This window comes from Paenibacillus sp. OK060 (assembly GCF_900101205.1).
Taxonomy (GTDB): domain Bacteria; phylum Bacillota; class Bacilli; order Paenibacillales; family Paenibacillaceae; genus Paenibacillus; species Paenibacillus marchantiae.
Map to the genome: position 1 here is coordinate 172,798 of NZ_FNFR01000001.1, position 57,671 is coordinate 230,468.

A 57,671-nucleotide genomic window follows, 5' to 3' on the forward strand; every position below is an offset into this window, starting at 1 on the left:
AAGATATACGTTATTATAAACAAATTCAATCCAATAATGCAATAGAATCATTCTATTTCTCTACAGGAAGGAGGATTCAAGCCTGCGGTACTGCTTTTCAGCTTATGAGCGCAGGCTTGATAAGAACAGCAAATTCTTTTAAGGGAAATACTCTGATATCTATGTGATCAGTCGGTTGGTTATGCGAGCCACGCGTTCTCCCAGAGCTTTACCCAGTGCTATGCCCTGTTCGTTGAGCAGATCATCACTGTCCACCGGACAAGTCACCCCAACACCATAATAGGAGCCATATAATGCATTATCTGCAAAGTTTCCAGGTAGTCCGGTAATGATCATGCCCTGATGGAGCATGGGTGTCAGCAGATGAATCAACGTTGACTCCAGTCCACCATGCTCGGTTGCGATGGTACAGAACACCGCACCTACTTTGTCTACAAGCTTGCCCTCTGCCCAGAGGTAGCCCAGCTTGTCGATCCAATTTTTCAACCCGGAGCTGATGGAGCCAAAATGTCCGGGGCAGCCCCAGATAATGGCGTCCATTTCCACCAGCTTGTAAATGTCGGCTTCTTCTGTGGAATGCAAATGAACGGTTGCACCATGCACGCTGGCTGCGCCAGTAGCAATCGACTCGGCAAGCGCTCGTGTATGCCCGCCTTCACTATCGAAAACAATATAAATGTTCATTGCTTGATTCCTCCTTGTGTGGTTATCTGTTCATGCTATAAGGTAGCTTGTCACATGAAACGGCAAAATAAGCATGAACTTTACAGAAAAGTAAAGGGTTTTGGGAAACAAGCGCATTTTTCACAAACAAAATAGTACAAATATGTTACAATATAAGGTAGGTTATGATCAAAGGTAGGAGGAACGTTTATGAGCCCGGATACGGAGCGAAACTCTCAATTGGCAAATGTCGATCAATTGTTGGAGGCCTTCTTCAGATATAAAAATAAAGTATTGGATCAGCAGCAAAGAAATGAAACAAACTGCAAATTGAATCCGACGAAAAGTCATATATTGGGCATGATTTTGCGTGAAGAACGCTGTATGGCTGTGGATGTGGCCAGACAACTTAGTCTATCTTCTGGAGCAACCACAATTGTGCTGAATCAACTGGAGAGCGAAGGTCTGATCCAGCGGGTGCGCAGTGAAGAGGACCGAAGAATTGTATGGTTGTCTTTAACTGAAGATGGGAAGCAGCTTGCAAGAACGTTGATTAATAATCGCGGTCGGATGACGTGGGAACTTTTGCAGGCGCTTACGGAAGAGGAACAACTGCAGATGTTTGGCATGCTGAAGAAGATTGAGCTGAAACTGCTGGAAAAAATGAAAACGTTGGAACAAACGCATCGCTAAATATATGGTGTGTAACACGCCAGCCTTCAAGAATTTGAGCCCGCTTTGGGACTTGAATCTTGAAGGCTGGCGTTTTAATTTTTCAATTAAAGATGGAAACGTTGAATGTGATCGGTCAGACCTTCCTGGATCAGAATTTCCTTCTGTTTTTTACCGAGCAGGTCAAAATGGGGGAAAGGCTGACGCCGATGGATGTAACGTGGGTCGAGTCCATGCTCTCTACACCAGTCCTCAAGCCGTTTCAGATCCGAACAGCCCACTTTGGTCACACTGGTAATGCCCGGAAAACGGTTGTCGATCCAGAAATGAGTGAGATAGGCAAGGTCGCCACGAGATACACGTTCTTTCCACTCGGCCAGCTCCTGTCGTTTAATTCCAAATGCCATAGACACCAAGTTCCTTTCCAAACGGGTATTGTCCTGAGCATATTGTAACATCTTATAAACAGAACCAATCAGAAATCTGCAATCGGACTGTTGTCCATTCGCTTTGGACGGGTATTAATATGACAACATTTTTATAATAAACTTTGGTTTATGTTAAAATAAGGTACACAAAATGGTTTTCACCACTTCATTATTCGGAAAGGGATTGTCATCATGGAACTATTTATCGCCGTGCTTGTTTTGCTGGTACTGATCGGTTTATCGAATATTTTGAACCGATTTGTACCCTTTATCCCCATTCCGTTGATTCAGATTGTTCTCGGTGTAGCCATTGCACTATTACCTGCGGGTGTGCATCTGCCACTGAATCCGGAATTGTTTTTCGTACTCTTTATCGCTCCGTTGCTGTACAACGACGGGAAGCGAACACCGAGGCACGAGCTGTGGAATCTAAGAGCGCCCATCCTTTTGCTGGCCCTGGGCCTTGTATTTGTAACGGTTGTCGTGGCAGGATATGCCATTCACTGGCTCATTCCAACCATTCCGCTTCCTGCGGCTTTTGCACTTGCGGCAATTCTGTCCCCGACAGACGCTGTGGCTGTAGGCGCTATGGCAGGTCGTGTGCATTTACCCAAGAGCATACATAGGCTCCTTGAGGGAGAAGCATTAATGAATGATGCATCCGGTCTGGTTGCATTCAAATTTGCGATTGCCGCCACGGTTACAGGGGTATTTTCCCTGGCTCAGGCGTCATTTAGTTTTATACTTATCGCGATTGGCGGGTTGCTGATTGGTGCCTTATTATCCTTCCTATTGATCCGATTGGGTGTCTGGATTCGGCGTCTGGGGATGGAAGATGTAACGATTCATATGTTATTGCAAATTCTAACGCCCTTCGTCATTTATCTGGTCAGTGAAGAGGTCGGTGTTTCAGGCATTCTTGCGGTCGTCGCTGGCGGGATCATTCATGCTATTGAGCGTGATCGGACCGAGTCTGTACAACTGAAGATGCAGGTGGTATCTGCCAGTACCTGGTCTGTCATTTTATTTATTTTGAACGGATTGGTCTTTGTCATTCTGGGGGTACAGATCCCGGATGTGCTGAGTACCATCTTCGAGAATGTCTCGTTTGATAACCTTCAAGTACTCGGATATGTGGGCCTCATTTCAGTGCTATTGTTGGTACTTCGTTTTGTCTGGATCTATCTGTTCTGGAAAGGAAATGAAAATTCCGGTGAGGCGTTGTCGAGCGGGAAGCCTCGGCTGAAAGAAGTTACGATCATTACTCTTTCGGGTGTGAGAGGGGCTGTAACGCTGGCGGGGGCATTCTCCATTCCTTATGTTCTCCAAGACGGGTCTCCTTTTCCTGAAAGGGATCTGATCATTTTCCTGGCCGCAGGTGTGATACTGTTCACTCTGATTGCTGCAAGTGTGTTCCTTCCTATTCTTGCGAAGAACGAAGATAAAGCGGAAGAAGGTACACCGCAAACGACGGAACGAAAAGCACAGGATATTATGCTTAATGCTGCCATTCGTGCAGTGAAGTCGGAAATGAACGACCAGAATAAAGCTGCTGCGCTTGCGGTTGTTTCCGATCTGTCGAAGTATATCAGGCAGGCGGCTGGCGAGCTTACTGCCGGTAAGCGCAAGGACATTTTAAAACAGGAAACAGCCATTAATCTCATCGGTACACGGGCTGAACGCAAAGAAATTGAGAATATGATGGATGAAAATGTAATTGCTTCGGAAGCCGCCTTTAGATGTAACAGTTGGTTGGATCGAAAGGAAATGATGCTTGCAAACCGCACGAATACACAGATGATGTTCTCACTCAGTGAAATTGGACGATTGTTTGGACATGTGTTTACGAATCGTTCACGGAAGCCGGATCAGCCATTTATGATTGAAAATGCAGATCTGTTCCGTCAAGTGAAGATGCGTACCTCTGAAGCAGCGATCAAGGCGATTCGTGCTCATATGAACGATAGTAACCGGATTGTGGCTCTGTCGGTCATCTCTAGATATGAGCGGGTAATTGCCAAATTACGCACCTGGAATCAGGGCAAAACGGAAGATCCATTTGATCAGGAAAAGCTGGAATTGCAAATGGTGGCGATGCAGGAGCAGCGCAATACCATACAGCAGCTATACGAAAATGGCGAAATTAACCGCGATGTGGCTGCAAAACTCCGCCGTTTCATCAATGATGTGGAAGCTACAGCGCTGAAAAACACCTAATCCGATAAACCCGATATTTTAAATATGCTTAAGCCTCTGATATAATATATGTGAGTTACCAACGCTCAGAAAAGGAGATGGATGAGACATGGCAGAACAACGTACTCGCTTGGGCAAAACCGAACTGATTGTTAACCCGATTGGATTGGGGGCTAATGCAGTAGGAGGACATAACATCTATCCGAATATGCTGAATGATGAGACAGGTAAGGATGTCGTTCGTACAGCTTTGAAACAGGGCATTAACTTTTTGGATACTGCTTTCATCTATGGACCTGAGCATTCAGAACGCTTAATTGGTGAAGTGCTGAAAGAAACGGGTCAGCGTCAAGATACTATCATAGCAACGAAAGCTGCACATAAATTCGTGGATGGTAACGTAGTCTTTGATAACTCGCCTGCTTTCCTCAAAACCTCTGTAGATGAGGCATTGAAACGCTTGCAGACAGATTATATTGACTTGTTCTATATTCATTTCCCGGATGAACTTACACCGAAGGATGAGGCTGTAGGTGCGCTGAAACGTTTGAAGGACGAAGGTAAAATCCGTGCCATCGGAGTTTCCAATTTCTCCATTGATCAGCTGCGTGAGGCAAATCGGAATGGAGATGTGGATGTGCTGCAGTCTGAATATAATTTGTTCAAAAGAGAAGCGGAGAAGGAATTGCTGCCTTATACGGCAGAGCATGATATTTCTTTTGTACCATACTTCCCTCTGGCAGCAGGTCTGCTGGGTGGCAAATATAATCGTGATACAACCTTCCAGGATGGACGGGCGAAGAACCCGTTATTCACTGGAGAAGCCTTTATTCAGAATCTGGATAAGGTGGAACAACTACGAAGCATTGCACAGTCCAAGGACGCTGAAGTCGCCCATCTCGTTCTGGCCTGGTACCTGACTCAGCCGTCCATTGATGCGCTCATTCCTGGTGCCAAGAAACCAGAGCAGGTCATCAACAATCTGAAAACACTGGATGTTGAGCTCACAGCTGAGGAAATTGCAGTCATTGATCAAATATTTCGTTAAATAGTTCTGGTGAATCGGGAAATGCTAACAGGGAGTTTACGTTTGAAGATAAAGAGAGGACATAAACATGAACCTGAAGGCAGCCCGATGCATCGGATTGTGTACGCTGGTTTTTTTGCTTGGCAGCAGTTCTGCCTACGCCAAACCTGTGCAGAAGAACCGACAGTATTATGAGGAACGGGGAGAGATTGTGTGGGAGGTTCCCACACATGACAAACTCATCGCACTGACCTTTGATGATGGGCCAGATCCGGTCCAGACCCCGCAAATTCTGGCTTTACTCGAGCAGTATCAGGCCAAAGGCACTTTTTTTGTGCTTGGCAAATGGGCGGAAAAGTTTCCTGACCTGATCAAACAGGAGCAGCGGGAAGGACATGAAATCGCCAATCATACGTATGCACATACGTACGCGGTCAGGTCAACAAGGGCGGATAAGTACAGCCATGAAATGAACATAGCGGAGAAATCCATTGTTGGAGCAGGGGCGCAGCGTCCGACGTTGTTTAGACCCCCGGGAGGCTATTACAATGACATGGTCATTCAGGTCGCCAAGCAGCAAGGCTATACGATTGTGCTATGGTCCTGGCATCAGGACACACGTGATTGGGCTTCACCAGGCGTATCAGCCATTGTGAACAAAGTGCTGAAGAACGCACGTAACGGGGACATTGTTCTGTTTCATGACAAGGTGGAGGGCAAGTCCCAGACGGTTGCTGCGCTAAAAACGATTCTGCCTAAGCTGCAGGAGCAAGGTTATCGTTTTGTAACCGTATCGGAACTGCTTGCTGTTAAGGCGAGAGAGGCTGCCAAGGATGACAATTCATCCTTACCCCAGCATCCATAGCGAAAGCCAAAAACCGCAGGTCTCTGGATTAAAGAGACTTGCGGTTTTTTATTGTTTCAATTGATCTAAGTGAAGCTTGCGGATCTGATCTGTGATACAGGGTTGTATAGGGGATATAGGGTGGTCCAACGCCATTTTAGCGTTCAGTTTTGACTTTACGAGGACGGGAGCGAGCCCGCCGCAGGAATAACGACAGAAACAGACCAATGATCGAAATCCAGGTCGCTACAATGAAAGCATCATTAATGCCTTCGATCGTTGACGTCTGAACAGCGATACCATAGAGCTGCTGTAATGCTAGACTGGTGCCTTGTTCAGGCGGCATTCCCGCCGCAGTAGCCATTTGCGTGCCAAGCATACCGACTTGTTCTGTCAGTGCTACATTGGTTGTAGTCACGGTGTTGCTGTAATCAGCCAAATGAATGCCTGCACGTGTCGCCATTACGGTGATGAGCAGGGCGGTCCCGATTGAACCTGCGACCTGTCTGACCGTATTGGACATGGCCGTACCATGACTGGTGAGATGAGGCGGTAATTGGTTTAACCCCTCTGTCTGTACAGACATCATCAGCATGGACATGCCGAAGCTACGAAACGTGTATAGCATCATGATGTGACCATAAGGCGTCTCCCCCGTCAACTTACTAAACTCAAAGGTGGTGATGGCGGTAATGATCAAACCGACAATGGCTAGGGGGCGAGAGCCAATCCGGTCAAACAGCGCTCCTGAGATGGGAGACATGACGCCCATTAGCAATGCACCAGGCAGCAGCAACAACCCGGATTGCAGGGGAGAGAATCCCCTTATATTTTGCAGATAGATCGGTAACAGCAGCATCCCGCCAAAGAGTGCCATATTAATCGTTGCACTGACTAGCGTCGAGATGGTGAAGATGTCGTATTTGAATACACGAAATTCCAGCAGGGGGTTCTTCATAGCCGTTTCTCGGAGAACAAAGAAGACGATGAAGAGCACTCCGATAATGAGTGTCAACAGCACTGTCGCGCTGGTCCAGCCTTTATCTCCGGCAGAGCTGAATCCATATAACAGAAAGCCGAAACCGATGGTGGAGAATAATGCGCCAAAACCATCAAATTTCGGCGAAGTAAGCTTGGACACATTTCTCAGCCAAATGAAGGCAAACAAAATATCAAGCAAGGCAAGCGGAATGACCATATAGAACAGAATGCGCCATGTATAATGTTCCACGATCCATCCAGATAATGTCGGGCCAATGGCCGGAGCAAACATCATGGCAATACCCATCGTACCCATGGCGGTTCCCCGTTTCTCTGGAGGAAACACAGTCAGAAATACGTTCATAACCAAAGGCATAATAATACCGGCCCCACTGGCTTGTACGATACGACCGATGAGCATGACCGTAAATCCAGGACTGATGGCACAGATCAATGAACCTAACGTAAACAACAGCATCGCAGTCACGAACAATTTGCGGGTTCCGAACGACTCGATCAAGTAGGCGGTAATCGGAATGAGTACCCCGTTCACCAGCAAATAAGCTGTGGACAGCCACTGCACGGTCGTTGCTGAGACGTTAAAGTCATTCATCAGATGGGGGATGGCTACATTGAGCAAAGTTTGGTTCAGAATAGCGATAAATGCGCCAAGTAGCAAGACAGCGATGGTTTTTCCAAGTGGCAGTTGGTTTTTTTGATTATCCATCAGCAGCCTTAGATATGAACGCGCACGGTAGCGCTCATGCCGGGAACCACACCCAGTCCTTTATATCCTTCGATTGTAATGATGATCGGGATGACTTGTGTTACTTTGGTGTAATTCGCATTGGTATTGGACGACGGCAGTAGTGAAAAGGAGGACGCAGTGGCAAGTCCGATCTGGTCTACTTTGCCAGTCAATGTGGTGTCTGGAAATGCATCGACATATACATCGACGATCTGACCTGCTTTAATTTTATCAATCGCGGTCTCGTCTACATTGGCCGTCACGTACAGGTTATTGAAATCATAGGCCCGTGCGAGGGGCGTACCTGCAGATACTAGTGAATTTTCGACGGCGGTCTGTTGTACAATGGTCCCATCAACAGGCATCGTCACGGATGTTGATTTTCCCGCAGCGGTGACGGTGGCAACAGTATCGCCTGCATTAAATGTTGTACCTACCTTGCCTTTCCAGGATCGAAGTTCACCGCCTACTGCGGAAGCCACGGAGATAGGCTGCCCGGTAACAAGCGCATTATCGGTTTTAACGTAGCTGGTGGATTGGTTGTAATAGTAGATCCCGGCAGCCCCGGCCCCCAAAATCACCAGTATAACAATGATATTGATCAAAATGGCACGTGAATTCATGCTGATCATTCCTCCTCGATTCGGTTTTCTGTAAACCTTCTCTTTGATTGGTGCTGAAAGTCTTCTGCTGACAATCCTGTTTGGAGCATTCCCGCTACTTTGTCGCTCTATACGAAACAAGGTGAAATATTATTCGCAGAATAGGGCACCAATATATTGATTAAGGCTGCCTACAGGCGGATGATAAGGAGGATGCTCATATGTTGATCATTTTGGTGGTAATTGTTGTTATTGGGGTTGTGTTTCTGATGATTTATAACTCCAGATCGTCTCGCAAGGCTGCAGAAGCACGAGCTTCCAAAATAACAGAGATGGATGAAGGGCCTGTCCTGCCGCATGAAGAAGATCGAGCCCGGAAGGAAGACAGAATTTACGAACAGGCAGAGCATAAAGAAGTTTTGGAACATGAGGATCGTAGGCAAACAGAAATTCATCAGATGGATTCTACATCGGAAGTGACCCCTTCACCTCAGAAAAGAGAGACGCAGACTACAGATGGTGATCAAGCTTATCGCCAAGCATTGCTTCATTTCCGTAAACCTGCCGAAGTGGAAGACGAAACGGTGCTGACGGAGACAAAAGAACCTGAAAAGAGTGCAGATGAAGTCTATCGATCGGCTCTGAAAGTGATGAAAAGCAAATCTTCTGATCCCTCTTCAAAGCGGAAATAACAGTTCAGTTATGTTTTTGAACATTGGTCATGGCTTTCGTTTTCAATCCAAAACGTCTACAATAGATGAAGCTTTGTAAATTATGGCTACATGACATGGAATACGTTGAAGAGGAGAGGGAAACCCATGAATGGACAACAACGAGTAAATATCAAACCGGGTCTTGAAGTGGATATCGTGCTCAAGCAAGATCAGCCGACAGGCAAACTGACACGCGGTATCGTGAAGGATTTGTTGACCAAATCGCCCACACACCCGCATGGGATCAAAGTACGTTTGACCAGTGGACAGGTGGGTCGAGTGAAACAAGTCGTTACAGGAGCGTCAGAATGAACCGCTACCCGAGGGTGTGACATGATTACAACTACGGATGTAATGGCACATTTGGCCTCGGGGAACGAGCGTCAGCAGGATGCATATAAGGTGTTGCAATCCAGTGGATTGTTAAGCATATTGGCAGCTTATCAGCCTTATCCGGCTGGAACAGTGCCGATTGATATTGATATTCCTGGAAGTGATCTTGATCTATTATGTGAGGCAGCGGATCTCGAGGCGTTCCAAACATTGGTGCACCAACAACTGGGCGGAATGCAGGGTTTTCGATGCGACAGGGGGGATGGCCGTGCTGGCCAGCGTCCTTATGTGACCTGTAGTGTGGAAATTGGAAACTGGCCTGTAGAGATTTTCGCTCAGTCCCTATCTGTACGCAGGCAGAATGCTTATATTCACATGCTGGTAGAGTGGGGATTGTTGCAACTCTGGGGTGCAGCAGGACATCGGGAAATTCGCAAACTGAAGCTGGAAGGCTTGAAGACGGAGCCTGCATTCACTACTGTATTAGGACTTCAGGGAGACCCGTATGAGGAAATGCTTCATCTGGCCGCAATGAGTAAGGATGAGCTTTGGCAATGGGCCCGCTTGCGCACGTCTTTTCAGTTCGAATAGCACGGTTAAGTAATCAGATTAGAAAGATAGCAACGATAGTAGTAACTGTTAATCCCAGCAGTACCGGTTTCAGATTGCGTCGTGCCAGTTCAAATGGACTGACTCCACAGATGGCAGCAGCTGGAATTAAGGCCCATGGAATTAAGGTCCCACCGCCTACCCATATGGCGGCGACCTGACCCAGTGCCGTCAATACAGGTGCGGAATCTGCCGAGCCTGCAAACATGGACGCAATGGAGCCGACCAGGGATATTCCAGAGAACCCCGAACCATCCATTCCCGTGACCGCTCCGGTCACAGTCATCGTTATAGCACCTACCGTATTATTCAATGGCACTAGCCCTGCAAGAGCAACCCCTAAATCATTCACAATCCCGTGTGATCCAGCAGGCAGCGGGTTGTTGAACAGTTCTGTGATCGCAGCATCCCCAAGATAAAAGAAAGCGGCAATCGGGATAACAGGACCAAACACCTTGAATCCGAACTGAAATCCTTCAATTAAATAGTTTGTTGTTTCTTCCGGACCTGTATGACGATGCGCGGCAAGTGATACGGCAATCAGAATGAGCACGGCCGTTCCACCAATTAGTGCTGTGGCATCACCGCCTTGTAATTTAAGTAAAAACATCAGAATGACATTGACTAAGAATAACAATGGGATGATCAGAGCGAATACCTTTTGCAAACGTGGGGGCATTGCTTGACGTTGAACGGCTGGCTCCTCGGAGATCGGCGCAGAGTCTGACGAAGGTGGATGAACGGTTACTGCTTCACCAGAGATCGGATCACTGAGTTTAACGGGGGAACCTGACTTCATCTCCTTGCGCAGCATCCAGAATGCCGTTACGGTAGACACCGTCCCCATCACTATGACAAGTGGGATACTTGCAGTCATAACAGCGGTAACGGGAAGGCCAGCTGCATCAGCTGTCAGTTTGGGTGCCCCTTGGATAATGTAATCCCCTGATAAGGCAATGCCGTGACCGAACAGATTCATGGCAATGGCAGCGCCGATGGGAGGAAGTCCGACTCGTACTGCTACCGGAAGAAGTACAGCTCCAACCAGGGCAACGGCAGGAGAGGGCCAGAAAAACAATGATACGATCATCATAATGAATCCAATTCCCCAATAGGCGACCTGTGGAGAACGGATGAACCGGGTGAGTGGTGTCACCATGACTTCATTGATCCCCGTCCGGATTAATACCCGGCTCATGGCGACAATGATCGAGATGATAAAAATGGTGCTGAGCAGCTCCTTGGCTGCGTAAATAAAACTGCTGAAGATTCCGGAAACCGATCCGCTTAATGTTTCAGTCGCCAGAAGTCCAATGGTCATGATACCTGCGACACAAATGATGGTTGTGTCTCTACGCCGAACCATGACGGCGATAATCAAGACGATAAAAGCCAGATATACATAATGCAATGGGACGAGTTGTATATTCATCGGACATGCCTCCTTACATCCTTGATGTCAATCCAAGGAGTGATATATCGTATGCATGTCATCACCGGGCGTTCGTGGAGTGTGGAGCAGGATTTTTTTTACAGATGGAGAACTAATTAGAGCATGGACCCTCGAACACGTACTGTAAGCCAAGAGCAAGTCACCAGAATTGACACTGACAGGTCACGGAACCACATAGACAGATGCAAGCAAGTATGACTACAATAAACATGCCATTATAAGGAAGAAGATGGAAGAAATACAGTGGTGGAGCATCAAAAAAACAGGAGAAATCGCTTGATCTTGACAGCGGTTACAACAATGTGCAAAAGAACTGAAATCTAGATTAGACAAAAGGGCGGGAATTCATGAACTTCATCCGTTCATTGCGCTTTAAGTTTATCGTGGGTCTGACATTGATCATGATGCCACTATTCATGCTGCTATATTACAACAACGTATATGCCATGAAAGTTGTACGTGATCAAGTGTCTCTCACCAATATGAATCATCTTGCGAAGAGTGTGGAGCAGAACGAGCGTGTGCTGCAGGAGACCAATCGGTATTTATACAGTCTGGGTGAGCGAGACCCGGACATTATCTCCCTGTTTTTTCTCAAATACGGCAGCGGCGATTATATTATTGCCAAACAGCGTATTATGAACAAATTCATGACCGATATCGGATTTTATAATCTGATCGATTCATTTTTTCTGTACGATGCCGTGAATGACGATCTGTTACTCGCTACCTCGGGCAATTATGATGTCAAAATGTCGATTGTGCAGGAGAGCATGCCGGTCCAGATGCAGCAGCTGGAGGGGGAAATCCAGAAGCCAGAGTGGAGCATCGTTCGGGGAGGCACATGGAATGCCTTGGTCAAAACGGTGCGGATCAACGCCCAGTTCTATGCGGGGGCGCTGGTGGACATGAATGCACTGAATCACCCCGAGCAATTCACGGAGTCCGGTGACCGGGGAGGTGCAGTCATCGTGGGAGCAGATGGCGGGGCGCTGTCCGATTCAGCCCTGAACTCGGCACAAATCAAACTGGCCGCAGCCCATATCACGGGATTGAATAATCCGTACCAGGTGATCTCTGAAGTGACGTCTATAGGCAGTGCACGTCAGTACCTGATGCTTGGCATTCCCTCAGCCATGTCTGAGATGAACTATGTTGTCCTGCTGCCAGAGGAGGATATGATGCGAAACCTGCCATTTTTTCAGCAGATCATTCGCCTGCTTCCGATTGGTGCAGCGGTCATTCTGATAACAGCTATGATTTTTCTCAGGCAGCTCCTGTTCCGTCCGATGAATGTGCTCATACGTGGGATGAGAAGGGTTAGCCGAGGAGAACTTGATGTGAGGCTTGAGACGCCGTCTTCATCTGAACTGGAGTTTGTCACACACAGCTTCAATCAGATGACAAGTGAGATCCAGCATCTGAAGATAGATGTGTATGAGGAACAATTGCGCACGAGGGAAGCAGAGTTTAAACAATTGCAGATGCAGATTAATCCTCACTTTTACCTGAATTCATTGAATATCATTCATAGCCTGGCTTCGTTGCAAAAGCATGAGCTGGTGCAGCAGATGGCGGGGCATCTGGCAGATTATTTCAGGTTCAGCCTGCGTGCAGGCAAACGTGTTATTCGATTGGATGAAGAATTGGAACATATCAGTCATTATTTGGAGATTCAGAAGCTGAGGTTTCCCAACAAGCTGGATTTCGTTCTTGATGTTGAACCGGATCTGGGGCATTATGTGCTGCCGCCCTTAACGATTCAACCTTTTGTGGAGAATGCCATTATTCATGGCTTTCAGCGTCGCACAGAACCTTTTGTTATTCGTATAACAGCACGGAAGTCGAAAACGTTATCTGATCCTGAACTGTTTTCGGTTCTTCAAATTTCTATTACAGATAACGGTGTTGGATTTGAGCAAGACATACTGGAGCGCCTGCAACAGGGGCAATACGCCGAAGATCCGGGTGGACAGCACATTGGCATCTGGAACGTTATTCATCGGCTGCTTGTAAAGTACGGCGAACATGCCGGATTGCAGTTCAGCAATCAGACTGAAGGAGGGGCAGCAGTCCATATTCATATGCCCGCTCAGACGGAAGAAGAAGAAGGGAGAGCCTATGCGGAACCTGTTGATCGTGGATGATGAAGTATACGCCTTGCAAGCGATGGTGGAAGGAGTGAACTGGAGCCTGGCCGGAATCGACCAGGTATTCAGTGCTGGTGATGCGGAAGAAGCGAGAATGCTGATGAAATCCCATCCCATTGATATTATGATCTGTGATATTGAGATGCCGGGTGAAACGGGACTGGATCTGCAAAGCTGGGTGTTAAAGCATGATCCCGGCATGCAGACGATTTTTCTTACAGGTCATGCCCTGTTCGATTATGCCCAGACGGCAATCAAGCTGAACAGCTTCGATTATGTGCTGAAGCCTGCTCCCGCAGACCAGCTGATCAAGGTTGTGAGCCAGGCAATGGACAAAATCAAGGATGACGAGCAGCGTTCCCGCACCAATGAAGTATATGAGACGGTGTACAAACGCTGGCAAACGCATAAACCACTGTTGACCGAGCGTTTCTGGAAAGACGCCATCTCACAGCGCGTAACCTTAACCCAGCAAAAGCTGCAGGAGCTGGCCGAGGTCTATGGAGCCGAGATTGATCCGCACGTGCGCGTGTTGCCGATTGTCATTTCCGTCGAAGAATGGGTGCGAGACTTCGATCTGCGTGACGAGGAGGTGCTGGAATATGCGCTCCGCAATGCTGCCAAGGAAATGCTGCTTGGTGACAAACCTGGGGAAGTGTTTCAGGATCACAGTGGGCTAAATATTGTGCTTGCATACGAACAGGACGGTATCATACCTACGGCGAGTGAAATGGCACAAGGATGTCAGAGCTATATTCAGGAGTGTGGTACCTATTTTTATTGTCGATTGTCCTGTTACGTCGGAGTCCCGGTTGCTGTTACAGATTTACAGGGGATGCTGAATGAGCTGATGGACATGGAGCGTCGCAATATCAACGAGCTTGAAGGGGTCTTCATCTATGACGAGGTAGGCCGAGATACGGAGGATCGTTTTCTGCCAATACCGTGGTTTTCCGAGCTGTCCATCCTGTTCGAAACGGGAAAGTTTGACGACCTGCGCGAGCGTGTGGACGAAATCTTTGAATTACTGGCTTCACAGGAGCGTTTGTCACCGGAAATTCTGCGCTTGTATTATCATGCGATGCTGCATGTAATCTACCCGTTGCTGCATCAGAAAAATGTATCTGTACGCAGCCTGTATCCCGGAGAACGGGAGCCGGAAGAAAACGTTGTGACACGTTCGCTGCCCCAACTGAAGCAGTGGACATCAGACCTGATCAGTCGTGCCATCCCGGTATTGTACCCGGACGATCACAGTCCAATGACGATTGTGGACCAGTTATGCATTTACATTGAAAATCATATTGGTGAAGAGCTGATGCGAGAAGAACTTGCATCCTTTGCCGGATTTAATCCGGCCTATCTATCCCGCCTGTTTCGTAAAGAAAAGGGCATGTCGCTTTCCGAATTCATTCTCCAGCGCAGAGTAGCCAAAGCGAAGACGTTATTGTCCCAGTCTACCGTGAAGGTGACGGATATCGCAGGCAAGGTCGGATATTACAATTACTCTCATTTTACGAAAATGTTCAAAAAGTGCACGGGCATTACCCCACAGGAGTTTCGCAAACAGTCCCGAACGGTACAGATTTGACGCAGCATGCTGCGTCTTTTGTTTTTTTGTGCCCTAAAGTCATAATTTGATCAGTGAACAGGTCACCACAGCAGATAGTGGACCTGAACGCCCCGCCGTATACTTGAACCACAGGAGACACAGCGGTGTTTCATCCTGAGGATGAAATTCAAGAGGAGTGAGGGAGAACAAGTTATGAAGACACAACCCCAGGCGGGTAAGGCAGCACGTCTATCGGATGGAAGGGACATACCGGTTCGAAAACGAAAGTCTGTCCTGTACAATCTAGGTAAATTCAAGGTTTTGTATCTCATGTTTGTGCCAGGCATTCTGTTTCTGCTGGTGAACAACTATATGCCGATGTTCGGCGTTCTGATCGCATTCAAAAATGTAAACTATGCCGACGGTATTTGGGGCAGCCCGTGGAGCGGCTGGGATAATTTCAAGTATTTGTTCTCCACCAGCGATGCTTGGGAGATCACACGTAATACGCTCGCCTATAACACGGTATTTATTGCGCTGAATTTATTTGTAGGTGTAGGGCTTGCGATTTTGTTGAATGAAGTGAAGAACAAGGCGATGTCCAAATTGTATCAGTCACTCATGCTGCTTCCGTATTTTCTGTCGATGATTGTAGTCAGCTATCTGGTGCTCGCGTTTCTCGGCAAGGATTCGGGCTTCATGAACTCAACGATTCTTCAGCTCTTTAGCGGACAACCAATTGACTGGTATTCGGAGCCCAAGTATTGGCCGTACATTTTGCCACTGGTGAACACATGGAAGAATATCGGTTATTATGCCGTCATTTATCTGGCAGCAGTGGTAGGCATCGATGAGGAATATTATGAAGCAGCCGTGCTGGATGGCGCAAGCAAGTGGCATCAGATTCGCTTCATTACCGTTCCGTTTCTCATACCGCTGATCGTGATTATGACATTGCTGCAGATCGGTCGTATTTTCTACGCGGATTTCAGTCTGTTCTACCAGGTTCCGCTGGAATCGGGCGCATTGTTCCCGGTTACGAACGTTCTGGATACTTATGTGTACCGAACCTTCCTTATTGGAGGCGATATCGGGATGTCCTCGGCAGCCGGGCTGTATCAGGCTGTTGTCGGATTTGTACTTGTTCTCGTATCCAATACCATCGTTAGGAGAATGGACAAAGATAATGCATTATTTTGAGAGGAGGCAAGCCAGCTGTGAAATCACGTGATCCATTAGCCGTGTCGCGGCGTTCCGCGTCTATCATACACGCTATGTTTATATTCTATGCCATTGCCTGCATCGTGCCGATCCTGCTTGTCTTCGCGATCTCATTCTCGGACGAGACGACGGTCATTGCGAACGGATATAAGCTGATTCCGGAGAAGTTTAGCCTGACTGCCTATGAGTTTCTGTTCAAGGACATGGATCAGATCATCCATTCCTATGGCATTTCAATTATCGTAACCGTGATAGGTACAATAACGAGTGTTGCACTGACTGCATTGTACGCATATCCGCTTTCCCGAAGAGATTTGCCGTATCGCGGGTGGTTCGCCTTTTTCATCTTTTTCACCATGCTGTTCAATGGCGGTCTGGTCCCATGGTATCTCGTCTATGTGAACGTACTGGATTTGAAAAACTCGATTCTGGCACTGATCATGCCGCTGCTGTTGTCACCGTTCTTCGTGCTGGTCATGCGTACGTTCTTCGCCAATTCCATTCCGGTATCGATTCTTGAATCGGCACGGATTGATGGAGCGGGTGAATTGAGAACGTTTACACGTATCGTGCTTCCGCTCTCCCTTCCGGTGATGGCGACTGTTGCACTGTTCAGCACATTGAATTACTGGAACGATTGGTATCTCAGCATGATTTTTATATCTGATAACCGGACGATCAGTCTTCAGTACCTTATGTACCGGACGCTGCTCGATATTCAATATTTAACATCCAATTCCAATGTCTCTTCACAGATTTCCTCACAGGGCGGGTTGCTGAATCTGCCGAATAAAACACTGCAGATGGCGATGGCTGTAGTCGGTATTGGTCCAATCGTACTGGCATATCCATTCTTCCAGCGGTATTTCATCAAAGGCCTGACCGTAGGCGCAGTGAAGGGGTAACTCCGGCCGGTTAGCGGAGAGGGCAACGGATAATTGAAGATGGACCTGAGAGGGCATATACAAAAAGCAGCGAGTACAGACACGCCGGAGGGCCGGTAAGCGAACGGACTTTTGCAGATTAGGGAACATTGCGAATTGGGGCAATCGGTTGCTGGGTCCAACATATGACGGGAGGGGTTCACTTGGTTAGAACGTTTAAGGTATGGCCGCGTTTCGCGGCAGCAGTTATGGCGCTGAGCCTGGTGCTGGCAGGTTGCTCATCAGACAAAGGCGGAACAACACCGGAAGCACAGGGTGGCGGTGGAGCGGAGACTGGGGGCAAGCCCTATGAAGTGACGTTGTATTATCCAGGGACACCACAGAAAGATGTAGCTCTGGTGGAAGCTGAGATCAACAAAAAGATGGAGCCAAAGATTGGGGCAACACTCAAGATTAATGCGATCGACTGGGGGCAGTGGGATAACAAGCTGAATCTTATGATCTCTTCCGGCGAAAAATCAGACATTATTTTCACAGCGGCTTGGCAAAATTATACGGTCAATGTGGCAAAAGGAGCTTTCTTGCCGCTCAATGATCTGCTTGACAAGTATGGGCAGGATATCAAGAAAAATCTCGATCCAGCCTTTCTGGAAGGTTCTCAGGTGGATGGCGTAAACTATGGCGTTCCTACCAACAAGGAGTTAGCTGCGACGCGTGGTGTACTCGTACGCAAAGATCTGGCTGACAAATACAAGCTCGATCTGACCGCAGTAAAAACATGGGCTGACCTGGAGCCGCTGCTCAAAACAATCAAGGAAAACGAACCAGGCATCACTCCATTCTATATGTCCAATACCAATGGTAACGGGCTGTTAGAAAATCTGGACTGGGATTATCTTGGTGATGCATCCGTTCCAGGCGTCATCTCCAAAACAGCGGGTACAACGACGGTACTGAATGAAGTGGAGACCCCTGAATTCAAGGAAGCGGCTGAGCTTGCACGCAAGTGGTATCAGTCTGGATACATTAACAGTGATGCAGCAACTTCCAATGTATTCCCGAAAGATCAGGCGAAGGCAGGCAAGGCCTTCCTGTGGACCGATGGCATGAAGCCGGGCAAGGATAAGGAAGAAGAAGGGTATGTCGGATATCCATTGACCCAGATCGAGATGACACAGCCTACGATTACAACCGGGGATGCTTCCGGTGCGATGCTGGCGATCTCCCGTTCCTCTGAGCAGCCGGAGAAGGCGATGCAAGTCATTAACCTGCTGCATTCCGACAAAGAAATCAACAACCTGCTCAACTTCGGAATTGAAGGCACACATTATGTGAAGAAAGACGGCCAGGACAACATTATTACCTTGCCGGAAGGTGTAGATGCGAACAGTCGCACATATAATCCTGGTGCACAATGGCAGCTAGGTAACCAGTTCCTGAACTACCTCTGGGATAATGAAGATCCGCAGAAATGGGAAAAGTTCAAGGAGTTTAATGCCAAAGGCGTTAAGTCACCTGCACTGGGCTTTACGTTCAATAGCCAATCCGTCAAAAACGAAATTGCTGCGGTCAACAACGTGAACAAACAGTTCAAACCGGGTATGACATCGGGTGCAGTAGATCCGAACGAGATGATCCCGAAATATCTGGAGAAGCTGAAAGCCGCAGGTATTGATAAAATCATTGCAGCTAAACAAGAACAGCTCGACGCATTCCTGTCGAAAAAGTAGAATTGAGTTGCAAAACCAAAGACGTTTTCGGTTAAAAACCGGAGCGTCTTTTTTTATTTGGATCGTAAACCATAATAAGGAAATATATGATATAATCAGGTGGTTGATTAGGGGGTGTTCGTGTGTCGAGAACCAGACTTGTGTTCTCTGCGATGTTATTGCTGTTTGGCATCATTTTTACGTTTAAGCATCACCTCGGTTTCTCTGTGGGGGACACGATGTTGTCTGCTATAGGCATGTCGCCTTATACCACATCCTATGTAAGTGGTGTGCATATCACGTTATTTTTTGGAATGGGTATATTAGCGTGCAGCTACTATCTTACACGCAAAGAAATCATGCCATTATATCCGGTTCTGGCCAAACGGCTCTGGCTGATCGTTCTCGCTATTGTTCTCAGTTATTCCTACATGACGGATAAATTGATGTATGTAGCCAAATGGGGGGCGTCCGGTATCAATGGTGTTTCCTATGTCCAAAACGATAGTTCCTGTACCTATGATGTACTGGAAAATGGCATTACACGAGTAAACTGTGACCTGACACTCAAAAATTACACCAGAGAGCCTGTAGCAGCTGTGCTTTTGCCTGACTTGGCCCGCAGTTACAAACACCAGGATGATCCGCTCTATGAATCCCTGCAATCTGTCCAGCTGAAGCCTGTGCATATAGAGATTGAGCCGCATGGAACATTTAAAGGTCAACTGGCGTTTTCCGGTTTGGCTGCCTCCCCGCTGCAAGTCAAAGGAAAGCTAACCGATATTGTAATGGATGTCGCCGTAGATGGAGAGAACACTGTGTTTGACTACGATATTCCATAATGATTTTGCGTTAACAAGATAGAATGAATACATAAGAAAAGCAGTGCGAATTAGAAGAAATTAATCAATATATAGTGTTTAGAAAGGAGCTGGCGGTTGCCAGCTCTTTTTGCGTGGAAGTTGCAATTAGTGCAGAAAAGTTGGTTTTGTCACCTTTATGTATGTATATGGTAACGCTTACGATATATATAGAGTCTCTTTAAAGAGATTAAGTCAGGAATAACAGATGAGCTGTGGAGCGGATTCGCCCAGAAAAAATAGTTTATGTTTAACGCTTTCATCGTTAAAATTAGATTCACTGACTAATGAAGGCAAGGTGAGGTAAGCAGATGTCATACCGGACGAATCTATTTTCCAAAATGGTCATTTTAATTCTAATTATGCTGGTTCCAGTCGTGCTGCTGTACTGGTATTCCAACCATAAAACGACAGCAGTTCTGCGGGATGAACTCAATCGCTCCAACAGTAACCAACTGGAATTTTTTCAGAATCAAGTGAACACACACATCGAGTTGTTATCCTCGTGGCCGAATCTGCTCATCCATGATCCTGATATTGCGAGCTTCCGGCGGATCTACGCCGACAGTAAATATTTCGATCTGGATACGATCAATTTGGTTAAACGTATTCAGAACAAGCTGAGCATCCAGGAGAGTTCATCCAACTGGACAACGAAACTGTACCTCTATTCGCCGACGCTGGGCAGAGTCATCTCTGAAAGAGATGCTGGCTATTATGATCAGCAGACGCTGAGAGGCAACATATCATCCGGATGGAATGTTCGAAAGACTCAGGAAGGGGAAGATGATAAATTCATCTTCAGCTGGATCACCGTATCTCCGTACGGCATTAGCGATCCCGCAGCCAATGCGCAAACCGTGATTAAGCTAGAATTCGACAGTGACAACATTCGAGATATGTTGGACAAATTCAAGGACGATGGTCGCCATGATCCATTTTATTACCGGGAAGAGACGGGGGTCATCTATAACCGCACCTCGGATCGTGCCCTGACAGGTCAGCTGATGGACAAGCTGGCCATTGATAAGCTTAAGGATGTGGATAACCGGACGGTAGTCATTAACGGCGAGCCTTATATGGTTAATACGGTAAAGTCCAGCACGACCGGCTGGTATCTGGTCGATTACATGCCACTATCGGCTATTCTGAAGCCGATTCATCAATCTAATATACTGTTCTACTCAGCGATGATCTGTCTGCTATTGATGAGCTTTGCCGTAGCCTATCTGTTATATGTACAGGTCCAAGTTCCTGTCAAACAGTTGATTCGTGGATTCCAACGATTGAAGCAGGAGGATTATTCAGTCCGAATTACACCCAAAGGACGCAATGAATTCAGCTTTTTGTCCGAACGATTCAACTCTATGGTGGCGCAGATTCAGCAGTTGTTTGAACACGTGTACCTGGAACAGATTCATGTGCGTGAAGCCCGTCTGAAACAGCTGCAATCGCAGATTAATCCACACTTTTTCTATAATTGTTTCTCATTCATTACGAGCATGGCCAAGCTGAAGCGTGTCGATGCCGTCGTTGCCATGTCGCATAATCTGTCCCGATACTATCGGTATACGACGAGGCAGGAGCGTGATGTGGTACCGCTCACAGAGGAAATTGAGTTCGTCACGTGTTATCTGGAGATTCAGCAGATGCGTATGGACCGAATACGTTTCAAAATTGACTTATCGGAAGACCTCTTAAGGCAAGAGGTGCCTCCTCTAATCGTACAGCCACTGGTGGAAAATGCGGTCATTCATGGAATTGAAGCCGATGCCGAAGCTGGGGAAATACGGGTGTCCGGAGAACAGAGAAATGGCATGATGATTCTTACCGTAGATGACGACGGGCAAGGTATGGATGACTTGGCCCGGCAGATGCTGCTCCACAAACTCACAGGCGGTATGGACCAAGAGATGGGATGTGGGTTGTGGAACGTTAACCAGCGTCTTCAGCTCAGGTATGGGGAGCAGGCGGGAATTAGCGTCACGGAATCACCGCTTGGTGGGCTGCGTGTTACCTTGTCCTGGCCTACTGACGAAAAACATCTTATTGAATAGAAGGATAGAAATAGAGACGCGATATGACCACAGAATTAGAACTATAGAAAGAATGCATTGCATAACGAAGCAGATAGGGAGTGACTGTCTTGATTGATATTTTACTGGTGGATGATGAAACGTATGTAACTGAAAGTCTAGAATTGACCATTCCTTGGGGCGAGCTCGGGGTTACGACGGTTTTGCGTGCAGCATCTGGCAAGGAGGCGCTACAGATCTTGGAAGAGAATGCAGTGGACCTTGTGGTGACCGATATTCGAATGCCGGGCATGTCCGGGCTGGAACTGGTGGAGGAGGTAAGCAGTCGATGGGCGCATATCCGCTGTATTCTGCTGACCGGGCATAGTGATTTTCAATATGCCAAAAAAGCAATTCAGCTGCAAGCTGCCGATTATATTCTCAAGCCAGTGAACGATGAGGAATTCATGGCTTCGGTCTCCGCTGCCATCACGTCCCTTCGGGATGATTGGGATGAATTTGATAAATACCATCGGTTGTTATATAGCCGGAAGTCAGATTATAAAATTTTGCGGGAGAATCTGATGCACGATTTGTTATTGGGCCGCGAGATTACAGCACGGGCACTGGGTGAACAGCTTGAGAAGTATGAGATTGTGCTTCAGCCGGATCAACCGGCAGTTATGATGCTAATTCGCCTTACAGGCAGGTTCTCGGCAATGGACCAGCAATCACTGGATTTGATGGAGTTTGCGGTTGGCAATATTGCCGAAGAGGTGTTTGGTCCCCAATTCAACGTATGGTTTGGACGAGGTCCTCATGAGAGTTTGGTCATGATGATACAGAGTCAGGACTGGACAGAGCCTGCTCAGACCAATGTGGAAGAACTGAAACAGCCAGTTGGAACTTTCCGCGAGCATGTCATTCGATATCTGCAAGGTGATCTATCCATGGTGGTTACTGCACCGTTTCAATTTGCCGATCTGACAACCGCTTATCGTAAAGGTTTGGGATCACTCGTACTATCGGGTCCAGAGGAAAATACAATCATTTACATGGATAAAGAGCTGTCCAAACGACCGGAGAACGATGCGGCTCAAGCGCTTGAAGAGCTCTATAAGCCACCCGTTCTGCCTCAATTGCTTGAAACCAAACAGTGGGAGGCTGCGGCACGTAAACTGAATGCTGTCTTTGATGCAGCGGACCGTGTATGTCTCTCCAGAGAGCATGTATATGAGATGTATTTGTCAGTAACGAATGCTTTTATGTACATTGCGCACAAGCAGGGGCATCTCGTACATGAGATTGATCATGCGGGATTTGATCTGCTATTGGCACATCAGTTGATTCAATCACCTGACAAGCTTCGCCGCTGGGCGACTGAGATGCTTGCCAAGTTGCAGGAGGAGCTGTCGGATCAGGAAGGCGTGCAGAGTCGCAGACACGTCATCAAGCAGGTTCAGGAGATGGTAACCAGAGACGCAGGACAGGATCTATCCGTGAAGATGATCGCAGACAAGGTGTATTTGCATCCCGTTTATTTGTCCAAGATCTACAAAGCCGAGACAGGTGAGGGGCTGGGCGATTATATGATTCGCATGCGGATGGAGCGTGCATTGTATTTGCTCAAAAACACCAACAAAAAGATATACGAGATTACCAGTGAACTTGGGTACCAAAATCCGCAATATTTCAGCAAAATGTTCAAAAAACATTACGGCATGACACCGAATGAATATCGGGATCAGGCATAATTTCAACATCATTCCAATATATAGGTTGCCAAAGGTGCAGAAATCTTGTTTTCGTGACATAGGCTGAAAGACCCGGCAGGCCTATAATGAAAGGGTAACCAAAATGATTGAAGGGGGAACAACATTGAGAGCGAAATCCACGAAAAAGAGATTACTGTCGCTTCTCGCAACGGCGGTGTGTCTGACCGGCGTCCTTGCAGGCTGTACAGGAGGAAATAGCGGAGGAGATAGCGAGGCATCAAGTACGCCAGCTATTGAAAACGAATACAAAGAAAAATATGATCCTGCAGTAACGATTACAACGGCATGGGGAATTGATCCTGAGCTAAAATTCAAAAATGGCGAATCGATGGAAAATAACGTAGCAACCAAGTGGGCCAAAGATCAATTTGGCATCGACATCAAATCCTTGTGGTCTGTAACGGATACGAACAACGCATTTGCGACAAAACTTCGTCTTGCTATGTCATCCGGTCAGGAGATGCCTGAAGTGGTAATGGTAGGGGACAACCTGCTTGCACAGGATCTGATTGATTCTGGCATGTACCAGGAAGCGGGTCCGCTGTTCGACAAATACGCTTCCGACACATGGAAAAAAGCGATGGAGCAGGATCCCAATGTATGGAACCAGTATAGCCGTGACGGCAAAAGAATGGGTATTCCCGTACTGGACTATGCGTACAACAATGATTACCTGCTGTGGATTCGCCAGGACTGGCTGGACAAGCTGAATCTGGAGGCGCCAAAAACAATCGATGAACTGGAAAAAGTCATGGATGCGTTCAAAAATCAAAATCCGGATGGCTTAGCTCCAGATAAGGTCATTCCGCTCAGCATTGGTTTCAAAACATCCATGAACACATGGATGGGAGATCCATCCTGGATCTTTGGTGCATACGGAACATTGCCGTTCCAATGGAATGTAGCTGAAGACGGCAAGCTGGAGTATGGTTCCATCAATCCTGGCATGAAGCAAGGTCTGACCAAATTGAGCGAATGGCTCAAAAAAGGTTACATCCCGCAGGAAGCAGCATTGTGGGATGAAAACAAAACAGCCGAGCCAGCAGTGGCAGGTACAGCCGGTATTATCCCAGGTCCATACTGGATGAGTGGATGGCCGCTTCTGGATACAGTGAAAAATGTGCCAAGTGCCGTTTGGAAACCGATTCAAATCCCGACCGGTCCAGAAGGCAAAGCTATGCGTCATGGTACACAGTTTGTTAACGGCGTCATTCTGATCAAGAAAGACATGGAGCACCCTGAAGCGTTCTTCACGTATGAGAACTACCTGTTCGACAATTATGCAGACCCGGCACCGGGTAGCCAGTATGATAACGGTCTATTTGCAAAGTATGACTATCAATTGGATGCCAATGGCAAACAATTGCCGATTGACCAAATTGAAGGCGGATATGTGAACGTTGTACGTTATTTGCTCGTTCGTGACGGCGCCCGTATTCCCGATGCTCAGATGAAAGCCCTGCTCAATCTGGCAGATGGCAAAGAGCCTGAGACGAAGCTTGAGAAGGATGTTGCTGTCAACTACGGTAAAGAGACCCCTGCCGCAGCGAAAGTGTTGCTCAGTCAGGAAGAAATCTCCTACAAAAACATGTTCACAGGTCCTACAACAGCGACAATGAAATCCAAGCTGGACTACCTGAACAAAATTGAGAATCAAGCATTCAACGAAATTATTTATGGCAAAAATCCGGTAGATGCGTTCGATACATTTGTACAAACGTGGAAATCGGGTGGCGGCGACCAAATCACACAAGAGGTCAACGAATGGTATGACAGTGTGAAAAAATAAGGATACAGCAGCGTGCAGACCAACCAGGTCTGTGCGCTTTTTTGTCGTTATGAGAGCCTGATTTGCTTCGGGGAGGTGCGGGTCAGCAGTGGATGAATGACTGGAATGACAGCGAGTCCAAACTGGTTGCTTTTGTGCCATTTATATTGCTTTTATGTGCTGTTTGACCTATGCAAACGGTTGATATAATCGCAGTATAAGCCGCTCAGGGAGCACTTGAGTAGGAAGAATTACAGGGGGGAGCAATCATGAGAACTTTAAAACGAACTTGGCCATTTCACGTAATGCTGCTGCCAGCCATCATCTTTTTGATCATATTCAGCTATGTGCCTATGGGCGGAATCGTTATGGCATTTCAGAACTACAAACCATGGCTCGGCATCAGTGGCTCGGAGTGGGTCGGGCTAGATAATTTTAGATATTTGTTTGAACGCGAAGACAGCCTGCAAGTCATATGGAATACTCTGATCATTGCTGTACTCAAACTCATTTTTAACTTGTTTGTCCCGTTTGTGTTCGCGATTTTGTTGAATGAAGTTCGCAAGATGGCGATCCAGCGAACGATCCAAACCTTGGTGTATCTGCCTCACTTCTTGTCTTGGGTTATCTTGGGCGGAATTCTGATTGATCTGTTATCCACCGGAGGACTGGTGAACCGGGTACTCGGAACATTCGGACTTGGGCCATATTTCTTCCTTGGAGATAACAGTTGGTTCCGACCGACGATCATTCTAACGGATGTGTGGAAAGAATTCGGCTATAACATGATTGTCTTCTTGGCTGCCCTTGCCGGCATTAACCCAGCGCTGTATGAAGCAGCAGAGATTGACGGAGCGGGTCGCTGGAAACAGACACTGCATATTACCATCCCGTCTCTTGTACCGATGCTGATGGTGGTTGGAACACTGGCACTGGGTAACGTGCTTAACGCTGGGTTCGATCAGATTTTCAATCTGTACAACCCGCTCGTATATCAAACGGGCGACATTATTGATACATTCGTTTATCGCTCGGCGCTGGAAAACGGAGAGATGGGCTTCGCGACCGCAATTGGATTATTTAAATCGGTCATCAGCATGGTCTTGATCCTTGTATCATACAGCTTAGCCAAAAAATACGCCGGATACCGCATATTCTAATCGAATGAACAGAGAAAGAAGGGACCACGATGTATCATAAATCAACGCCTTATCGCGTGTTCAATGTCATCAATATTTGTTTTCTCATTTTGGTTGCCATTATGTGTATTGTACCGATGATTCACGTTCTGGCTGTATCCTTCAGTAACAAGGCTGCCGCAGATGCCAATCTCGTTAACCTCTGGCCGGTAGGGTTCTCACTTGAAGCATACAAAAAAACGATGAATAACCCGATTTTCCTAAACTCTCTCTGGATTTCCTTGCTTCGGACAGTCATTGGTACGGGAATTACGTTGCTGATCACCTTTTTGGCAGCGTACCCGTTGTCGAAAGAAAATAATGAATTTAAAGGAAGAACCGTCTATTCATGGATTTTTGTTTTTAGTATGATCTTCAATGGGGGACTCGTTCCCTTCTATATGGTCATCCAGAAGATCGGCCTGATGGATTCCTTCTGGGTGCTGGTGCTTCCGGGAGCGGTTAACACCTTCCTCGTTATTCTGATGCTAAACTTCTTTCGGGGTATTCCGAAAGAGCTTGAGGAAGCGGCGCTGATGGATGGAGCCAATCACTTCAGAACGTTGTTCAGTATCTTCCTGCCGATTTCCATGCCATCTATCGCAACGATTGCATTGTTCAGCATGGTGTTTCACTGGAACTCATGGTTTGACGGATTGCTCTACATGAACAATGCCAAGGATTATCCGCTGGCCACTTTCATGCAGACCGTAATTATCAAACGTGATATGAGTACGATGGCCATGAACCCGAAAGAGATGGAAACCATTTCTCAAACCACAGTAAGAGCGGCACAAATTTTTATTGGAAGTGCGCCAATCCTCATTGTGTATCCATTCCTGCAGCGCTTCTTTGTCAAAGGTATGACCTTGGGTTCAGTTAAAGGCTAAACCTGCATCTAAATTAAACGGAGGTTGATGAAGTGAGCAATTTAAAGGAAGAGGCATTCATTCTCGGAATGGATGTGTCATTTATGGATGAAATTGAGCAGCATGGTGGGACCTATCGTGATGAGCATGGGCAGCAGGCGGACTTGCTGACCCTTCTCAAGCTGGGTGATGCCAATGCAATCCGGTTGCGAATCTGGAATGATCCTGTAGGCGGATTCTGTAATCTGGAGCGGACGGTAGCGGTAGCCAAACGGATCAAGGAACAAGGATTACAATTTTTGCTGGATTTTCATTATTCGGATCGCTGGGCTGATCCAGCCAATCAATGGAAGCCGAAGGCATGGGAGAAGCTGTCCTATGAGGAACTACAACGTGAGGTATGTACCTATACGGCGGATGTGCTGAGAACACTCAAGGAGCATGATGCATTGCCAGACATGGTGCAGGTGGGGAACGAAATAACACCTGGCATGTTATGGGATGAAGGACGTGTTGGTGGGGAAGAGCATGATACCGATGAACAGTGGGAGCGTTTTGCTGGACTTGTGAAGTATGGCATCGCTGCTGTTAAATCGGTTGATTCGGAAATCAAAATTATGATTCATATAGACCGCGGTGGTGATAATGCGGAGAGTCGCAAGTTTTATGATCGGTTTGAGGCGCTAGGTGTGGAGTTCGATATCATTGGGCTCTCATATTACCCTTGGTGGCATGGAACACTGGATGCACTGCGGGATAATCTGCATGACTTGGCTGAACGCTACGGCAAACCAATCAATGTTGTTGAAACCGCTTATCCTTGGACATTGGAGCAGCCTGAAGGTCACGAGTGGATTCTGAATCAGGAAGAACTGTTACTGCCCGGGTATCCGGCAAGTGTGGAAGGACAGACACGTTATTTGAAGGATTTGCTGCAGATTATTCGTGAGGTTCCCGGAGGTCTAGGAGCGGGATTCTATTACTGGGAGCCTGCCTGGATTCCTAGCAAGGAAGAGTGGTCTGTTGGACATCCGAATAACTGGGGCAACCTGACGATGTTTGACTTCAAGGGTCAGAAGTTGCAATCGTTTTCAGCGCTGAAGGCTGGAGAGGAAAATGACACTACATTGGATGAGCAGCCGAGTGCTGCATTGATCAAATAGATAATTAAAATGAAATGAATAAGGAGTTGTCAGCATGACATACAAATATCCACCTGTGAGTTCCAAAGCACCTCATATGTTACATGGTGCAGATTATAACCCGGAGCAATGGCTACGCTATCCTGAAGTCCTTGAGGAAGATATCCGATTGATGAAGCTTGCCAAATGTAATGTGATGTCCATTGGCATCTTCTCATGGGTATCCCTTGAACCGGAGGAAGGCGTGTACACGTTTGAATGGCTGGATCAAGTGCTGGATCGTTTTGCGGCCAATGGAATTTATGCATTTCTGGCTACCCCAAGCGGTGCAAGACCTGCCTGGATGTCGGCCAAGTATCCAGAAGTGTTGCGTGTTGGGGCCAATCGGGTTCGCAACCTGCATGGCTTCCGTCACAACCATTGTTATACATCTCCGGTATACCGGGAGAAGGTTACTGCAATCAATACAAAACTTGCAGAACGTTACTCGGATCATCCGGCAGTAATTGGCTGGCACATTTCCAATGAATTCGGCGGGGATTGCCACTGTGATTATTGTCAGGACGCTTTTCGCGGCTGGGTGAAAAACAAATACGGCACACTGGACGAGTTGAATCACTCCTGGTGGACAACATTCTGGAGCCATACCGTGACAGACTGGAGTCAAGTGGAGTCTCCTGCCCCGCATGGAGAGACACAGGTCCATGCGATGAATCTGGACTGGCGCAGGTTTGTCACCGATCAGACCGCTGATTTTATCGTGCACGAAACGAAACCGCTGAAGGCCAAAAATCCCGATCTGCCGGTAACGACCAACCTGATGGAATTTTATGAAGGATTGAACTACTGGAAATTCGCTGACATTCTGGATTTTCTGTCATGGGACAGTTATCCGACATGGCATGATGCGGACGAAGAAGATACACTGGCATCCAGAGTGGCGATGATGCATGATATCGTTCGTTCCATCAAGGGCGGGCAGCCGTTTTTATTAATGGAGAGCACACCAAGCTCAACTAACTGGCAAGAGACCAGCAAATTGAAACGCCCGGGTATGCATTTGCTGGCATCTCTGCAAGCAGTAGCACACGGCTCGGACAATGTACAGTACTTCCAGTGGAGGAAGAGTCGGGGTTCCAGTGAAAAGCTTCATGGAGCGGTTGTAGATCATGTTGGGCATGAACATACCCGCGTGTTCCAGGATGTAACTGACGTAGGAGCAGCACTAGAAGGAATGCAGGCGGTGGTTGGAACGTCCGTTCCGGCTGAGGTTGCCATCATCTTCGACTGGGAAAACCGCTGGGCAGTAAAGGATTCCCAAGGGCCGCGTAACATCGGAGTGAAGTACGAGCAGACGGTAGAATGGCATTATGATGCATTTTGGAAAAAAGGTGTGCCTGTGGACGTCATCGACATGGATACTGATCTCTCCAAGTACAAACTGCTCATCGCACCTATGCTCTATTTGGTACGTGAAGGAGTGGGTGAACGCATTGAGCGATTCGTGGAAAATGGTGGTACATTTGTAGCCACGTATTGGTCAGGTATCGTAAATGAGAATGATCTGTGCTTCCTGGGAGGATTCCCTGGACCGCTTCGCAAGACGCTGGGGATCTGGTCAGAAGAGATCGACGGCTTGCATGACCGTGATCTGAATGGGATTGTGCCTGTGAAGGACAACGAGCTTCAACTGAATGCCGAATATGATGCTTTCGAATTATGTGACCTGATTCATCTGGAAGGTGCAGAAGCTCTGGCGACATATCGCTCCGACTTCTATGCCGGACGGCCTGCTTTGACCGTTAATCGTCTTGGCTCAGGTAAAGCCTATTATATGGCTACACGTTTCAAAGCTCCATTTTACGATGATTTCTATGGCAGTCTAATCGCTGATCTGGGTATAGAGCGTGCTCTTGAAACTCAGCTTCCTGCTGGAGTTACGGCACACATTCGTACAGATGGCACAGCGGATTATGTATTTGTGCAGAACTACACACCGGAGACGAAGCAAGTACAACTGGACAACCAGTCCTATCGTGATCTGCTGAGTGATGATGCTGTAGAGGGCAGCCTGGATTTGCAACCATATGATATCCGAGTACTGCGCAGAGCGGCTGAGCGTAAATAATATATTTGTTACTCATTTGGCTGAAAAATGTAGGGATAACAGCGATCGGAAGGTTGTTCTATCATCGGAGTGGCAAGTGTAAATATTCTTTAGTTTAACTTATATAGTGTGCAGAAGGGCCACCCTTAACGTCTCGATCAGACGGAGAGGGTGGCCCTTTTTGTCGTATTTAGATCACACTGAGCACTTTTTTTGGGCAAGATAAAGGATAAACGTGTCCGCGCAGCGAAGACAAACAGGTAACATTGCAACTCATGACTTTCAGTCTGGGAGGAATTGGAATGAATCAAAGGAATTTAGACGGTAACAGCTTTATTATTCGGCTGGAAATGACAACAAAAGACATCAAGTTTGGTGAAGTGGCCTCGGCCATCTCGGAAGCTGGCGGAGACATTATCGCCATCGACGTAATTTCGACCAATCAGGATGTAAGTGTGCGCGACTTAACTGTCGCTGTAACGGATGCACAAGATAATAGCAAAATTATAGAAGGGGTGCGCCAGCTTAAAGGAGCATCCATCATAAACGTATCGGACCGGACGTTCCTGCTGCACTTGGGCGGCAAGATCGAAGTTACGCCGAAGGTCCCGATTCATAACCGTGAAGACCTGTCACGTGTATATACACCGGATGTGGCCCGGGTATGTTCGGCTATATCAGAAGAGCCTGGAAAGGCATTTTCGCTGACAATCAAGCGGAATACGGTTGCCGTAGTATCCGATGGTAGTGCCGTGCTTGGCCTTGGCAACATTGGACCACGTGCCGCGATGCCAGTCATGGAAGGTAAAGCGATGTTGTTCAAACAGTTTGCAGGAGTGGACGCTTTCCCGATCTGCCTGGATACACAGGATACCGAGGAAATCATTCGAACTGTGAAAGCGATCTCACCAGCGTTTGGCGGGATTAACCTGGAGGATATTTCTTCACCACGTTGCTTCGAAATTGAGCGTCGCCTGAATGAGGAACTGGACATCCCGGTATTTCATGATGACCAGCACGGTACAGCAGTTGTGTTGTATGCAGGTCTGATCAATGCGCTCAAGCTGGTTGGTAAATCCATCACGGATGTGAAAATTGTCGTCTGTGGTATCGGTGCAGCAGGTGTGGCATGCAGTAATATTCTGCTGTCCGCGGGTGCGAGTCGGGTTGTCGGGGTGGATCGTGATGGTGCGCTGGTACGGACGAATACCTATGAAAATGAAGTATGGAGCGACTATGCGGCTCGTACCAATCCGGAACTGGAGACAGGTTCACTTCGTGACGTGATTCGCGGAGCAGATGTCTTCATCGGTCTGTCGCGCGGTAACCTGTTAACCCGTGAAGATGTGCAAACCATGGCCGCCGATCCAATTGTTTTCGCCATGGCGAATCCTGTACCGGAGATTATGCCGTCTGTGGTGGAAGACATCGTGGCTGTCATGGCGACAGGTCGCTCAGATTATCCGAATCAGATCAATAACGTATTGTGTTTCCCAGGTATGTTCAGAGCCGTTCTGGATTGCCGTGCCAGTGAGATTAATGAAGAGATGAAGCTCGCAGCAGCTCAGGCGATTGCTTCAGCCATTTCCGATGAAGAGCGCACCCGCTATTATATTATTCCGAGTGTGTTTAACGATAAAATCGTCAAATCGATGCGCAATCGCGTGATTGAAGCAGCGGTCAAAACGGGTGTGGCAAGACGTATACCGCGTGAACAAACTCGCGAAGGCGGGGACGTGTAAGATGCAAGAGAATTCCCCTCAACATCTGAACCTACACACGCAACAATTAGGGCATGGGGATCAGGTTGATGGAACGTTAACAGGAGAGGCTATTCTTCGGGCGGCTCGTGCTTTTGTACAGGGAGATGCGGCCGTACATACGGATGGTCATGACTGGCCGCATATCGAGCGGGTGACCGCACTTGCGGTCGAGCTTGCACACCGTATGGGTGCCGATCCCTTTATCTGTGAACTCGCTGCATTGCTTCATGATGTGCCGGATGAGAAGCTTAACGAAAGTCTTGAAGCCGGAATGGCGAAGCTGAATGCATGGCTGGATACCCAGCCGCTTGAAGCGGGTACACGGGAAGCTGTGGTACGCATCATTAGTTCCATTTCCTATGCAGGAGGGCAGCGACCTGCCGTCTCATCCCTGGAAGCCCAGGTGGTGCAGGATGCGGATCGCCTGGATGCGCTGGGCGCTATTGGTATTGCGCGTACGTTTGCTTTTGCCGGCGCGAGAGGTCGTGAGATGTATGATCCCGCCCTTCCGCCACGAGAGCAGATGACGCGGGAGGAATACCGGAATGGACGCAGTACAACGATCAATCACTTTTACGAAAAGCTGTTTAAGCTAAAAGATCTGATGAATACGTCCTATGGCAAGGAACTGGCAGAGCAGCGTCATGACTTTATGGTGCAGTTTGTGGAGCAGTTCAAGCGTGAATGGGAAGGAAGGTTTTCATAACTTTCTCCGTTTGAGTTAAACATACAATACCCCCTACTTCCGAGAGTGGAGTGTGGGGTATTGTTTTGTGTACATAGAAGTAGTAGGGAATGGAATTTAACTCATCAACAGGATACAGGGCATGGTAACCCAAAGGCTTCCATGATACAATAAATCGTTCTCCTGAATTGATTTCGGGCAAAAAAAGAAATATGGGGTAATAATGATAATGATCATCCAACGAATGAAATCAGTTTCGAAAAAGAGGAGGGGTCACCATGTCATTTGGTGCACGTGTACTTAAGACAGGGATTGCGGTCACGCTGGCCCTGTACCTTAGCAGCATGTTCCTGAACCCGCAATCTCCCGTTCCCGCCGCAATTGCGGCCATCTTTGCGATGCAGCCATCCATTTATCGTTCCTGGAAGTATTTCCTGGATCAGCTGCAGACCACCACACTTGGGGCAATTGTGGCCCTGCTGGGAGGCATGGTGCTGTCCAATGAGCCCATCGCCGTCGGGTTAATTATTGTGCTGGTTATTATGATTTGTCTTAAATTGAATATGGGCGAAACGGTTGGCCTGACGCTGGTAACCGTTGTATCAATTATGGAAGCGTCGGGTGACTGGCATTTTGCATTGAACCGTTTCCTGCTGACACTTGTCGGCATTGTATCTGCTTTTCTTATTAATATTACCGTATTTCCACCCAAGCCGAAGATTCAGTTCGTGAAACAGATTCAGAGTGTGTTCAGTGGCATGTCACTGCTGCTGCGGACATCGATCTCGGATGAGATTAAGGAAGTGGTGTTCCGGGATGAGAAAAATAATCTGGGCGGTTCCATTAAATCTTTGTCAGATAAATATAATTTGTTTGAAGAAGAACAGAAGAAGATGAAACGTTCCACATTCAGCGAGACCCGGCAGATGGTCGTATACAAACAGATGCTGCTGAGTCTGCAAAAAGGATTCGATGTGCTGGATTCGGTAGAACGCCATTATTTCCAGGCATCGCGAACACCGGAAATGGATCAGTTCTTTGATACACATCTGGAGCTTGTTATCAAATTCCATGAACATGCGCTGCTCAAATTCGAGGATAAGCTGAAACCGAACGGGGAAGAGGCGGCACAGTTCATTTTGGATAATGATCGCTTCATGGAGCAGGCCATTTCCCAGTTTGATATTGATCAGGAAGGGATGCTGAGACTGTCCATCGTAGCTGCCGCGATCTATGACTATGGCTATCAACTAGAACGATTGAACCGGCTTGCCGAACATGTGCATAGTGCCAGTGAAGACAAGGAGTCACAGGATAAAATTCTGAATTGGCTTAAATGGCCGTAAACATGGTAGTACAGTTTGCGGTGATGTGGTTTCATCATATACAATGGAACCACAACCAGCCCGGACAGCGTGTCCGGGTTGTTTTGTCATACATAGCGCAAACCTTGCGCAACCAACTCAATCGAACCGAGGTAGATACGTATGAATTTAACACAGCTTGACCCTAAATGGACGCAGTGGTTCAATGGACAGGATCTGGAGCAGAAGCAGCACGAAGCGATGCAATTACTGACTGTGTCCGAAGATGGCTGGCCACATCAGGCGATGATCAGTATGGGGGAAGTTATTGCCGTCACGCCCAACCTGCTGAGACTGGCTTTATGGCCGGGAACACAGACAAGTATGAATATGAGTCGAACAGGCAAGGCTACCTTGATTGCTGTTCATCAGAAATGCTTGTTATCTATTCGTCTAGATGTGACTTCACTGCCACAACTCATGGAAGCTGTGCATCCGAGAGATCGTTTCGAGGCTAAGGTGTTAAACGTTCGTGTAGATCATGCACCTTATGCGGAGATTACTTCAGGGATAACATTTCAGTTAAAAGATGAGTCTGGGGCCATCACACGCTGGAGAGAGACCATTGAAGAATTACGACATTAGTATAGGGGCGTTCTATATTCAACCAATTTGAGGGTAATAATAGAATGAAGACAACAAAAAACGCCTCCGCTTGCATCGGGACGTTGTCACTGGTACAATAAAAAATGGTTTTCAGAAAATTAGAACTAATTAACATAAAATAAAAATGTTTACTTTCTAATTAATTATACCATAGCCTTTTCGGGCTTGTCAAATGGGCTTTTGAGGACACAATCCGGGGAAAGAGGGGCGTATTAATATATGAGTACAGACCAGCAATGGAGCGAGGAGCAACAGCGGGTCAACATTGTAACAGAACAGATCGATCGGAAAATCGACATCCTAGAAAAAGAGGTAGGTTCCTTCAGGGACGAAGTTGTGGGGATGAGAAAAGATTTCTGGGACGAAGTCACCATGAACTTCAGCGAAGCGGATGACGTGGGTGAGACCTCCACCAGTATGAGGCAGCAATCACAGGTTCTATCGGATCGGGAGCGCAGTCATCTGAATACGGCAGCAGCGCTAGACAAAATGAAACGGCTGCATCATTCACCGTATTTTGGACGCATTGATTTTAAGGAAAGTGGCTATCCAAATGCAGAGCGAATCTATCTAGGGATCGCATCATTGCTGGATGAGAAGGAGGAATCCTTTCTTGTCTATGACTGGCGTGCACCCATATCGAACCTGTATTACGATGGTGCGCCAGGTCCGGTCACGTATCATACACCGAGTGGTGAGATCCGTGGCGATATTGAGATGAAGCGGCAGTTTGTTATTCGGGACGGACGTATCCGTTTTATGTTCGACACCGGAGTTACGATTGGGGACGAACTGTTACAGGCCGTTCTCAGTCGAACCTCGGATGCACAGATGAAAAGCATTGTGGCGACCATCCAGAAGGAGCAGAATCGGATTATCCGTAATGACCGGACTCGCATGCTGATCGTTCAGGGAGCTGCTGGCAGTGGTAAAACATCCGCTGCACTCCAGCGTGTGGCGTATCTTCTCTATAAATACCGCGAGCATCTGCAAGCGGATCAGATGGTCCTTTTTTCGCCAAACCCAATGTTCAACAGTTATGTTTCTACCGTACTACCTGAGCTTGGGGAGGAAAATATGCTGCAAACGACCTTCCAGGAGTATCTGGAACGCCGTCTGGGTCGTGAATATCAGCTGGAAGACCCATTCATTCAGCTTGAATATGTACTGACCGGAACAGAAGATCCTCAGTATGAAGCACGCATGTCCGGCATTCGATTCAAGTCATCCGAATCTTTCCTGAAGGTGATAACACGTTATAAGGACAGCATGATGTCGGAAGGCATGAAGTTCAAGCCGGTTCGTTTCCAGGGACGGGCTGTGGTTACAGCTGAGGCCATGGCGGAGAAATTCTATAGCTTCGAGCCATCCGTCAAACTGGTGAATCGATTGGAAATCCTGCGGGACTGGATGCTGAAAGAGTTATCGGCCTTTGGCAAAGGTGAATTGGAAGCCCCTTGGGTAGATCAACAAATGGATCTGATGGAGCCGGAAGATCTGCAACGGGCCTATCAGCGCCTCAAGCGAAAGCAAAAAGGGAAGTCGGACACGTTCGATGATTTCCAGCAGGAACGGGAGATCCTTGCCCGGATGGTGGTCAGTGATCGGCTCAAGCCTTTACGCAAATGGATCAAATCGCTACGTTTTGTCGATGTCCGTCAACTGTACGCGCACTTATTCAACGACCGGGCCCAGATGGTTCGCCTGTTGGGAGAGGAAGAACTGCCTTCCCATTGGGAAGAGATTAGTGAGATGACACTTCGCAGACTGAAAGTACAGGAGCTGGCCTATGAGGATATCACACCTTATTTGTATCTGCGTGAGTTGCTGCTTGGTTTCCATATTAACTCCAATATCCGCCATGTGATCATTGACGAGGCGCAGGATTATTCTGCCTTCCAGCTGGCCTTTATGAAAAGATTGTTCCCGAGATCGAAAATCACCGCACTTGGAGATTTTAATCAAGCTATCTATGCACACTCTTCGGTATTGAGTGGTACGGGACCGCTGACTAACCTGTATGGACCGGAAAATACGGAAGTGATCGAGCTGACGAGAAGTTATCGTTCAACACAGGAGATCGTGGAGTTTACACGCGGCATGGTTCCCGGTGGAGAAGAGATCGTTCCATTTAACCGAGGCGGGGAGAAGCCGAAAGTGATCGTTTCTTCCAATGAACAGGAGCATCTGGATGTTATTACAGCCGATCTCAAGCATCTGATTCAGGAAGGGTATGAATCAGTTGCGGTCATCTGCAAAACCGCGGAAGAGAGCAAGGACATTCATGAGGCGTTAAGCAAAGTACTGCCTGCGGCACCGAAACTGATCAAGAAAACAACACTTGCCTTTGAACGGGGTGTGCATGTCATCCCAGCGTATCTGGCCAAAGGTGTGGAGTTTGATGCCGTTCTGATCTATGACGGATCTGCATCGCAATATGCGCAGGAACATGAACGTAAGCTGTTCTATACGGCATGTACCCGTGCAATGCATTTACTGCATGTCTATTGCATGGGTAAACCGAGCCCGTTCATTACATCCCAGTCCGAGGAATTGTATGATATGGGCAAGGTATCTGCGGCTCAGGCCGATTGACTTCGTCTTTCAGGTTCATGAAGAAGGCTTCCGTTCGATGGGACGGGAGTCTTTCTGTGTATTGCGGAATACGATGTGGGGAATAAGAAGCTCCATGGGGATGGTCTTTGGTGTGAGAAGTATGGAGTAGAACACTGGACATAATTGGACATAGTAATTTCATCTCTTCTGACATGAGATCAGGCGGATTAGGTTTCATGGATAAAAAATGATCCATCCTTTGTGTTCATGTACAATAGGTGTGAATTTTCTTTACACATGACGGCGAGACTCATATAATCGTAACAATCTATTTTTTTTGGATCGTTTATTTAATGAAGGAGGCAGCAACATGAACACACCATCTTTTGAACGCCCATTAATGGCGGATTGCGTACCGGATCTGGTGGCAACAGCACGGGGAGACTTGCCTGCTACCTTGGTCATTCGGGGCGGAACGCTGGTTAATGTGGTTTCGGGTGAAATTTTGCCGGGCATGTCTGTAGCGGTACAGGGAGCCCGGATTGCATATGTTGGTAAAGATGTAAGCCATACCATTGGAGAGAAAACACGCATCATTGAGGCTGAAGGCAAATACATTGCTCCCGGATTGCTGGATGGGCACTGTCACATTGAAAGTACACAAATGAAAGTAACGGAGTTTGCGAGAGCCGTTCTACCTTCCGGTACAACGGGAGGGTTCTTTGACCCGCATGAGATCTCCAATGTGCTTGGACTCAAAGGTCTGCGATTGATGCTGGATGAAGCACGGACGACGCCAATGGCTGCTTATATGCAGGTGGCTTCCTGTGTTCCTTCCACACATCCTGGACTGGAGACAACAGGCGCTTATATTGGACCGGAAGAAGTGGCGGAAGCCCTCTCCTGGGGTCCGGATATGATTGGTCTCGGTGAAGTGATGAACTTCCCTGGGGTCGTGTACGGGGACGAGACGATGATCGGTGAGATTCAGGCGACGCTCCGAGCGGGCAAGGTGGCAGACGGTCACTTCACCTGGGCAGCGGATGACTGGCGTCTGCCAGCCTACGCAGCAAGCGGCGTTACGGGGGATCATGAATGTGTTACGAAGGAAGATGTAGTGGAACGCCTGCGGCTTGGCATGTACGCCAAAATGCGTCAGGGCTCTGCTTGGCATGACGTTGCGGAAACGATCAAAGCCTGTACAGAGCTTGGCCTGGATACACGTCGCATGATGCTGGTGACTGATGACCGGAGTTCGGAATCGCTGCTCAAAGAAGGCCATATGGACTTTGTTGTGCGTTTGGCCATTTCTCAAGGAGTGAAGCCGGTTACCGCTTTCCAGATGGCGACAATCAATACAGCTGAACGTTTCGGTGTAGCACGCGATATTGGTGCGGTTATTCCGGGGAATATCGCCGACATTATTTTGCTGGATGGACGCTTGGCTGATGTCCGTGTAGGCATGACGATTGCCGCAGGGCATATCGTGGCAGAGAACGGCAAAATGACAGCGGTCTGGGACAGCTTCACATATCCGGAAGAGGCGCTGAACACCGTGAAACTGGAAGCCAACATCCGGCCGAAGGATATGGAGCTGTCTGCGCCGATTACCGAAGGTACGATTGGAGCGAAAGTCATTCATGTGACGGAGAATCATGTGGATACCAAGGAGAAGCATGTTAATGTCACGGTAGAACATGGCAATGTCGTCGTTTCAACATCAGGTGAAATCTGCAAAATTGCAGTGCTGGAGCGTCACAAACAAACGGGCAATCGCGCCGTTGCTCTTGTTGGGGGCATAGGCTTCACAGGTCCTGCGGCCATTGCGATGACCGTTGCGCATGACAGCCACAATCTGCTCATTATCGGGAATGATGACGCATTGATGGCTGAAGCGGGCAACCGGGTCATTGGAATGCAGGGCGGCGTAGCTGTCGTGACTGCCTCTGGTGTGACTGAATTCCCGCTGCGCATTGCAGGCTTGATGTCCACGGAATCTTTTGAAGTGGTAGCAGCTCAATCTGCGGCTGTCAGTGAAGCGTTACAGTCTGCGGGCTGTACGTTAAATAATGCGTTTATGACGCTATCTCTGCTGGCACTTGTTGTTATTCCGGAATTGCGCTTGTCTGATAAAGGACTGGTACGCATTTCGGCAGAAGGCATTGAGCTGGTATCCCTGTTTGATGAGATGGTGGAGAATACACCGGCTGCTCCAGCTGGTAATTAATGAATAATAGCGTATCCATTCTTCCTTGAAATGGGAAGAGAAGTGTAGGTCGCCTTTGGGCGGCCTTTTTTTATTTTCAGAGGAAAACGCTTACTAGGTCTTGAGTCGTCTGTTGTACATATGCAAAAAATGACCCATGTTAGGGTGGAATTAGGCTTAAATTAAAAATCTTTTCATAAATGAGACTTTAGAACTATAAATACAGAAGTGTGAATACCCGAAATAATGTTATATGATTCTTTCGTCGTGAGTCTAAGAGATGATGTTGCATATAAAAGCAATGTAAATAGTCGTACATCGAAATCGTATCTAATGAATGAATATAAAACGACAGAATTTCATCGAGATTTGCACGATAGAGCTGCATAACATCAAAGGGAGTGTACAAATATGAAAAGCAAAAGAAGATACCAATTCATCTTGTTAATTAGTTGTTTCATGCTGTTTGTAGGGAATACTTATGTTTGTAAAGCCACTGCACTTGGCTCAGTCGACAGTTATGAAACCATCCATGGAACGGTACAGGGAACCGTAAGAGCAACCTGGGTATGGGACACGACGCAGATTCAAAGTAACCCTCAGCTAGTGCTGAAGTTTGCCACAACGAACAAAATCAATACGATCTACCTACAAATGAATCGGGATGTAAAGCTTCCGTACTATACGGATTTCATTCGTAAGGCCAGAGAGAAAAATATTGCCGTAGACGTTATGGATGGAAGACCTGCTTGGGGACTGACGGAGAGCCGGGATCAAATTGCAGATTTTCTGGACTGGGTTGAAGCGTATCAAAATCAAGTAGAGCCCAATGAGAAGTTTGCCGGCATCCATTTGGACATTGAACCTCATGTACATCCAGAGTGGAAAACCAATCAAGCCAGTGTGATTACGCAGTGGCAGGGGAACGTTCAATACATTGTCGATCGAGCCGCACGGATGAAGATGCCTGTTGCCGCTGACCTGCCTTTCTGGCTGGATGGTTATAAAATTCCGGGTTCCACGATGAATGTAAGCAGCTGGATGATCCGCAAGTTTGACTCGATTACCATTATGGCTTACCGGGATACCGCTGCGGCCATCTATAATGTAGCGAAGGATGAGCTTGAGGAAGCGTCACTTTTGGGTAAAACGGTATCGATCGCCGTGGAGACCAAGCAAAGCAAGGAAGGCGATTTTATTACCTTTTATGAAGAGGGTACAGCGTATATGGAGGCACAGCTTAAGCTGGTCGAGAAAATGGCAAGTGTGCACTCGTCCTTTAACGGATTCTCTGTGCATGAGTACAGCTCATGGGAGACTTTGAAAAAGTAAAATGGAATTCCATTCATCAGAATGATAAAGAAGGTGCTTACGACCGAACAGGTTGTAGCACCTTCTTTGCATCTTCTATCTGAAATATAAGTGGAGAGCATTGAACAATCGTCAATTCAATGTGCTGAGTACCGCACCGGATAGGAGTTTAAGCTTAGACCAGTGCAGGTTCCATCGCCACTTTCTCATAAAACATTTTGCGATATTGGGACGGGGTAATATTCTTGTGTTTCTTGAATGTTGTAATGAAGTAGCTCAAATGCTCGAACCCAACGTCCATGGCAATATCCACAATTTTGTGATCGGTATTCTCAAGCTGAACACAGGCTTGCTGGATGCGATAATAGTTGATATAGTCGACCGGACTTTTCTGCACCATCTGTTTGAAAAAGCGGCAAAAATGTCCTTCGCTCATGTTGGCCTCATCTGCCAGTTCTTTTAACTTGAGTGGTTCGGGGTAACGATTGTGAATATAGCTTAGAACTAATTTCAGGCGCTCCACTTTATCGTGGCTGCCTGACGGAACGGTCCCTTTGAGTGCAGCAGGTCTCATATGTTCAAACATTTGTGCAAATATTAAATAGAGGTAAGCTTTGGTTGTCATCTCGCAGGTTGGTGTGCCAGTGGCATGATCGGCGAAAATTCGTTTCAAATGAAAAATGATTTCTTGCCCCCACGCTTCATCGGTTTGGATATGGTAAGGGGGAAGAACTGTTTTGTGCACTAGCGGGCCAATGAACTTCTCCTGTACGGCATCAAACGTCCGACTGCCTAACAGCTCCGGATTAAATACAATGGATGAAAAAACACAGGGGACATCGCCTTTCAGGTAGCCTGCGTGAATTTCCCCCCGATTAATAAAGATGGCTTCTCCCGCCTGAACCTCTACCGTATTCATATCAATTTGAAAAACAGCACTGCCCTGAGTCACCATGGTGAACTCCATCTCGTCATGCCAATGGCAATCGAGAATGCTGTCGCCATTCAATTGTTGAATATCCGGGTACACACTGACTGGATACATGGCATTGCCGTGAATCCGGTCTTCCCGTAATCGTTCACGTTCCATATGTGAATCTCCTTTTGCATCATTATTAATGTAAACGTTCCCATAGATTGGTGGTGTTTATAAAGAATCGGATAAGAAATATCAGAATCGTGATATATTTGGTCAAAATATGAGAAGAAATTCGTTATTAATGTCAATATTATTATAGTATAACCGAAGGGGGAAAGAAAACATGAAATTTACTGATGGATTCTGGATGACTCGTGAAGGGTACCACGTTCAAAACCCGACTGACATTCGTGATATTGTGCAAAAAGAGGATTCTTTAACCGTACATGCGGCTACTAAATATATTCGTACCAAAGGCGACACGTTGAACGGTACATTACTTAAAGCAACATACAGCTCCCCTATGCCTAACGTTATTCGCGTAACCTTGAATCACCATAAGGGCAGAGTGAAAAAAGGGCCTGAATTTGAGCTTAACCATCAAGATGTGAAAGTAGACATCTCGAAAAATGAACAAGGCGCTGTTTTGAAAAGCGGCAATCTGGAAGTTCAAATCGACAAAACGAACGGTTGGGACGTCAGCTTCCTGTATGGAGGAAAACGGATTACAGGTAGCGGTCAAAGAGCGGCTGGTTATATTACTGGTCCAAGTAAGGAAGCGTACTTCCGCGAGCAGCTTGATCTTGGCATTGGTGAATACGTTTACGGACTCGGTGAGCGCTTTACGCCGTTTGTTAAGAATGGCCAAGTGGTGGACACTTGGAATGAGGACGGCGGTACTAGCAGTGAGCAGTCATATAAGAACATTCCTTTCTACTTGTCCAACAAAGGATATGGCGTATTTGTAAACCATCCTGAACGCGTATCGTATGAGATTGCATCTGAGAATGTATCTAAAGTGCAGTTCAGCGTAGAAGGCGAGACTTTGGAATACTTCATTATCGGTGGGGACAATCCAAAGGATGTACTTGATAATTATACGAAATTAACAGGTAAACCAGCGCTTCCACCGGCATGGACGTTTGGTCTGTGGCTGACAACATCATTCACAACGGACTATGATGAAGCAACGGTTAACCATTTCGTAGATGGCATGGCTGAACGTGATCTTCCGCTTTCTGTATTCCATTTTGACTGCTTCTGGATGAAGGAATACCAATGGTCTGATTTCGTATGGGATGAAGCGATGTTCCCAGATCCGGAAGGTATGCTTGCACGTCTGAAAGAAAAAGGACTCAAAATCTGCGCGTGGATCAATCCATACATTGCAGAAAAATCCTACTTGTTCGATGAAGGTATGGAGAACGGTTATCTGGTAAAAACAGCGGATGGCAGCGTATGGCAATGGGATTTGTGGCAAGCAGGTATGGCACTGGTTGATTTCACGAACCCAGATGCTGTTAATTGGTATAAGAGCAAGCTGGAAGTCCTGCTTGATCAAGGTGTTGATTCATTCAAAACAGACTTCGGTGAAAGAATTCCAACAGATGTCGTGTACTTCGATGGCTCTGATCCGGTTAAAATGCACAACTATTATACACAGCTCTATAACAAAGCTGTATTTGAATTGCTCGAAGATAAGATTGGCAAAAACGAAGCTGCCCTGTTTGCACGCTCTGCAACAGCAGGTGGTCAACAGTTCCCGGTTCACTGGGGCGGAGATTGCTCTTCTACTTATGAATCCATGGCTGAATCACTTCGAGGCGGCCTCTCACTTGGACTTTCCGGTTTCGGGTTCTGGAGCCATGATATTAGCGGCTTTGAAAGTACAGCGACCCCTGACGTATACAAACGCTGGGTACAATTCGGACTTTTATCTTCTCACAGCCGCCTACACGGAAGCACTTCGTATCGTGTGCCTTGGCTGTTTGACGAGGAATCCGTGGACGTTGTTCGTGACTTCACCAAACTCAAAATCAGCCTGATGCCGTATCTTTACAATTCTGCGGTCGAGTCGACTGTAAAAGGTATTCCAATGATGCGCGCTATGCTGCTTGATTTCCCAGAGGATCCAACAACATATAGCCTGGATACACAATACATGTTTGGTGATTCGATTCTGGTGGCTCCAATCTTCAACAAGGAGGGTGATGTTCGTTATTACCTGCCTGAAGGTACATGGACCAACTATCTGACAGGTGCCAAAGTTGAAGGTGGACGTTGGATTAGCGAAAACCATGACTTCAAAACACTGCCAATGATGGTTAAGCCAAACAGCCTGATTGCTGTTGGTGCTGTGGATAGCAAACCGGATTATGACTTTGCGGACAATGTGTCCCTTCACTTGTTCGAACTGGCTGACAGCAACTCCGCTCAAGCGGTGGTTGTAAACCAAAGTGGTGAGCAGGAGCTGGTTGTTAACGTATCACGTAACGGTTCTGTTCTGGAAGTTCGTGCTGAAGGTGCAGGCAAAACATGGAATCTCGTGCTGCGTGGCATTGAGAGTGTATCCGGCGTAGAGGGTGGTTCCCAAATGTCTGGTGCAAATGGTGTTGTCGTTACGGCAGCAGCAGGTGCTAGCTCGCTTACAATTCAACTGTAATGTTTATTGGATGAACAGAAGGACGGTACCGCAAGGTGCCGTCTGTTTGTCTACTGTCGTGCCATGGAAGTATGGTTCTAACAAAGAAATGGTAGTATCATTTAGTTGCTAGCGACAGATAAAGATAGGGGATTATATCAAATGAGTACAACGAATTCAGGTTTACACCAAACCATTACAGCAGAGATGCTGCATCAGTTGGTAGAAAACACTTTTGGAACCGCTACCATTGTGAAGAGTTTTGCACTTTTACAGGGTGGACTTTTTAATACAACGTATCGAATTCAGCTTGAACATGCGTCGTACACGGATGTGATCTTACGTTTGGCTCCAGAGCGTGTAGAATTGCCATTGGGCTCTGCTGGAGATCCGTTATTTTCATTTGAACGGACGATGATGTCTGCTGAACCTGTCGTTTATGAATATTACCGTAAAGCAGGCATTCCCGCTCCAAACATTATTGCCTGTAATGACAGTGGATCGATCATTCCGAGAACCTACATGTTTATGGAGTTTATCCCCAGTAATCAATTGGATCATCCATCGATCTCGGAGTCAGATAAAGAGCGATTATATCATCAGCTCGGCGCTTATACCGCTGTCATGCATCAGATTGAGGGTGCATCGTTTGGCTGGCCGCAAGGGAATGGGACGATTAAAGGCTCGGATCATTGGTCCGAGGTGCTACACTCTTTTGCAGAAGAGACGGCACTCAAAGCTTCACAAGCCGGGTATATGCCAGGTGTGGGAGAAGAAATCGCAGATATGTTCATAACCAATAAGGATTTATTTGATCAGGTGACTGTTCCGGTTCTTGTTCATAATGATCTGTGGGAAGCCAACGTGCTTGTTCATGAGGAGAACGGGTAGCTAAACATAGCCGCCATCATTGATGGGGATCGTTCCATGTTTGCGGACAGGGCGTTTGAGGCGATTTTATCGACAGAATCATCAGCTGGTTTTCATGAAGGTTATGGCCGGCCACAGGATATGTCCGATAAGGGACAGGCACGCCTTCTTGCCTATCGCATACTTTCCTCTTACTTTAACGCATATGTGCATGAACATCAGGTGGATCAGCCGGAGGCAGGAGAGAAGTATCGTGAGCGTACACTGGATCTATTGAAAGAATGGAAGGGACTCAAACTTAACGAATAAGAAGGAGGGTTTAGTATGAAAGAGTATATGCAATATCCGATGTGGGACGCAGCATTACCATTGGAAGAACGATTGAATGACTTGATTGCGCGTCTGACAACGGAGGAGAAAATCCGATTAATTCCTACACGCGAAGCCGCAGTACCCCGATTGGGAATACCCGGTTACAATGTGGGAGGCGAAGCGGCTCACGGGGTTGCCTGGATAGGTGAAGCTACCGTTTTTCCGCAGCCGCTCGGTCTGTCGAGCACCTGGAATACCAAGCTCATGCGCGAAATTGGTTCCGTCATCGGAGATGAAGCCAGAGCATACCACCATCGTGCACCGGAGCGTCACGGCTTGACCTTATGGGCGCCAACTGTCGATCTGGAACGTGATCCCCGTTGGGGGAGAACGGAAGAAGGATATGGTGAGGACCCCGTACTGACAGGTGAAATGTCGGCAGCTCTTGTGAAGGGTATGCAGGGTAATCATTCTTTCTATCTTAAAATGGTAGCGACGTTGAAGCACTTTTTTGCCAACAATAACGAGAAGGATCGGTTGAATTGTTCATCCAGCATCGATCCGCGGAACTTGCGTGAATATTATTTAAAAGCATTCGAGACGCCTTTCGTAGAAGGCGGGGCCTTGTCCATGATGACAGCCTACAATTCGATCAACGGCACACCCGCTATTGAAAGTCCATATGTGAATGATGTGGTCAAGGGTGAGTGGGCTATGCCTGGATTTATCGTGTGTGACGGGGGAGATTTGTCCCAGACGGTCAATGATCACGGTTATCATGCTACGCATGCGGAATCGGCAGCAGGGGCTATAAAGGCAGGTGTGGACTGTCTGACGGACGAGGTTGACTTGGTAGTATCTGCCTTGGAAGAGGCGCTTGAGCGTAACTTGCTGGAGGTCGAGGATCTTGACCGGGCCATTCGTAATATTTTTGGCGTGCGGATGCGGCTTGGACAACTGGATCAGACGGGACTTAACCCGTATGCTTCAATATCGGAATCTGTATTGTGTGCGCCTGAACATGCCAAATTAAGTTATAGAGCAGCAGCCGAGTCTATCGTTTTACTCAAAAATGACGGACTGCTTCCTCTCCAATCGGAAAGATTGCAGAAGGTTAGCGTAATCGGTCCCCTCGCGGATGTGGTCTATACCGATTGGTATAGCGGCACACTGCCTTATCGTGTTACCGTTTTGGAAGGACTACGCAAGCAGCTTGCTGGAGCTGAAATATCTTTTGCAGATGGGAATGATCGCATCAGCCTGAAGACAGCCGATGGAAAGGTGATCACGCTCGGTGCTGAAGGAAAGCTTGTAGCCGTGCCGGAAGGTAGTGCGGAGGCCGCTGAGTTCATCCATCAGGACTGGGGCTGGGGAAGTCATACGCTTCGCAGTGTGAAAAATAATCGCTATGTTTCGTTAACCGAACAGGGCATCTATCAGGCGAATGCGCCGGAGATTGGTGGCTGGTTCGTCAAGGAAGTGGTACAGATTGATTCACAAGCGGATGGAACCAGCACGTTGCGTACGTGGAACGGACTGCCACTGAGGCTGGATGAACATCAGGGGCAACTGGTGCTGTCCCCAACGCCGGAACAAAAAGACGAGGACTTGAGTTCATCTGGTAATCCGGATGCCGTAGAAGGGAAGCAGAAACCTCCTGTGTTCAAGCTGGACATTGTTGCTAACGGAATAGAGCAGGCGAAAAAAGCTGCTCAGAATAGTGACGTTTCTATCGTTGTTGTAGGTAATAGTCCATATATTAACGGCAAAGAGGAGATCGATCGCCCAAGTCTGCTGCTTCCGCCTGAGCAGGCCCGACTGGTAAGAGAAATCTGCCAAGTGAACCCGAATACGGTCGTTGTCATTGTTGGCAGTTATCCATTTGCACTGCAAGAGTTAAAAGACGTGGCTCCGGCAATCGTATACCTGACGCATGCAGGCCAAGAATTGGGGAATGCGGTTACGGATGTTCTGCTCGGTAATTATGCTCCTGCTGGTAGACTGAATATGACATGGTATGAGGATGAATCACAGCTGCCTGACATCATGGATTACGACATTATTCATAACGGTACAACCTATATGTATCATGAAGGTCCAGTCCTGTATCCCTTTGGTCATGGGTTGACCTATTCGGAATTTGAGTATAAGGCGATTCGAGTGGAGCGGGCACAGGGATCTTCTGGAGATGATGTGCTGAAGATTGAAGTGCAGGTCGAGAACAAAGGGGCACGTGCCAGCGATGAAGTGGTGCAGCTGTACGGGCACGCCCAAACTTCACGGGTAAAGCGACCACAACGTCAGTTGATCGCTTTCCGACGTATTCATCTTGCTTCAGGCGCCGTGGAAACTCTATCTTTCGAAATTCCTGTTCAAAAACTGGTCTTCTGGGATGTCACTCGTGACAGATATTGTCTTGAAACAGCCATCTGGTCGATCATGGCTGGACGTTCCTCGGCAGATATTCGTCAGACCGAAGAAATTCTCATCGAGGGTGAAACTATTCCTGCACGCGCGCTGAATCTGCCTACGTTTGCGGAAAATTACGATGCATATGCAGGCGTTCTGTTGGATGAGTGTCTGGAAGGTCGTTCAGCCGTCCGAGCCATTGCTTCAGGCGAACCGCTGTATCATGAAGGTCGTTCTTCCTGGATTTCATTCCACGACAATGTTTTCCGGCAAGCTAGTGCGTTTGAGGGTCGGGTGGCAGCCTTCGGAGAGGGTGGCGAATTGGAGATTCGGGCGGAAGGTCCGGAAGGCCCACTGCTCGGCACTTGTGTCATTCCTGGTCCCGCTGGAACAGTCAACGGGAAGAATCTTCAGTGGAGCACAGTTCGCTGTTCCCTGAAGGGAGAGCGTGAGATTGACCAGCTCTGCATTGTTTTCAGGGGCGGTGCAGCCCTTCAGCAATTTGTGTTGAAATAAGTTGATTTGTTGATCTTCATAATGCATGGCCAAAAGGCTGTCCTGGCACTGAATTTAGTGCGGCAGCCTTTTTGCGCTGTTATCCCCAGTGACCTTTTTTACATAGGCCGTATATTCAACTGCAGAACAACCCACAATAACGTTGTTGTTTTCTGATTCTGTAAAGGTGGTTGAGGTATGAAAGATAAAAAGTGGGACCTCGTCGCACTCGCTTCCATCCCGGTTATTATGACACTGGGTAACTCTATGCTGATCCCCATCCTTCCGCAGATTGAGCGTGAATTGAAAGTGTCCTCATTCAAGGTCAGCATGTTAATTACGGTTTATGCGGTCGTCGCAATCCTGCTCATTCCACTTGCAGGATATCTGTCGGATCGATTCGGCAGGAAAGCCGTTATTATCCCCAGTCTCATCATTGCAGCCGCAGGAGGCGCGGTAGCAGGAGGAGCAGCCTGGATGCTGGATGGAAATGCGGCATATTGGAGTATTCTCGGTGGCAGACTTTTGCAAGGGATAGGAGCAGCAGGGGCTTTCCCGATTGTCATTCCATTGGTGGGTGATATGTTCGATGATGAAAACGAGGTAAGTAAAAGCCTTGGCATTATTGAAACCTCGAATACCTTCGGCAAGGTACTAAGTCCGATTTTGGGTGCAGCTTTGGCTGTATGGATTTGGTATTTGCCTTTTATGGCTATTCCGGTACTTTGTGTGCTTTCATTGGTTCTGGTTATTTTCCTGGTGAAAACACCCAAGAGGAAGGAAGAACCAAAGAGCTTTCCCGAATTTGTTGCTTCCATCCGCAGTGTGCTGAAAGAAAAGGGCCGCTGGCTGTATGCGATTTTTGCGATTGGCGGTATTTGCATGTTTGTTCTCTTTGGTGTGCTCTTTTATCTATCGGAGACGTTGGAATCGGAGTTCAAATTAAAGGGTGTACTTAAAGGACTTGTACTTGCTATACCACTGGCAGCCTTGTGTCTGGCGTCTTTCTTTGCTGGAAAATGGATAGGAAAGAACAAGACACGGATGAAATGGCTTGGTTTTATCGGACTTGCTGTTTTAACTGTATCTCTTGGCGTGATCGGGCTTTTTGACAACATTTATGTAGTTGTTGGTTTGTTCACCCTTGGTGGAGCGGGAATAGGCGCTACACTGCCATGTCTGGATGCTATGGTTACTGAAGGGGTGGACAAGGAACAACGCGGCACCATCACGGCGTTATTCAGCAGCATGCGTTTTATCGGTGTGTCTCTCGGTCCTCCTGTCGTGTCATTGTTGATCTCTTCCCACCATTTCCTTCTGTTTGGTATTCTCGCCGCGTCGGGGGCGGTGGGAGGGCTACTCACGTTATTGGCAGTCAAGCCAGATAAGGGAAATCAGCCCACATCAGGCAGTGGTCAAAATCAACATGAACGTGATTATGATGAAGTGAAACAGCCCAGTGGTTATCTGCCGGGGCGGAGAAAGAAAAGTCCACTCTGAATTAAAATATAAAAACGCGTTTACTCTGAGGGATGTATCTTTCCTCACAGAGTAAACGCGTTTTAATGAATCGAAGGATAACAGTGTAGTTACATCAATTATCTTTTTGCTGAGTAGTTGTGTTCTTCTCGGTTGCAGTCTCGGTAAGCTCATGCCGATCGGAATCCTGGGCAGCGATATGTGTATGCGTCAATAACGGATGCACAGGCACCGCAAACCCTCCATTTCGTTTCCCTTGAATCAGGTATATCAGGAGGAATAGAATCATGAACACAATGGAATAACGATACATATCGGTATAACTGGTTATGGAAGCAATAGCGCCCAGCAGAAGTGCTCCCAGAGCAATCCCCAGATCCAGCGTATTCAGAAACATGCCGTTAGCCATACCGCGCTGTGAAGGGGAGACAATCTGAATCATCCAGGTCTGCATGGAAGACTGTATTGAACCATATCCAATTCCATATAAAAATGCAGCGACAAACAAGATGGACATCGACGAAGCGTAAGAGAGCGTGATCAGTCCAGCAGCGATGAATATCGCTCCGGGAATCAGTAAGGCTTTTGGACCTTTACTGTCATAGATCCGACCTGCAAACGGTCTAACCAGCAGTACAGCGAGAGCATTAAACAAAAAGAACAGTGCAGGGTTAGCCAGGTTGGCTTCCTTTCCGTACAAAACGATGAATCCGACCAGTCCGCCATACGTGATGGACAGTAAACAATTCAGTACACTTGGCAGAATCAGTTTGCGATTGAAAGGCGTCTTTACTTTGGTGCCTGATATCGCAGCTGTTCCAACAGGAGGTGTTGGTATCACCTCATCATTGACCCTACGAGCTTTCTTGCGTGTCAGTGAATAGCTGAGCGGATAGATGACCACAATAACACCTGCCGTACATAACATGAGTGTCATGAACCCGGCACCCTGAAGCAACGTGACCCCAATAATGGGACCCATGGACATGGCCAGACTTGTAGACAGGCCGAAATAGCCCATACCTTCACCCATCCGTTTCACAGGCACAATATCCGACGCCATAGTCGGGAAAGCCGTGCTACTCATACCGAATCCGATACCGAACACCATGCGCAGCAATAACAGGACCGCAATCCCAGCAGCAAAATAATATCCAAGTGTAGCGAGTAAGGCAACTGTCAGGCCAATATAGATCATGGCATTACGAAGACCCTTCTCCAATGCTTTGGCTGAATAGAGCCGGGCAGCAATGGCGCTAAGGGCAAAAAGACAGGTGAAGAGGCTGACTTCAAAGGCATTGGCGTGAAAACGGTCCTGCACATAAGAAGGCAGTGGGGATACAATCATGTGGAGTTGTAGAAAGAGTAGAAAGTTACATAACATGAGCAGGATAAAATCGGTGGTCCATAGTTTGACTTGCGATGATTGTGATTTCATTAGTTGTTCATTCCCCCTGGTGTAAAATTCGTTACAGGTTGCTGTTCATGAGGGAAAGAGTATGTCTAAATGCTTCCATCTGGTCTTCGGGTATACCTTCAATCAGATTTTTATTCATTTCTCTTTCGAGCGGAACAAGCTGGTCAAGCAATATCTTTCCTTCATCGGTCAAGTAGAGCAAGTAGGCTCTGCGATCCTGTTCGCTGGTCCGGCGTTCGACCCAGCCTTTCTTTTCCAACAGATCAATAATGCGGGCAGTTGTGGGCTGGTCCTTATAAACGCGATTGGCGACTTCCTTCTGGTTCACGCCTTCGCCTCTGCCGATATTGAACAGAACGGAAAACTGCTCTGTCGTAATATCATAGGGTTTGAATCGTATGGCTAGTACAGCCGACGCCTTGCGATGTATCATGCCCAGCATGAATCCAATGGATTGATCGAGTGAATAATCGTTCCCCATATAATCCTCTCTTTCTTAAAATAAAAATAGTCTCAATTCATTTACTTGTTATAACAACTATATGCTAAACAATTAATTTTGTCAAAACGGATTTATGAATATCGGCGTCATGATAACACCCTTTCATATGAGATTGGCAGTGGAATAATGTTTTATGTGAACATTGAAATATGCAAACGTTGGTAAATACTGATAAAATAGAAGTGCCGCTGTATCGCGGTAATTGGGCCACATGATGGTTGAGGTTACGAAGACGAATCCGCTCCAGCTGATTCTGGAGCTGACTGAGGAGAGCTGAGTATGCTGAAGAACATTCCCGCAATAATACCTCCGGAACTGCTGAAGATCATGTCTGAAATGGGTCATGGAGACGAACTAGTACTGGCTGATGGCAACTTCCCCGCAGCCAGTCATGCCCAGCGGTTGATTCGCTGTGATGCGCTGGGTACCGTGGAGTTACTGGATGCCATTTTAAGTTTGTATCCACTCGATACGTACGCTGAGCGGCCAGCAGCCGTTATGCAGGTCGTCAAGGGGGATCAGGTGGTGCCTATCATCTGGGAAGACTATCGCAGGCTGATCCTTGACCATGAGGGCATCACGGATGCCTTTGATCATGAAGAGCGTTTTGCTTTTTATGAGCGGGCTTCTCGCGCCTATGTCATTGTTGCAACCGGTGAACGTGCGCAGTATGCCAATTTGATTTTGAAAAAAGGTGTCATTTTTCCAGATACAGAGCCTTACCCACAAGCGAAAAAAGTTGAACTGAACTGAATCCAAACTCAAGGCGACGGGGCGGCAGAAGCCTCGCTCGCCTTTTTGCTTTTCCCAAATCGCAGCCAATAAACAACAACATATAATATAGGCATACTCTCGATAAGCACGGCATATGTAGCAATGGCGTAAGAACGAATGGCTAATTCATAGGAAGCCGCGTCTTTTGCATATTGAAGCACATAAGAAGCCGCAGTTCCGGCTAGCAAGTAAACTACCGTTTTTTCCTGCCGAACTCCGGTAAGTTTAGCAAGACAAACGGAGGCGACGTATAACAGAAACGAGCTGCGAGTAAACATGGTCGTAGACCAGATGGCAATTAGGAAAGGGTCCAGGTTATCCAGAAAATCGCCGTAACGGGCAAAACGTATCATCTCCAGCAAAGGGTAGCGAAGACTGCTGGCTTCGTAAGGTCCAAAATTCATTAACGTAAACATCCAGAACACGATAATGAATAATGCAAGCGTAGAACCTGCAAATAACATACTTCGTAGAAGCGGCCGCCTGAAAGCAATGGCAGGGGCGAGGAACAGGAACATCATCCATTCGGAAAACCAGGGCATGGTTGAAAACGAGCCTGTTAAAATTTCTTTCAGATCATGATGCGTTACCATGGCAAGCAGTACATCAGGATTCCCCCCACCCATTACAGCAGGCATGAGAAAAGTAGAGGTGAAGATTTGCACCAGGAATATCCCTTCTGATAAATAGACAATGGTAATCAAACCTGAGCGCGCTGAAAGGCTGATACATAAAATAGTTACGGTTGCTGTCAGCCATATGGGTGTCTCGGGTAAATACATGGATTGCAGAAAAACGATGAAATTCTCTACGTCAACGGATATCAAATACAGGCACAGTAATACAATGAGGCCGAGGAACAGCTTGTGAACGGCCTTGCCCACAATTTCTTCACCGAAATCAATCCAGGGTCGATCAGGGTAAACCGCTCCCAATCTGTATGTGAAAAAGAGAAGAATCAGACTGATCGCAAACCCGCCAAGGATGGATATCCACCCTTGATAACCGCTCATTTTGAACAAGCGCTGCAGAAGAAAAGCGATGGGTTCGGAATACAGGTAGACAAACATAAAACGGTACGCTTGTCCGGCAGACAATTTGATCATGGCGTGCTCCTTTCTTAGCCAAACAAGCGGTCTGCCCAGCCAAAGACCAGCCTGATGACATCATTGGGATTAGGCCATCCCGGTACAGAGACAGCCAACGTATTCCACAGCAGAAATATCCCCAGCAGAATGAAATAGGCCCGTTTCATTCCTTTTTTGCTGGACTTGATCATGGGCCACTCCAGTATGTACAGTACGGCAAACAAAACAACAGCAATCATTGGTTTACCTCCTAAAGTGGCCTGAAGCTTTCCTCTGTTCCTATCAGTAGCTGGATTCCGAACCTACGAACTGGATGTTGATTTGGGCATGCACGTTAAACTGCAATTCGTTTTTGACATAATCATTCCAAACGGGACGCAACTTTTCCCAGATCTGAGGATATGCCCATTCCAGGCGATAACCGAGCATTAGAATATCGGCGTTCTTGCGTTGGCCACTCCTTATTGCGTCGGTTAGATAGGCACTCACTTTTTCATTGGCCTTTTGCTCGATCTGATTCACGCCCACAATATCTTTGACCTTGAGAATCGGAATCACGGAATTCAGTTCTGCCTGCCCCCGCAAAGTGATGTCGAAGAAAGGCTGTCCGTTGACAAGCCTGACCTTAATTTTGGAATTCATATTATAGATCGTCATGCTCGCTTTTTCTTTATCGGTTTCCACGGAAAGGGCCACGGAATCCAATTTGCGATTGGCCCAGGCTATGGTCCTTGCTTCATTCGCCGAGATTGAATCGACCATCTTCATCTGTTTGAAAAGAGCACCACCTATTTGACTGGTCCATTGCTTTCGTTTATTATCCTCACTTGCCATCGAGGTTCCTTTCGATTCCAGAAAGGGGGCGGCAAAGCCCTGATTCATTTTGTCAGCCATAAGTACACTGAGCATTTGCGTCTTTAACATGTTTTCTTGGGTTGCAAATTCTCTTAACACATCACTGGGTGTTTCCTCGAAAACGGGAGTCAGATCCGCCACGTCTCTGGCTCTGCCCTTCGCAACCATGACGTAACTGCTAAGATGGAACAAAGGTTCACGTGAGATCCATTCCATCGCATCTTGAATACCCTCTCTGGCGTATGCCTCACCGAACACCACTACCCGTGTGTGCCCCCAGGAAATCTTTCGTGTGAGATCGGTTTGGATTTTCTCTATGGCGTCAGCGATGGTGGATGCGGTAGACGAAACGAGAGCATATGGATTTTTTCCGGGTCCGCCCGTACCTTCCGGAGAGAGACGGTTGGGAAGTGGCATACTTAATGAAATATCGATTTCACCTGGTTTCTCACCCTTATCCACATACATGGTTGTAATAAACGTACGTTCATTTATTTCCACTTTGGACCAGCAGCCACTGCAAAGTAACACGCATACCAAAACGACACTCAGTTTGGGCATAATCATCCACGTTTTCATGTTTTTTGCCTTTTCTTATTCGCATCTTCGTAAGCTGCTGGTCGCTTCTTCATTAGGAACCAAGGCACACGAACGATAGTATCCTTGATATCACGTAGCACGAGGGGGGCAAATGGCTGCATATAAGGCACGCCAAATGAACGCAGACTAACCATATACCAATAGATCAGATAGATCGAGATCACGATGCCGAACAGACCCAGCGTTCCACCCATAAACAGCACCGGAAATCGAAGCAGCCGGAAGGCCAGTCCGAGCTCGAAGTGCGGGATGATAAAGGCGGCAATACCTGTGATAGATACGACAATAACCAGTGGTGCTGAGACAATTCCAGCCTGTACGGCCGCCTGACCAATAACAATCCCCCCGATAATAGACACCGTTTGGCCCAGTGGCTTCGGAATACGAATCCCCGCTTCGCGCAAACCTTCAAAGGTCACTTCCATAATGAGCGCTTCAATCAAGGCAGGGAAAGGAATGTTTTCTCTAGCAGAAGCGATCGTAATCAGTAGGTTGGTCGGAATGATTTCCGGGTGAAATGTAGTTACGGCGACATAAAAGGATGGAAGCAGGAAGGCTATAAAGGCAAACAACAGACGAATAAGCCTGATAAAGGAGGCAGAATAAAATCGTTGATAATAGTCTTCCGAAGACTGCATTAAAGAGAAAAAAGTAACCGGAATGAGCAGGGAGAACGGTGTTCCATCCTGCATGACCCCAATCCGTCCTTCAACCAGTGCAGCAGCCACCGTATCCGGTCTTTCCGTATATTGATATTGTGGAAACGGAGAGAGAGGATGGTCCTCCAGAAATTCAGATAGATAACTTACACCAAGGCTGCTATCCATATCAATATTACCAAGACTTTCCAACACGTTTTCCAAAATGTCTGGCTTGCATAACCCTTGGATATATACAACGAACACCTCGGTTTTGGTGTATTTTCCAATGGTGAATTTGATCATCTTCAAATCAGGGTGTTTAATTTTGTGCCGAAGCAGAGACATGTTCACATGAATATCTTCAATGAAGGCTTCCTGAGGGCCAACAATTACAACTTCATTGGTTGATTCCGCTACGGAACGCCTTTGATAATTTTGAAGTGCAAAATGAATCATTCCCGAAATACCCTCGATATATAAGGCTGCATTACCTGACACGATATCATCCACAATTGCTTCTGGTGAATTCGAGTGGTGGCTGTTAAGGGTGAAAAATGATCCGGTCAGGACTCGGGTAATGAATTGATGATCTATTTCATTTCTCGAGGCTTCCTCAAGCAGTGGTTTGACGATGGCTTCCCGCATAGTAGGGGTATCTACAATGGACTGAATATAGATGAGTTCACAATGGAAAGGTCCAATTTGAAAAGGCTGATAGATTATGTCGGCAACACCCAACAGATTAGCTCTAACCTGTTCATAGATATTGTCTTTTTCCATTTCAGTTTCGCCTCCCTATGCTGTAATGCCGAGCCTGTAATCTGACTATAGTGTGCGACGCTTCCAATGAAATATACTTTTAAGTTTGGATTATCGAAATATATTACAAACTTTGATGCAGATGATGAATGGGGAGATCGTCAGATCTGCCTTAAAATAAGAGGATGGAATGAAGTAAGTAGACGATTTTATAAGGAGTTGAGGGAAGATGGCGTATCGGATCAGACTTGCTGAGCTTAGTGATGTTAACGGAGTGGCACAGTTGTTCAATGACTATAGAATGTTTTACGATCAGCCTACCGATCTGGAGAGAGCAAGTGAATACATAAAAGAACGAATGGAACGGAATGAATCCGTTATTTTGGTTGCCGAATCGAAATTGGAGACAGAAAAGGAAGAGGAGTACAGTCTGACGAATAAACCCTTAGCGGGTGAGTTTGGTGGATTTATACAGCTGTATCCTAGCTTTAGTTCAGTGTCCATGAGGCCAATCTGGGTACTAAATGATCTGTACGTACATGCGGATCATCGCCAGAGAGGAATTGCGCGTAAGCTGCTGGAAGCTGCACGACTATGGGGAAATGAGAGTGGGGCTGTACGAATAGTGCTCTCTACGGCGATAAGCAACAAGAAAGCTCAGGCATTATATGAGTCGGAAGGCTATACGCTGGACACCAAGTTCATGTATTATGAACTTCATATATAAGATAGACTTTGAGAAACCTGAAGTTGAGGATAAGCAGGAGGGATTAGCACAAAATGATGCAATGGATAGCCATGATCACGATGTTGATCGATCATATAGGAGCCGTCTTTTATCCACAGGTCGGTGAGCTGCGAATCATTGGTCGAATTGCTTTTCCAATCTATGCTTTTGCCGTTTATATCGGTTATAAACA

The 57,671-nt window shown here is 47.2% G+C and carries 47 protein-coding genes (1 of these 47 running past the window's edge); 35 read left to right on the top strand and 12 right to left on the bottom strand.

The features are described from left to right. Positions 1-159: 159 nt before the first annotated feature. Positions 160-684, bottom strand: coding sequence for an NAD(P)H-dependent oxidoreductase (locus tag BLS14_RS00750; protein ID WP_090949017.1), 525 nt, complete (start codon positions 682-684; stop codon positions 160-162). 189 nt (positions 685-873) lie between these two features. Between BLS14_RS00750 and BLS14_RS00755 the strand changes: the two genes are divergently transcribed. Beyond that, positions 874-1,356 carry a MarR family winged helix-turn-helix transcriptional regulator gene (locus tag BLS14_RS00755; RefSeq protein ID WP_063564745.1) on the top strand — a complete coding sequence of 161 codons (483 nt, stop codon included), beginning with the start codon at positions 874-876 and terminating at the stop codon, positions 1,354-1,356. Between the two features lie 86 nt (positions 1,357-1,442). On the opposite strand, the gene BLS14_RS00760 is transcribed toward BLS14_RS00755, so the two are convergent. Further along, positions 1,443-1,742, bottom strand: a complete 300-nt coding sequence (locus BLS14_RS00760; RefSeq protein WP_072732330.1) for a hypothetical protein — start codon at positions 1,740-1,742, stop codon at positions 1,443-1,445. A gap of 213 nt (positions 1,743-1,955) precedes the next feature. Between BLS14_RS00760 and BLS14_RS00765 the strand changes: the two genes are divergently transcribed. From BLS14_RS00765 to BLS14_RS00775, 3 genes are all read left to right on the top strand, one after another. Then, positions 1,956-3,980 carry a Na+/H+ antiporter gene (locus tag BLS14_RS00765; protein ID WP_063564743.1) on the top strand — a complete coding sequence of 675 codons (2,025 nt, stop codon included), beginning with the start codon at positions 1,956-1,958 and terminating at the stop codon, positions 3,978-3,980. A gap of 88 nt (positions 3,981-4,068) precedes the next feature. After that, on the top strand, positions 4,069-5,007 hold the full coding sequence (locus tag BLS14_RS00770) for an aldo/keto reductase (RefSeq protein ID WP_063564742.1): 939 nt from the start codon (positions 4,069-4,071) through the stop codon (positions 5,005-5,007). Between the two features lie 67 nt (positions 5,008-5,074). Then, on the top strand, positions 5,075-5,851 hold the full coding sequence (locus tag BLS14_RS00775; protein ID WP_063564741.1) for a polysaccharide deacetylase family protein: 777 nt from the start codon (positions 5,075-5,077) through the stop codon (positions 5,849-5,851). A 136-nt stretch (positions 5,852-5,987) separates the two neighbouring features. Here the strand turns inward: BLS14_RS00775 and BLS14_RS00780 are convergent, their stop codons facing one another. Both BLS14_RS00780 and BLS14_RS00785 read right to left on the bottom strand, forming a co-directional pair. Further along, a complete protein-coding gene (locus BLS14_RS00780) occupies positions 5,988-7,538 on the bottom strand; it encodes a DHA2 family efflux MFS transporter permease subunit (protein ID WP_063564740.1) in 1,551 nt (516 codons plus the stop codon). An 8-nt stretch (positions 7,539-7,546) separates the two neighbouring features. Further along, complete coding sequence (locus BLS14_RS00785) at positions 7,547-8,182, bottom strand: biotin/lipoyl-containing protein (protein WP_053783698.1); 636 nt, start codon at positions 8,180-8,182, stop codon at positions 7,547-7,549. A gap of 200 nt (positions 8,183-8,382) precedes the next feature. On the opposite strand from BLS14_RS00785, the gene BLS14_RS00790 reads away from it, so the two are divergent. The 3 genes from BLS14_RS00790 to BLS14_RS00800 all read left to right on the top strand — a co-directional run bounded on the left by BLS14_RS00790 (position 8,383) and on the right by BLS14_RS00800 (position 9,798). After that, on the top strand, positions 8,383-8,853 hold the full coding sequence (locus BLS14_RS00790) for a hypothetical protein (RefSeq protein WP_090949019.1): 471 nt from the start codon (positions 8,383-8,385) through the stop codon (positions 8,851-8,853). A 126-nt stretch (positions 8,854-8,979) separates the two neighbouring features. After that, positions 8,980-9,186 carry a YwbE family protein gene (locus BLS14_RS00795; protein ID WP_063564738.1) on the top strand — a complete coding sequence of 69 codons (207 nt, stop codon included), beginning with the start codon at positions 8,980-8,982 and terminating at the stop codon, positions 9,184-9,186. A gap of 21 nt (positions 9,187-9,207) precedes the next feature. Further along, on the top strand, positions 9,208-9,798 hold the full coding sequence (locus tag BLS14_RS00800; RefSeq protein WP_090949022.1) for a DUF4269 domain-containing protein: 591 nt from the start codon (positions 9,208-9,210) through the stop codon (positions 9,796-9,798). 13 nt (positions 9,799-9,811) lie between these two features. On the opposite strand, the gene BLS14_RS00805 is transcribed toward BLS14_RS00800, so the two are convergent. Then, complete coding sequence (locus BLS14_RS00805) at positions 9,812-11,248, bottom strand: hypothetical protein (RefSeq protein ID WP_063564736.1); 1,437 nt, start codon at positions 11,246-11,248, stop codon at positions 9,812-9,814. A gap of 368 nt (positions 11,249-11,616) precedes the next feature. On the opposite strand from BLS14_RS00805, the gene BLS14_RS00810 reads away from it, so the two are divergent. The 20 genes from BLS14_RS00810 to BLS14_RS00905 all read left to right on the top strand — a co-directional run bounded on the left by BLS14_RS00810 (position 11,617) and on the right by BLS14_RS00905 (position 41,011). After that, positions 11,617-13,416, top strand: coding sequence for a sensor histidine kinase (locus BLS14_RS00810; protein WP_090949023.1), 1,800 nt, complete (start codon positions 11,617-11,619; stop codon positions 13,414-13,416). Then, positions 13,391-15,010, top strand: a complete 1,620-nt coding sequence (locus BLS14_RS00815; protein ID WP_063564734.1) for a response regulator transcription factor — start codon at positions 13,391-13,393, stop codon at positions 15,008-15,010. Before BLS14_RS00810 ends, BLS14_RS00815 begins: the two co-directional genes overlap by 26 nt. A 174-nt stretch (positions 15,011-15,184) precedes the next feature. Then, positions 15,185-16,171 (top strand): ABC transporter permease, encoded by a 987-nt coding sequence (locus BLS14_RS00820; protein WP_090949025.1) that lies wholly within the window; start codon positions 15,185-15,187, stop codon positions 16,169-16,171. A 17-nt stretch (positions 16,172-16,188) separates the two neighbouring features. Then, on the top strand, positions 16,189-17,097 hold the full coding sequence (locus BLS14_RS00825) for a carbohydrate ABC transporter permease (RefSeq protein ID WP_053783705.1): 909 nt from the start codon (positions 16,189-16,191) through the stop codon (positions 17,095-17,097). Between the two features lie 182 nt (positions 17,098-17,279). Next, positions 17,280-18,806, top strand: a complete 1,527-nt coding sequence (locus tag BLS14_RS00830) for an ABC transporter substrate-binding protein (protein ID WP_090949027.1) — start codon at positions 17,280-17,282, stop codon at positions 18,804-18,806. A gap of 122 nt (positions 18,807-18,928) precedes the next feature. Then, a complete protein-coding gene (locus BLS14_RS00835; RefSeq protein WP_063564730.1) occupies positions 18,929-19,627 on the top strand; it encodes a hypothetical protein in 699 nt (232 codons plus the stop codon). Positions 19,628-19,956: 329 nt separating this feature from the next. Further along, positions 19,957-21,702, top strand: a complete 1,746-nt coding sequence (locus tag BLS14_RS00840) for a sensor histidine kinase (RefSeq protein WP_072732339.1) — start codon at positions 19,957-19,959, stop codon at positions 21,700-21,702. A gap of 89 nt (positions 21,703-21,791) precedes the next feature. Further along, positions 21,792-23,414 carry a response regulator gene (locus BLS14_RS00845; RefSeq protein ID WP_090949028.1) on the top strand — a complete coding sequence of 541 codons (1,623 nt, stop codon included), beginning with the start codon at positions 21,792-21,794 and terminating at the stop codon, positions 23,412-23,414. Between the two features lie 103 nt (positions 23,415-23,517). Beyond that, on the top strand, positions 23,518-25,224 hold the full coding sequence (locus BLS14_RS00850) for a type 2 periplasmic-binding domain-containing protein (protein WP_371121144.1): 1,707 nt from the start codon (positions 23,518-23,520) through the stop codon (positions 25,222-25,224). A gap of 248 nt (positions 25,225-25,472) precedes the next feature. Further along, positions 25,473-26,363, top strand: a complete 891-nt coding sequence (locus BLS14_RS00855; protein ID WP_062321959.1) for an ABC transporter permease — start codon at positions 25,473-25,475, stop codon at positions 26,361-26,363. A 29-nt stretch (positions 26,364-26,392) separates the two neighbouring features. Then, a complete protein-coding gene (locus BLS14_RS00860; protein WP_064639146.1) occupies positions 26,393-27,271 on the top strand; it encodes a carbohydrate ABC transporter permease in 879 nt (292 codons plus the stop codon). Positions 27,272-27,303: 32 nt separating this feature from the next. After that, positions 27,304-28,413 (top strand): glycoside hydrolase family 53 protein, encoded by a 1,110-nt coding sequence (locus BLS14_RS00865; protein ID WP_090805276.1) that lies wholly within the window; start codon positions 27,304-27,306, stop codon positions 28,411-28,413. Between the two features lie 34 nt (positions 28,414-28,447). After that, entirely contained in the window at positions 28,448-30,520 is a 2,073-nt protein-coding gene (locus BLS14_RS00870; protein WP_090949032.1) for a beta-galactosidase, read from the top strand. Between the two features lie 281 nt (positions 30,521-30,801). Next, positions 30,802-32,241: an NAD-dependent malic enzyme gene (locus tag BLS14_RS00875; RefSeq protein ID WP_063564724.1), complete on the top strand. Its 1,440-nt coding sequence runs from the start codon at positions 30,802-30,804 to the stop codon at positions 32,239-32,241. A gap of 1 nt (position 32,242) precedes the next feature. Beyond that, complete coding sequence (locus BLS14_RS00880; RefSeq protein ID WP_256336112.1) at positions 32,243-32,968, top strand: HD domain-containing protein; 726 nt, start codon at positions 32,243-32,245, stop codon at positions 32,966-32,968. A 257-nt stretch (positions 32,969-33,225) separates the two neighbouring features. Next, positions 33,226-34,293 (top strand): FUSC family protein, encoded by a 1,068-nt coding sequence (locus BLS14_RS00885; protein ID WP_063564722.1) that lies wholly within the window; start codon positions 33,226-33,228, stop codon positions 34,291-34,293. Positions 34,294-34,434: 141 nt separating this feature from the next. Next, the gene (locus BLS14_RS00890) at positions 34,435-34,896 is read left to right on the top strand and encodes a hypothetical protein (RefSeq protein WP_090949034.1); all 462 of its coding nucleotides are present in this window, start codon (positions 34,435-34,437) and stop codon (positions 34,894-34,896) included. 240 nt (positions 34,897-35,136) lie between these two features. Further along, positions 35,137-37,512 carry an RNA polymerase recycling motor HelD gene (helD, locus tag BLS14_RS00895; protein WP_079694802.1) on the top strand — a complete coding sequence of 792 codons (2,376 nt, stop codon included), beginning with the start codon at positions 35,137-35,139 and terminating at the stop codon, positions 37,510-37,512. Positions 37,513-37,843: 331 nt separating this feature from the next. Further along, complete coding sequence (locus tag BLS14_RS00900; protein WP_090949037.1) at positions 37,844-39,700, top strand: adenine deaminase; 1,857 nt, start codon at positions 37,844-37,846, stop codon at positions 39,698-39,700. A 390-nt stretch (positions 39,701-40,090) separates the two neighbouring features. Next, a complete protein-coding gene (locus BLS14_RS00905; protein ID WP_063564718.1) occupies positions 40,091-41,011 on the top strand; it encodes a hypothetical protein in 921 nt (306 codons plus the stop codon). 154 nt (positions 41,012-41,165) lie between these two features. Here the strand turns inward: BLS14_RS00905 and BLS14_RS00910 are convergent, their stop codons facing one another. Beyond that, a complete protein-coding gene (locus BLS14_RS00910; protein ID WP_090949039.1) occupies positions 41,166-42,080 on the bottom strand; it encodes a helix-turn-helix transcriptional regulator in 915 nt (304 codons plus the stop codon). Between the two features lie 172 nt (positions 42,081-42,252). Between BLS14_RS00910 and yicI the strand changes: the two genes are divergently transcribed. The 5 genes from yicI to BLS14_RS00935 all read left to right on the top strand — a co-directional run bounded on the left by yicI (position 42,253) and on the right by BLS14_RS00935 (position 50,136). Continuing rightward, positions 42,253-44,571, top strand: coding sequence for an alpha-xylosidase (yicI, locus tag BLS14_RS00915; RefSeq protein WP_072732348.1), 2,319 nt, complete (start codon positions 42,253-42,255; stop codon positions 44,569-44,571). Between the two features lie 141 nt (positions 44,572-44,712). Next, positions 44,713-45,441, top strand: coding sequence for a phosphotransferase family protein (locus BLS14_RS00920; protein ID WP_090949041.1), 729 nt, complete (start codon positions 44,713-44,715; stop codon positions 45,439-45,441). Between the two features lie 36 nt (positions 45,442-45,477). Further along, positions 45,478-45,729 carry a hypothetical protein gene (locus tag BLS14_RS00925; protein ID WP_090949043.1) on the top strand — a complete coding sequence of 84 codons (252 nt, stop codon included), beginning with the start codon at positions 45,478-45,480 and terminating at the stop codon, positions 45,727-45,729. Between the two features lie 15 nt (positions 45,730-45,744). Beyond that, positions 45,745-48,657: a glycoside hydrolase family 3 protein gene (locus BLS14_RS00930; RefSeq protein WP_090949045.1), complete on the top strand. Its 2,913-nt coding sequence runs from the start codon at positions 45,745-45,747 to the stop codon at positions 48,655-48,657. A 177-nt stretch (positions 48,658-48,834) separates the two neighbouring features. Further along, a complete protein-coding gene (locus BLS14_RS00935) occupies positions 48,835-50,136 on the top strand; it encodes a bacillibactin exporter BcbE (protein ID WP_090949047.1) in 1,302 nt (433 codons plus the stop codon). A gap of 94 nt (positions 50,137-50,230) precedes the next feature. Here the strand turns inward: BLS14_RS00935 and BLS14_RS00940 are convergent, their stop codons facing one another. After that, complete coding sequence (locus BLS14_RS00940) at positions 50,231-51,553, bottom strand: MFS transporter (protein WP_072732352.1); 1,323 nt, start codon at positions 51,551-51,553, stop codon at positions 50,231-50,233. Positions 51,554-51,584: 31 nt separating this feature from the next. Further along, positions 51,585-52,013 carry a MarR family winged helix-turn-helix transcriptional regulator gene (locus BLS14_RS00945; protein ID WP_090949050.1) on the bottom strand — a complete coding sequence of 143 codons (429 nt, stop codon included), beginning with the start codon at positions 52,011-52,013 and terminating at the stop codon, positions 51,585-51,587. 300 nt (positions 52,014-52,313) lie between these two features. Between BLS14_RS00945 and BLS14_RS00950 the strand changes: the two genes are divergently transcribed. Continuing rightward, positions 52,314-52,787, top strand: a complete 474-nt coding sequence (locus BLS14_RS00950) for an RbsD/FucU family protein (RefSeq protein WP_063564710.1) — start codon at positions 52,314-52,316, stop codon at positions 52,785-52,787. 8 nt (positions 52,788-52,795) lie between these two features. On the opposite strand, the gene BLS14_RS00955 is transcribed toward BLS14_RS00950, so the two are convergent. The 4 genes from BLS14_RS00955 to BLS14_RS00970 are packed head-to-tail and all read right to left on the bottom strand — an operon-like array spanning position 52,796 to position 56,772. Continuing rightward, complete coding sequence (locus BLS14_RS00955) at positions 52,796-53,914, bottom strand: GerAB/ArcD/ProY family transporter (RefSeq protein ID WP_079694794.1); 1,119 nt, start codon at positions 53,912-53,914, stop codon at positions 52,796-52,798. 14 nt (positions 53,915-53,928) lie between these two features. Then, positions 53,929-54,135 carry a hypothetical protein gene (locus BLS14_RS00960; RefSeq protein ID WP_063564708.1) on the bottom strand — a complete coding sequence of 69 codons (207 nt, stop codon included), beginning with the start codon at positions 54,133-54,135 and terminating at the stop codon, positions 53,929-53,931. Positions 54,136-54,178: 43 nt separating this feature from the next. Then, positions 54,179-55,330, bottom strand: coding sequence for a Ger(x)C family spore germination protein (locus BLS14_RS00965; protein ID WP_090949053.1), 1,152 nt, complete (start codon positions 55,328-55,330; stop codon positions 54,179-54,181). Next, positions 55,327-56,772 carry a spore germination protein gene (locus tag BLS14_RS00970; protein ID WP_063564706.1) on the bottom strand — a complete coding sequence of 482 codons (1,446 nt, stop codon included), beginning with the start codon at positions 56,770-56,772 and terminating at the stop codon, positions 55,327-55,329. Before BLS14_RS00970 ends, BLS14_RS00965 begins: the two co-directional genes overlap by 4 nt. A gap of 208 nt (positions 56,773-56,980) precedes the next feature. On the opposite strand from BLS14_RS00970, the gene BLS14_RS00975 reads away from it, so the two are divergent. Together BLS14_RS00975 and BLS14_RS00980 are read left to right on the top strand one after the other, a co-directional pair. Then, positions 56,981-57,478, top strand: coding sequence for a GNAT family N-acetyltransferase (locus tag BLS14_RS00975; RefSeq protein ID WP_063564705.1), 498 nt, complete (start codon positions 56,981-56,983; stop codon positions 57,476-57,478). A 53-nt stretch (positions 57,479-57,531) separates the two neighbouring features. Then, positions 57,532-57,671 carry the 5' end (the start) of a TraX family protein gene (locus tag BLS14_RS00980; RefSeq protein ID WP_256336113.1) on the top strand. Its footprint extends 481 nt past the window's final position, so 140 of the gene's 621 nt are visible here — the first part of the coding sequence; it begins with the start codon at positions 57,532-57,534; its stop codon lies off the right edge, out of view.

Coding starts and splice junctions, on each gene's coding strand:
- BLS14_RS00805 (WP_063564736.1), bottom strand. CDS start 11,248: ATGAATATACAACTCGTCCCATTGCATTATGTATATCTGGCTTTTATC.
- BLS14_RS00940 (WP_072732352.1), bottom strand. CDS start 51,553: ATGAAATCACAATCATCGCAAGTCAAACTATGGACCACCGATTTTATC.
- BLS14_RS00870 (WP_090949032.1), top strand. CDS start 28,448: ATGACATACAAATATCCACCTGTGAGTTCCAAAGCACCTCATATGTTA.
- BLS14_RS00875 (WP_063564724.1), top strand. CDS start 30,802: ATGAATCAAAGGAATTTAGACGGTAACAGCTTTATTATTCGGCTGGAA.
- BLS14_RS00795 (WP_063564738.1), top strand. CDS start 8,980: ATGAATGGACAACAACGAGTAAATATCAAACCGGGTCTTGAAGTGGAT.
- BLS14_RS00850 (WP_371121144.1), top strand. CDS start 23,518: ATGATTGAAGGGGGAACAACATTGAGAGCGAAATCCACGAAAAAGAGA.
- BLS14_RS00880 (WP_256336112.1), top strand. CDS start 32,243: ATGCAAGAGAATTCCCCTCAACATCTGAACCTACACACGCAACAATTA.
- BLS14_RS00760 (WP_072732330.1), bottom strand. CDS start 1,742: ATGGCATTTGGAATTAAACGACAGGAGCTGGCCGAGTGGAAAGAACGT.
- BLS14_RS00790 (WP_090949019.1), top strand. CDS start 8,383: ATGTTGATCATTTTGGTGGTAATTGTTGTTATTGGGGTTGTGTTTCTG.
- BLS14_RS00930 (WP_090949045.1), top strand. CDS start 45,745: ATGAAAGAGTATATGCAATATCCGATGTGGGACGCAGCATTACCATTG.
- BLS14_RS00860 (WP_064639146.1), top strand. CDS start 26,393: ATGTATCATAAATCAACGCCTTATCGCGTGTTCAATGTCATCAATATT.
- BLS14_RS00935 (WP_090949047.1), top strand. CDS start 48,835: ATGAAAGATAAAAAGTGGGACCTCGTCGCACTCGCTTCCATCCCGGTT.
- BLS14_RS00765 (WP_063564743.1), top strand. CDS start 1,956: ATGGAACTATTTATCGCCGTGCTTGTTTTGCTGGTACTGATCGGTTTA.
- BLS14_RS00910 (WP_090949039.1), bottom strand. CDS start 42,080: ATGGAACGTGAACGATTACGGGAAGACCGGATTCACGGCAATGCCATG.
- BLS14_RS00945 (WP_090949050.1), bottom strand. CDS start 52,013: ATGGGGAACGATTATTCACTCGATCAATCCATTGGATTCATGCTGGGC.
- BLS14_RS00970 (WP_063564706.1), bottom strand. CDS start 56,772: ATGGAAAAAGACAATATCTATGAACAGGTTAGAGCTAATCTGTTGGGT.
- BLS14_RS00855 (WP_062321959.1), top strand. CDS start 25,473: ATGAGAACTTTAAAACGAACTTGGCCATTTCACGTAATGCTGCTGCCA.
- BLS14_RS00820 (WP_090949025.1), top strand. CDS start 15,185: ATGAAGACACAACCCCAGGCGGGTAAGGCAGCACGTCTATCGGATGGA.
- BLS14_RS00920 (WP_090949041.1), top strand. CDS start 44,713: ATGAGTACAACGAATTCAGGTTTACACCAAACCATTACAGCAGAGATG.
- BLS14_RS00775 (WP_063564741.1), top strand. CDS start 5,075: ATGAACCTGAAGGCAGCCCGATGCATCGGATTGTGTACGCTGGTTTTT.
- BLS14_RS00800 (WP_090949022.1), top strand. CDS start 9,208: ATGATTACAACTACGGATGTAATGGCACATTTGGCCTCGGGGAACGAG.
- BLS14_RS00755 (WP_063564745.1), top strand. CDS start 874: ATGAGCCCGGATACGGAGCGAAACTCTCAATTGGCAAATGTCGATCAA.
- BLS14_RS00750 (WP_090949017.1), bottom strand. CDS start 684: ATGAACATTTATATTGTTTTCGATAGTGAAGGCGGGCATACACGAGCG.
- BLS14_RS00890 (WP_090949034.1), top strand. CDS start 34,435: ATGAATTTAACACAGCTTGACCCTAAATGGACGCAGTGGTTCAATGGA.
- BLS14_RS00785 (WP_053783698.1), bottom strand. CDS start 8,182: ATGAATTCACGTGCCATTTTGATCAATATCATTGTTATACTGGTGATT.
- BLS14_RS00840 (WP_072732339.1), top strand. CDS start 19,957: ATGTCATACCGGACGAATCTATTTTCCAAAATGGTCATTTTAATTCTA.
- BLS14_RS00900 (WP_090949037.1), top strand. CDS start 37,844: ATGAACACACCATCTTTTGAACGCCCATTAATGGCGGATTGCGTACCG.
- BLS14_RS00925 (WP_090949043.1), top strand. CDS start 45,478: ATGTTTGCGGACAGGGCGTTTGAGGCGATTTTATCGACAGAATCATCA.
- BLS14_RS00960 (WP_063564708.1), bottom strand. CDS start 54,135: ATGATTGCTGTTGTTTTGTTTGCCGTACTGTACATACTGGAGTGGCCC.
- BLS14_RS00905 (WP_063564718.1), top strand. CDS start 40,091: ATGAAAAGCAAAAGAAGATACCAATTCATCTTGTTAATTAGTTGTTTC.
- BLS14_RS00975 (WP_063564705.1), top strand. CDS start 56,981: ATGGCGTATCGGATCAGACTTGCTGAGCTTAGTGATGTTAACGGAGTG.
- BLS14_RS00885 (WP_063564722.1), top strand. CDS start 33,226: ATGTCATTTGGTGCACGTGTACTTAAGACAGGGATTGCGGTCACGCTG.
- BLS14_RS00780 (WP_063564740.1), bottom strand. CDS start 7,538: ATGGATAATCAAAAAAACCAACTGCCACTTGGAAAAACCATCGCTGTC.
- helD (WP_079694802.1), top strand. CDS start 35,137: ATGAGTACAGACCAGCAATGGAGCGAGGAGCAACAGCGGGTCAACATT.
- BLS14_RS00815 (WP_063564734.1), top strand. CDS start 13,391: ATGCGGAACCTGTTGATCGTGGATGATGAAGTATACGCCTTGCAAGCG.
- yicI (WP_072732348.1), top strand. CDS start 42,253: ATGAAATTTACTGATGGATTCTGGATGACTCGTGAAGGGTACCACGTT.
- BLS14_RS00965 (WP_090949053.1), bottom strand. CDS start 55,330: ATGAAAACGTGGATGATTATGCCCAAACTGAGTGTCGTTTTGGTATGC.
- BLS14_RS00955 (WP_079694794.1), bottom strand. CDS start 53,914: ATGATCAAATTGTCTGCCGGACAAGCGTACCGTTTTATGTTTGTCTAC.
- BLS14_RS00810 (WP_090949023.1), top strand. CDS start 11,617: ATGAACTTCATCCGTTCATTGCGCTTTAAGTTTATCGTGGGTCTGACA.
- BLS14_RS00950 (WP_063564710.1), top strand. CDS start 52,314: ATGCTGAAGAACATTCCCGCAATAATACCTCCGGAACTGCTGAAGATC.
- BLS14_RS00770 (WP_063564742.1), top strand. CDS start 4,069: ATGGCAGAACAACGTACTCGCTTGGGCAAAACCGAACTGATTGTTAAC.